69 protein-coding genes, 1 tRNA gene and 1 pseudogene (2 of these 71 only partly in view) are annotated in these 52031 nt (G+C 57.9%); 28 read left to right on the top strand and 43 right to left on the bottom strand.

From position 1 onward, the window contains the following. Together SynPROS71_RS06055 and SynPROS71_RS06050 are read right to left on the bottom strand one after the other, a co-directional pair. Positions 1–15, bottom strand: the start of a protein-coding gene (locus tag SynPROS71_RS06055; RefSeq protein ID WP_186597437.1) for a Nif11-like leader peptide family natural product precursor. 246 nt of this gene lie to the left of the window's left edge; 15 of the gene's 261 nt are visible here — the first part of the coding sequence; the start codon lies at positions 13–15; the stop codon falls past the left edge of the window. Positions 16–292: 277 nt separating this feature from the next. Beyond that, a complete protein-coding gene (locus SynPROS71_RS06050; protein ID WP_186597435.1) occupies positions 293–577 on the bottom strand; it encodes a hypothetical protein in 285 nt (94 codons plus the stop codon). 218 nt (positions 578–795) lie between these two features. Between SynPROS71_RS06050 and SynPROS71_RS06045 the strand changes: the two genes are divergently transcribed. After that, positions 796–1017, top strand: coding sequence for a hypothetical protein (locus SynPROS71_RS06045; RefSeq protein ID WP_186597433.1), 222 nt, complete (start codon positions 796–798; stop codon positions 1015–1017). Positions 1018–1197: 180 nt separating this feature from the next. On the opposite strand, the gene SynPROS71_RS06040 is transcribed toward SynPROS71_RS06045, so the two are convergent. Next, positions 1198–1470 carry a Nif11-like leader peptide family natural product precursor gene (locus SynPROS71_RS06040; protein WP_186597431.1) on the bottom strand — a complete coding sequence of 91 codons (273 nt, stop codon included), beginning with the start codon at positions 1468–1470 and terminating at the stop codon, positions 1198–1200. A 227-nt stretch (positions 1471–1697) separates the two neighbouring features. Between SynPROS71_RS06040 and SynPROS71_RS13865 the strand changes: the two are divergent. After that, positions 1698–1904: pseudogene (locus SynPROS71_RS13865) on the top strand (hypothetical protein); the annotation flags it as partial. Positions 1905–2131: 227 nt separating this feature from the next. On the opposite strand, the gene SynPROS71_RS06035 reads toward SynPROS71_RS13865, so the two are convergent. The 5 genes from SynPROS71_RS06035 to SynPROS71_RS06015 form a co-directional block, all read right to left on the bottom strand. Then, complete coding sequence (locus tag SynPROS71_RS06035) at positions 2132–2371, bottom strand: Nif11-like leader peptide family natural product precursor (RefSeq protein WP_186597429.1); 240 nt, start codon at positions 2369–2371, stop codon at positions 2132–2134. 202 nt (positions 2372–2573) lie between these two features. Further along, positions 2574–2843, bottom strand: coding sequence for a hypothetical protein (locus SynPROS71_RS06030; RefSeq protein ID WP_186597427.1), 270 nt, complete (start codon positions 2841–2843; stop codon positions 2574–2576). 3 nt (positions 2844–2846) lie between these two features. Beyond that, a complete protein-coding gene (locus tag SynPROS71_RS06025; protein ID WP_186597425.1) occupies positions 2847–3116 on the bottom strand; it encodes a hypothetical protein in 270 nt (89 codons plus the stop codon). Between the two features lie 125 nt (positions 3117–3241). Continuing rightward, the gene (locus SynPROS71_RS06020; RefSeq protein WP_186597423.1) at positions 3242–4726 is read right to left on the bottom strand and encodes a hypothetical protein; all 1485 of its coding nucleotides are present in this window, start codon (positions 4724–4726) and stop codon (positions 3242–3244) included. A gap of 556 nt (positions 4727–5282) precedes the next feature. After that, positions 5283–5537 (bottom strand): hypothetical protein, encoded by a 255-nt coding sequence (locus SynPROS71_RS06015; protein WP_186597421.1) that lies wholly within the window; start codon positions 5535–5537, stop codon positions 5283–5285. 3 nt (positions 5538–5540) lie between these two features. On the opposite strand from SynPROS71_RS06015, the gene SynPROS71_RS06010 reads away from it, so the two are divergent. Further along, a complete protein-coding gene (locus SynPROS71_RS06010; RefSeq protein WP_186597419.1) occupies positions 5541–5771 on the top strand; it encodes a hypothetical protein in 231 nt (76 codons plus the stop codon). Positions 5772–6345: 574 nt separating this feature from the next. Continuing rightward, positions 6346–7029, top strand: coding sequence for a response regulator transcription factor (locus SynPROS71_RS06005; RefSeq protein WP_186597417.1), 684 nt, complete (start codon positions 6346–6348; stop codon positions 7027–7029). 153 nt (positions 7030–7182) lie between these two features. Here the strand turns inward: SynPROS71_RS06005 and SynPROS71_RS06000 are convergent, their stop codons facing one another. Then, a complete protein-coding gene (locus SynPROS71_RS06000; protein ID WP_186597415.1) occupies positions 7183–7668 on the bottom strand; it encodes a hypothetical protein in 486 nt (161 codons plus the stop codon). 271 nt (positions 7669–7939) lie between these two features. Here SynPROS71_RS06000 and SynPROS71_RS05995 point away from each other — a divergent pair, with 271 nt between their 5' ends. Further along, on the top strand, positions 7940–8344 hold the full coding sequence (locus tag SynPROS71_RS05995; RefSeq protein WP_186597413.1) for a hypothetical protein: 405 nt from the start codon (positions 7940–7942) through the stop codon (positions 8342–8344). A gap of 159 nt (positions 8345–8503) precedes the next feature. Here SynPROS71_RS05995 and SynPROS71_RS05990 read toward each other — a convergent pair whose 3' ends face one another. From SynPROS71_RS05990 to SynPROS71_RS05970, 5 genes are all read right to left on the bottom strand, one after another. Beyond that, the gene (locus SynPROS71_RS05990; RefSeq protein WP_186597411.1) at positions 8504–8773 is read right to left on the bottom strand and encodes a Nif11-like leader peptide family natural product precursor; all 270 of its coding nucleotides are present in this window, start codon (positions 8771–8773) and stop codon (positions 8504–8506) included. Between the two features lie 298 nt (positions 8774–9071). Beyond that, positions 9072–9359, bottom strand: coding sequence for a hypothetical protein (locus SynPROS71_RS05985; RefSeq protein ID WP_186597409.1), 288 nt, complete (start codon positions 9357–9359; stop codon positions 9072–9074). Between the two features lie 4 nt (positions 9360–9363). After that, positions 9364–9735: a hypothetical protein gene (locus SynPROS71_RS05980; protein ID WP_186597407.1), complete on the bottom strand. Its 372-nt coding sequence runs from the start codon at positions 9733–9735 to the stop codon at positions 9364–9366. A 48-nt stretch (positions 9736–9783) separates the two neighbouring features. Then, positions 9784–10128, bottom strand: coding sequence for a hypothetical protein (locus SynPROS71_RS05975; protein ID WP_186597405.1), 345 nt, complete (start codon positions 10126–10128; stop codon positions 9784–9786). A 177-nt stretch (positions 10129–10305) separates the two neighbouring features. Continuing rightward, on the bottom strand, positions 10306–10656 hold the full coding sequence (locus SynPROS71_RS05970; protein WP_186597403.1) for a hypothetical protein: 351 nt from the start codon (positions 10654–10656) through the stop codon (positions 10306–10308). Between the two features lie 182 nt (positions 10657–10838). Here SynPROS71_RS05970 and SynPROS71_RS05965 point away from each other — a divergent pair, with 182 nt between their 5' ends. Genes SynPROS71_RS05965 through SynPROS71_RS05945 form a run of 5 tightly spaced genes read left to right on the top strand, consistent with a single transcriptional unit; the run spans position 10839 to position 14164 of the window. Next, positions 10839–11432 carry an AAA family ATPase gene (locus SynPROS71_RS05965; RefSeq protein ID WP_186597401.1) on the top strand — a complete coding sequence of 198 codons (594 nt, stop codon included), beginning with the start codon at positions 10839–10841 and terminating at the stop codon, positions 11430–11432. A 51-nt stretch (positions 11433–11483) separates the two neighbouring features. Beyond that, positions 11484–11960 (top strand): pentapeptide repeat-containing protein, encoded by a 477-nt coding sequence (locus SynPROS71_RS05960; protein ID WP_011932996.1) that lies wholly within the window; start codon positions 11484–11486, stop codon positions 11958–11960. Next, the gene (locus SynPROS71_RS05955; RefSeq protein WP_186597399.1) at positions 11960–12406 is read left to right on the top strand and encodes a hypothetical protein; all 447 of its coding nucleotides are present in this window, start codon (positions 11960–11962) and stop codon (positions 12404–12406) included. Before SynPROS71_RS05960 ends, SynPROS71_RS05955 begins: the two co-directional genes overlap by 1 nt. Then, positions 12393–13733 carry a circularly permuted type 2 ATP-grasp protein gene (locus SynPROS71_RS05950; RefSeq protein ID WP_186597397.1) on the top strand — a complete coding sequence of 447 codons (1341 nt, stop codon included), beginning with the start codon at positions 12393–12395 and terminating at the stop codon, positions 13731–13733. Before SynPROS71_RS05955 ends, SynPROS71_RS05950 begins: the two co-directional genes overlap by 14 nt. Continuing rightward, on the top strand, positions 13730–14164 hold the full coding sequence (locus SynPROS71_RS05945) for a 23S rRNA (pseudouridine(1915)-N(3))-methyltransferase RlmH (RefSeq protein WP_186597395.1): 435 nt from the start codon (positions 13730–13732) through the stop codon (positions 14162–14164). The genes SynPROS71_RS05950 and SynPROS71_RS05945 overlap by 4 nt, the downstream gene beginning before the upstream one ends. Positions 14165–14176: 12 nt before the next feature. Here the strand turns inward: SynPROS71_RS05945 and SynPROS71_RS05940 are convergent, their stop codons facing one another. Together SynPROS71_RS05940 and SynPROS71_RS05935 are read right to left on the bottom strand one after the other, a co-directional pair. Beyond that, positions 14177–14845: a hypothetical protein gene (locus SynPROS71_RS05940; protein ID WP_186597394.1), complete on the bottom strand. Its 669-nt coding sequence runs from the start codon at positions 14843–14845 to the stop codon at positions 14177–14179. 130 nt (positions 14846–14975) lie between these two features. Next, a complete protein-coding gene (locus SynPROS71_RS05935; protein ID WP_186597392.1) occupies positions 14976–15380 on the bottom strand; it encodes a hypothetical protein in 405 nt (134 codons plus the stop codon). A gap of 98 nt (positions 15381–15478) precedes the next feature. Between SynPROS71_RS05935 and SynPROS71_RS05930 the strand changes: the two genes are divergently transcribed. The 3 genes from SynPROS71_RS05930 to SynPROS71_RS05920 are packed head-to-tail and all read left to right on the top strand — an operon-like array spanning position 15479 to position 17967. Beyond that, complete coding sequence (locus tag SynPROS71_RS05930) at positions 15479–16198, top strand: SGNH/GDSL hydrolase family protein (RefSeq protein ID WP_186597390.1); 720 nt, start codon at positions 15479–15481, stop codon at positions 16196–16198. Between the two features lie 45 nt (positions 16199–16243). Next, positions 16244–16687, top strand: coding sequence for a LexA family transcriptional regulator (locus SynPROS71_RS05925; RefSeq protein ID WP_186597388.1), 444 nt, complete (start codon positions 16244–16246; stop codon positions 16685–16687). 5 nt (positions 16688–16692) lie between these two features. Next, on the top strand, positions 16693–17967 hold the full coding sequence (locus SynPROS71_RS05920) for a Y-family DNA polymerase (RefSeq protein ID WP_186597386.1): 1275 nt from the start codon (positions 16693–16695) through the stop codon (positions 17965–17967). Between the two features lie 8 nt (positions 17968–17975). Here the strand turns inward: SynPROS71_RS05920 and SynPROS71_RS05915 are convergent, their stop codons facing one another. Continuing rightward, the gene (locus SynPROS71_RS05915; protein WP_186597384.1) at positions 17976–18350 is read right to left on the bottom strand and encodes a hypothetical protein; all 375 of its coding nucleotides are present in this window, start codon (positions 18348–18350) and stop codon (positions 17976–17978) included. A gap of 114 nt (positions 18351–18464) precedes the next feature. On the opposite strand from SynPROS71_RS05915, the gene SynPROS71_RS05910 reads away from it, so the two are divergent. Next, positions 18465–19331: a DUF481 domain-containing protein gene (locus SynPROS71_RS05910; RefSeq protein ID WP_186597382.1), complete on the top strand. Its 867-nt coding sequence runs from the start codon at positions 18465–18467 to the stop codon at positions 19329–19331. Between the two features lie 2 nt (positions 19332–19333). Here SynPROS71_RS05910 and SynPROS71_RS05905 read toward each other — a convergent pair whose 3' ends face one another. Genes SynPROS71_RS05905 through SynPROS71_RS05890 form a run of 4 tightly spaced genes read right to left on the bottom strand, consistent with a single transcriptional unit; the run spans position 19334 to position 22277 of the window. After that, positions 19334–19630: a hypothetical protein gene (locus tag SynPROS71_RS05905; protein ID WP_186597381.1), complete on the bottom strand. Its 297-nt coding sequence runs from the start codon at positions 19628–19630 to the stop codon at positions 19334–19336. After that, a complete protein-coding gene (locus SynPROS71_RS05900) occupies positions 19630–19887 on the bottom strand; it encodes a hypothetical protein (protein ID WP_186597379.1) in 258 nt (85 codons plus the stop codon). Before SynPROS71_RS05900 ends, SynPROS71_RS05905 begins: the two co-directional genes overlap by 1 nt. 1 nt (position 19888) lies before the next feature. Next, entirely contained in the window at positions 19889–20899 is a 1011-nt protein-coding gene (arsB, locus tag SynPROS71_RS05895; RefSeq protein ID WP_186597377.1) for an ACR3 family arsenite efflux transporter, read from the bottom strand. A 7-nt stretch (positions 20900–20906) separates the two neighbouring features. Further along, positions 20907–22277: an FAD-dependent oxidoreductase gene (locus SynPROS71_RS05890; protein ID WP_186597375.1), complete on the bottom strand. Its 1371-nt coding sequence runs from the start codon at positions 22275–22277 to the stop codon at positions 20907–20909. Positions 22278–22332: 55 nt separating this feature from the next. Here SynPROS71_RS05890 and SynPROS71_RS05885 point away from each other — a divergent pair, with 55 nt between their 5' ends. Continuing rightward, positions 22333–23373, top strand: coding sequence for a hypothetical protein (locus SynPROS71_RS05885; RefSeq protein ID WP_255442431.1), 1041 nt, complete (start codon positions 22333–22335; stop codon positions 23371–23373). Here SynPROS71_RS05885 and dnaG read toward each other — a convergent pair. After that, the gene (gene dnaG / locus SynPROS71_RS05880; RefSeq protein ID WP_186597373.1) at positions 23319–25400 is read right to left on the bottom strand and encodes a DNA primase; all 2082 of its coding nucleotides are present in this window, start codon (positions 25398–25400) and stop codon (positions 23319–23321) included. The genes SynPROS71_RS05885 and dnaG overlap by 55 nt on opposite strands. Before the next feature lie 104 nt (positions 25401–25504). Here dnaG and SynPROS71_RS05875 point away from each other — a divergent pair, with 104 nt between their 5' ends. Continuing rightward, the gene (locus SynPROS71_RS05875) at positions 25505–26413 is read left to right on the top strand and encodes a DMT family transporter (protein WP_186597371.1); all 909 of its coding nucleotides are present in this window, start codon (positions 25505–25507) and stop codon (positions 26411–26413) included. On the opposite strand, the gene SynPROS71_RS05870 is transcribed toward SynPROS71_RS05875, so the two are convergent. Beyond that, positions 26392–26859, bottom strand: coding sequence for a hypothetical protein (locus SynPROS71_RS05870; protein WP_186597369.1), 468 nt, complete (start codon positions 26857–26859; stop codon positions 26392–26394). The two genes, SynPROS71_RS05875 and SynPROS71_RS05870, sit on opposite strands and share 22 nt — an antisense overlap. A 21-nt stretch (positions 26860–26880) precedes the next feature. On the opposite strand from SynPROS71_RS05870, the gene ruvA reads away from it, so the two are divergent. From ruvA to SynPROS71_RS05855, 3 genes are read left to right on the top strand one after another with little or no spacing between them, the layout of a single operon-like run. Continuing rightward, a complete protein-coding gene (gene ruvA, locus SynPROS71_RS05865) occupies positions 26881–27528 on the top strand; it encodes a Holliday junction branch migration protein RuvA (protein WP_186597367.1) in 648 nt (215 codons plus the stop codon). Between the two features lie 54 nt (positions 27529–27582). Next, complete coding sequence (gene rpsO, locus SynPROS71_RS05860) at positions 27583–27852, top strand: 30S ribosomal protein S15 (protein ID WP_186597365.1); 270 nt, start codon at positions 27583–27585, stop codon at positions 27850–27852. A gap of 27 nt (positions 27853–27879) precedes the next feature. Next, entirely contained in the window at positions 27880–28257 is a 378-nt protein-coding gene (locus SynPROS71_RS05855; RefSeq protein WP_186597363.1) for a PAM68 family protein, read from the top strand. 37 nt (positions 28258–28294) lie between these two features. Here SynPROS71_RS05855 and SynPROS71_RS05850 read toward each other — a convergent pair whose 3' ends face one another. From SynPROS71_RS05850 to SynPROS71_RS05810, 9 genes are all read right to left on the bottom strand, one after another. Then, positions 28295–31816, bottom strand: coding sequence for a DNA polymerase III subunit alpha (locus SynPROS71_RS05850; RefSeq protein WP_186597361.1), 3522 nt, complete (start codon positions 31814–31816; stop codon positions 28295–28297). 60 nt (positions 31817–31876) lie between these two features. Beyond that, positions 31877–33349 carry an Asp-tRNA(Asn)/Glu-tRNA(Gln) amidotransferase subunit GatA gene (gatA, locus tag SynPROS71_RS05845; protein ID WP_186597360.1) on the bottom strand — a complete coding sequence of 491 codons (1473 nt, stop codon included), beginning with the start codon at positions 33347–33349 and terminating at the stop codon, positions 31877–31879. Positions 33350–33407: 58 nt separating this feature from the next. After that, positions 33408–33653, bottom strand: coding sequence for a DUF1816 domain-containing protein (locus SynPROS71_RS05840; protein WP_186597358.1), 246 nt, complete (start codon positions 33651–33653; stop codon positions 33408–33410). 55 nt (positions 33654–33708) lie between these two features. Continuing rightward, positions 33709–35076, bottom strand: coding sequence for a 23S rRNA (guanosine(2251)-2'-O)-methyltransferase RlmB (gene rlmB, locus SynPROS71_RS05835; protein WP_186597355.1), 1368 nt, complete (start codon positions 35074–35076; stop codon positions 33709–33711). An 11-nt stretch (positions 35077–35087) separates the two neighbouring features. Beyond that, on the bottom strand, positions 35088–35498 hold the full coding sequence (locus SynPROS71_RS05830) for a Mini-ribonuclease 3 (protein ID WP_186597354.1): 411 nt from the start codon (positions 35496–35498) through the stop codon (positions 35088–35090). After that, on the bottom strand, positions 35495–35884 hold the full coding sequence (locus SynPROS71_RS05825) for an STAS domain-containing protein (RefSeq protein ID WP_186597907.1): 390 nt from the start codon (positions 35882–35884) through the stop codon (positions 35495–35497). Before SynPROS71_RS05825 ends, SynPROS71_RS05830 begins: the two co-directional genes overlap by 4 nt. Positions 35885–35924: 40 nt before the next feature. Continuing rightward, the gene (gene carA / locus SynPROS71_RS05820; RefSeq protein ID WP_186597352.1) at positions 35925–37070 is read right to left on the bottom strand and encodes a glutamine-hydrolyzing carbamoyl-phosphate synthase small subunit; all 1146 of its coding nucleotides are present in this window, start codon (positions 37068–37070) and stop codon (positions 35925–35927) included. 34 nt (positions 37071–37104) lie between these two features. Continuing rightward, complete coding sequence (trpD, locus tag SynPROS71_RS05815) at positions 37105–38151, bottom strand: anthranilate phosphoribosyltransferase (protein ID WP_186597350.1); 1047 nt, start codon at positions 38149–38151, stop codon at positions 37105–37107. A gap of 148 nt (positions 38152–38299) precedes the next feature. Beyond that, positions 38300–38647 carry a DUF3288 family protein gene (locus tag SynPROS71_RS05810; protein ID WP_186597348.1) on the bottom strand — a complete coding sequence of 116 codons (348 nt, stop codon included), beginning with the start codon at positions 38645–38647 and terminating at the stop codon, positions 38300–38302. Positions 38648–38685: 38 nt separating this feature from the next. Here SynPROS71_RS05810 and SynPROS71_RS05805 point away from each other — a divergent pair, with 38 nt between their 5' ends. The 6 genes from SynPROS71_RS05805 to SynPROS71_RS05780 all read left to right on the top strand — a co-directional run bounded on the left by SynPROS71_RS05805 (position 38686) and on the right by SynPROS71_RS05780 (position 42139). Further along, entirely contained in the window at positions 38686–40437 is a 1752-nt protein-coding gene (locus SynPROS71_RS05805) for an ABC transporter ATP-binding protein (protein ID WP_186597346.1), read from the top strand. Positions 40438–40509: 72 nt separating this feature from the next. After that, complete coding sequence (locus SynPROS71_RS05800; RefSeq protein WP_186585297.1) at positions 40510–40767, top strand: hypothetical protein; 258 nt, start codon at positions 40510–40512, stop codon at positions 40765–40767. A 24-nt stretch (positions 40768–40791) separates the two neighbouring features. Further along, positions 40792–41514 (top strand): peptide-methionine (S)-S-oxide reductase MsrA, encoded by a 723-nt coding sequence (msrA, locus tag SynPROS71_RS05795; protein WP_186597344.1) that lies wholly within the window; start codon positions 40792–40794, stop codon positions 41512–41514. Next, entirely contained in the window at positions 41511–41690 is a 180-nt protein-coding gene (locus SynPROS71_RS05790; protein ID WP_186597343.1) for a hypothetical protein, read from the top strand. Before msrA ends, SynPROS71_RS05790 begins: the two co-directional genes overlap by 4 nt. A 13-nt stretch (positions 41691–41703) precedes the next feature. Further along, the gene (locus tag SynPROS71_RS05785; RefSeq protein ID WP_186597341.1) at positions 41704–42051 is read left to right on the top strand and encodes a hypothetical protein; all 348 of its coding nucleotides are present in this window, start codon (positions 41704–41706) and stop codon (positions 42049–42051) included. 14 nt (positions 42052–42065) lie between these two features. After that, positions 42066–42139, top strand: a tRNA-Pro gene (locus SynPROS71_RS05780). Between the two features lie 55 nt (positions 42140–42194). Here SynPROS71_RS05780 and SynPROS71_RS05775 read toward each other — a convergent pair. The 10 genes from SynPROS71_RS05775 to SynPROS71_RS13860 form a co-directional block, all read right to left on the bottom strand. Next, positions 42195–42839: a cysteine dioxygenase family protein gene (locus SynPROS71_RS05775; protein WP_255442491.1), complete on the bottom strand. Its 645-nt coding sequence runs from the start codon at positions 42837–42839 to the stop codon at positions 42195–42197. Positions 42840–42867: 28 nt separating this feature from the next. Beyond that, on the bottom strand, positions 42868–44376 hold the full coding sequence (locus SynPROS71_RS05770) for a GNAT family N-acetyltransferase (RefSeq protein ID WP_186597337.1): 1509 nt from the start codon (positions 44374–44376) through the stop codon (positions 42868–42870). Then, positions 44373–45371: a DMT family transporter gene (locus tag SynPROS71_RS05765; RefSeq protein WP_186597335.1), complete on the bottom strand. Its 999-nt coding sequence runs from the start codon at positions 45369–45371 to the stop codon at positions 44373–44375. The genes SynPROS71_RS05770 and SynPROS71_RS05765 overlap by 4 nt, the downstream gene beginning before the upstream one ends. 33 nt (positions 45372–45404) lie before the next feature. Continuing rightward, positions 45405–46163, bottom strand: coding sequence for a hypothetical protein (locus tag SynPROS71_RS05760; protein ID WP_186597333.1), 759 nt, complete (start codon positions 46161–46163; stop codon positions 45405–45407). 5 nt (positions 46164–46168) lie between these two features. After that, entirely contained in the window at positions 46169–47278 is a 1110-nt protein-coding gene (locus tag SynPROS71_RS05755; protein WP_186597331.1) for a Rieske 2Fe-2S domain-containing protein, read from the bottom strand. Positions 47279–47280: 2 nt separating this feature from the next. Further along, positions 47281–47796 carry a hypothetical protein gene (locus SynPROS71_RS05750; RefSeq protein WP_186597329.1) on the bottom strand — a complete coding sequence of 172 codons (516 nt, stop codon included), beginning with the start codon at positions 47794–47796 and terminating at the stop codon, positions 47281–47283. Further along, complete coding sequence (locus SynPROS71_RS05745; RefSeq protein WP_222929544.1) at positions 47793–48059, bottom strand: hypothetical protein; 267 nt, start codon at positions 48057–48059, stop codon at positions 47793–47795. Before SynPROS71_RS05745 ends, SynPROS71_RS05750 begins: the two co-directional genes overlap by 4 nt. A gap of 59 nt (positions 48060–48118) precedes the next feature. After that, positions 48119–48751, bottom strand: coding sequence for a Crp/Fnr family transcriptional regulator (locus SynPROS71_RS05740; RefSeq protein ID WP_186597327.1), 633 nt, complete (start codon positions 48749–48751; stop codon positions 48119–48121). A 171-nt stretch (positions 48752–48922) separates the two neighbouring features. Continuing rightward, positions 48923–49903 carry a phosphate ABC transporter substrate-binding protein PstS gene (pstS, locus tag SynPROS71_RS05735; RefSeq protein ID WP_186597325.1) on the bottom strand — a complete coding sequence of 327 codons (981 nt, stop codon included), beginning with the start codon at positions 49901–49903 and terminating at the stop codon, positions 48923–48925. A 91-nt stretch (positions 49904–49994) separates the two neighbouring features. Then, positions 49995–50225, bottom strand: a complete 231-nt coding sequence (locus tag SynPROS71_RS13860) for a hypothetical protein (RefSeq protein ID WP_255442490.1) — start codon at positions 50223–50225, stop codon at positions 49995–49997. On the opposite strand from SynPROS71_RS13860, the gene SynPROS71_RS05730 reads away from it, so the two are divergent. Next, positions 50148–50348, top strand: coding sequence for a hypothetical protein (locus tag SynPROS71_RS05730; RefSeq protein ID WP_186597323.1), 201 nt, complete (start codon positions 50148–50150; stop codon positions 50346–50348). The genes SynPROS71_RS13860 and SynPROS71_RS05730 overlap by 78 nt on opposite strands. A gap of 22 nt (positions 50349–50370) precedes the next feature. On the opposite strand, the gene SynPROS71_RS05725 is transcribed toward SynPROS71_RS05730, so the two are convergent. Then, entirely contained in the window at positions 50371–51189 is an 819-nt protein-coding gene (locus SynPROS71_RS05725) for a 3'-5' exonuclease (protein ID WP_186597321.1), read from the bottom strand. A gap of 82 nt (positions 51190–51271) precedes the next feature. Between SynPROS71_RS05725 and SynPROS71_RS05720 the strand changes: the two genes are divergently transcribed. Both SynPROS71_RS05720 and SynPROS71_RS05715 read left to right on the top strand, forming a co-directional pair. Then, positions 51272–51730 carry a peroxiredoxin gene (locus tag SynPROS71_RS05720; protein ID WP_186597319.1) on the top strand — a complete coding sequence of 153 codons (459 nt, stop codon included), beginning with the start codon at positions 51272–51274 and terminating at the stop codon, positions 51728–51730. Next, positions 51727–52031 carry the 5' end (the start) of a DUF1350 family protein gene (locus SynPROS71_RS05715; protein WP_186597317.1) on the top strand. Its footprint extends 421 nt past the window's final position, so only the first 305 of its 726 coding nucleotides appear in the window; the start codon lies at positions 51727–51729; the stop codon falls past the right edge of the window. Before SynPROS71_RS05720 ends, SynPROS71_RS05715 begins: the two co-directional genes overlap by 4 nt.

Raw genomic sequence — 52031 nt, 5'->3', positions numbered from 1 at the left:
TTGCTCTTCTGACATGGGAATAGGTGGAGCTACAGCCTGTTTTTAGCAATGGTTGGCAGCGTTGTCAGTTAGCAACAAAAAACCCCGCTCGTTGCTGATGGGGTGAATGTTTAGTCGAGTGATGAATCAACTCTGAGCGACAGGCTGCCGACCGAATAACCATTTTCGCATCGGACGCATGCCAGGGCAACGCCCCCATGGCTCGTCATGCGCTTCCTCTTGGCTTTCAGAGGTAAATTCTTCCTCAGCAGTTGTGAAAGAACTTGCTAGCTGTGCGCCGCCGCGTGCCGCATCAACTGCGTTGTCCATTTGACTGTGCCTCTGCGCCAAATCCGCCAGCTATGGCGAGTAGTGCGACCGCATCCAGCTCTAAATCATCGAACTCGTCATCGTCATCCATCTGCCTCAGAAAGCCACGCACCTCATCGGCGGTCACCGTCATCCCTTTCTCTGCTGCGATCTCAACCATGCGACGGATGGAGGCATCAGGGTCTGAGGTCATCAGCTTGAACAGCTCCCCTTGAACCTCCATGGACACCCCATCACGCAGTGCCTTGAACTCTTCCAGCGTTGCCATTAGGTGAATCGCAGCGTGACTCCTTTTTAGCTGCGGACAACTCGTAAGTCTTCACCCCTGTTGCCATCTCACCTGTGCGTACGCTCCACCATTGGTTATTCACCAGAGCGTACGCATCTGCGTTTAAAAGCACGTCCTAATCACCGAGAAGTCAGTCCATCACTACCATCAGCGGCATACAACATGCTGCTGGAGGAGCAGTTGCTGCCACCCGATTGATGGTGAAAGACGCCAACGGCTATCGGCGGATGAAGGTGCATCCCACCTGTAAACGAGTGATTAGGAGTTTGTCGAATCTTGAGTACAAAGCAGGATCAAGCGTGCCCGACCCAAAGAGCGACCATCTCCACATGGCAGATGCAGTGGAATATGTGTGCGTGGCACTGGCGAAAGGATTACTGCCTTACTCCATCGGGCAAAGCGGCTTCCAGATTTATTGATGATGGGCGAGCGTAGCGAGCAAAAACCCCGCCATTGCTGACGTACTACTGTTACTTAATTGACGAAAATTGTGCCAGGTATCGGAAGCCGTTTGTGACTGGTTTATGGGTGTGACTGAAGAAATAAAAAGCCCCTGTGGTGGCAGGGGCTTTTGAGGATTAGGCTGTATCATCAATCATTTAATCATTAATAAGGCCCCATGCATTCGATGGCCCCCACGGTGCCGCATAATTGTGCATCGCAAGGCCCAGCTGGCCCCCAGCCACGCCTTCAAGCTCCTCTTCAGAAATCTCTGCCTGAGATTTCTTCAACTCCTCAGCAGAAATCACAAAGCCCTCAGCCTTAGCAATCGCTACTACGGCATCGGCATCTTTTGCTGCCTTTAGCTTTTCCTGAAGGCCCGCATCTGCCTGGACGGCTTCCCAGAAAGCTTTGAGTTGCTCTTCTGACATTGTTTTGAGAGGGAGAGGTGTAATGACCTCCAATATCGCCCATCCTCAGCCTCGTGTCAGCAGGATGGCGTGAGCTCCACCAATGAGCCACTCCCATAGCCACCACAACCTCCAAGCACCCCCCTAGCCCTTCCCCGTAGCTTCTTCGCCCGCCCCCCGCCCAGGCGGTCGCCCCCGCCCTGATCGGCTGCCTGCTGGTGAAGCGCCAAGTGGTCGGCAGCTTGCTTTGGAGCTCAAGGATGCTGAAGCGATTGGTTGAGACAAGAGGTGCTCATAGAAGCAAGAGAAAGCGTGTCTCACCAGGGCAGCAGCAACTGCCTTTTGCATTTGATTGTCGCCTCAATCAAATCCCAGAGGAGTGGCACCAGATTGCGGTGAGATTTAGACGAGCCAATGGCATCCGTGATGGCGATAGGGAGCGAAGTGATTGGTGAATGTGTTGAAGGAATAAGGGTAGAAGTTAGGAGAGAAGTATTGAGGATGGTTTTGGTGTGCCCTTGATTTTTCGGTTTGGCGCTCAGGGTCTTGATGGGTCTGTTATTAGGCTGCGTTGAATGCAATGGTGCCAGGTATTGGAAGCCGTTGTGAGCTGGTTAGGGTGGATGAAGAAATAAAAAGCCCCTGTGGCGACAGGGGCTTGAAGGGATTACGGATAAAATAATCACCAACTCCACCCAGGTGCCGCATTCGTACACCAGCAGGTGCCCCCAGCCACGCCTTCCAGCTCCTCATCGGAAATCTTTGCCTGAGATTTCTTCAGCTCCTCAGCTGAAATCACAAAGCCCGCTGCCTTGGCAATCGTTACGACGGCATCAGCATCTTTTGCTGCCTTCAGCTTCTCCTGAAGACCAGCATCAGCCTTGACGGCTTCCAGGAAAGCTTTGAGTTGCTCTTCTGACATGGGAACGTGTGGAGCTACAGCCTGTTTTTAGCAATCGTCGGCAACGTTGTCAGTTAGCAACAAAAAACCCCGACAATGTGACGGGGTGAATGTTTAGTCGAGTGATTAATTAACTCTTAGCGACAGGCTGCTGACCGAATAACCATTTTCGCATCGGACGCATGCCAGGGCAACGCCCCCATGGCTGGCAGTGGGCTTCCAATTAGCACATGGTCCCACCACCTCTACCACCAGCAATGGCAGCGAGAGCCACGGCATCCAGCTCGATGTCGTCGAACTCTTCCTCTTCGTCCATTTGAAGCAGGAAGCCACGTACCTCTTCAGTGGTGAGCGTCACACCCTTCTCAGCGGCAATCTCGACCATCCGCCGAAACGACGCCTCAGGGTCTGAGGTGAACAGGGAATACAGCTCGGTTTGCACTTCGGGGGAGACAGAAGCGCGTAGCTGTTTGAAGTCGTTGAGGGTCGTCATAGGTCAGCAGCGAGATAATTGAGCATTACCACCAGCAATGGCAGCGAGAGCCACGGCATCCAGCTCAATATCGTCAAACTCGTCTTCCTCATCCATCTGCTTGAGGAAGCCCTTCACCTCATCCAGTGTGAGGGTGACGTCTTGTTCAACAGCGAGTTCCACCATCCGCTGAAAGGACGCCTCAGGGTCTGAGGTCATCAGCTTGAACAGCTCCCCTTGAACCTCTATGGACACTCCATCACGCAGTGCCTTGAACTCGTCCAGTGTTGCCATCAAGGAAACCGCAGCGTGACTCCTTTGTAGCTGTGGATAACCCGTAAGTCTTCAGCACAACCGAGCAGGCAACAAAAAACCCCGCCATTGTGACGGGGCTGATGGATCAAAGTAGAACCCTTCGGTCAGACACCGTAGAAACCTTGGGTATTCGCCATGACCGCCGAGGAATTATCGCCAGAAAGCATGCCAAGAAGTTGCTGCGAATTTAAATCGTCACCTGTATACACAGCTTCTAAATAACCGCTCGCAAAGATACCAAGCCCTTGTTGACCATGTGCTGATGCAGAGCGGACGCTAAGTTTATTTGTTGCTGCACCAAGAATTTTGATCTGATCAAATGCGTCAAGCTCTGTGATGATGTCAGCCTTTTCCCCATTTGGGCTGTTTCCTGCTTTCCCGTACCACCAATTCTCAAGAAGTTGATCAGATTTGATGACAATTAAATCTTTACTGCCATCATCGTTGGCTAGGTAAGTGTTCCAGCCGAAGTCGCCCCAAAGCTCATCTCGCCCAGTGCCACCAGTAATGATGTCACGTCCATTGCCGCCACGGATGCTGTCATTACCAGCACCACCGTCAATGACGTCCCATCCAGCAAGACCTCGAAGTGTTTGCGATGAGCTGCCACCATTCAAGAGGGAAGATTCAACTTGGATGGATTGTTGAGATGGAGTTGTTCCGCCAAGAATGGCAAGTTGCCTGGCCATCAGCAATGACTCATTGGAATTAGCAACTCGGTTAACAGGCAGCTCACTTTGCCAACCAGGAGCGCTGAGCACTGCTTTCTGTCCTGTTATGTCGCTAATGCCTTGACCTTGGATCAACTGAGCAAGGCTTGTCGTGCTCGCATCAAATGTAAGAACTTGCGAATTATTACTGCCGATAGCAATCGTGACATCTCCGTTGTTGATCGTGTTGTTGTCTCCATTTACGTTATTGATATTACTATTATCTCCAGTGACACCATTTGTCGACGAACCGGGACCTCCCCCCACCACATTTTGACCACCGCTAATATCTTGGTTGATAGTTGTATTGGTCTCTGTATTACTACCATTAACTTGATTGCCCCCGATAGTTGTTGAGCTGGGACCACCTCCAACAACCGCTCCGTCACTGCTATCAATATCAATATTTAAATTTATTCCCTGACCGAACTGGGCGGGGACCGTTTCATTTACGCCAATTCTATAATTCCCGTAGTAAGAGCTATAGCCATCAACATCAATGATCAAATCTCCAGTATAGTCGGCAGTGAAATTAAAAGTCTTGTCCCTGTAAGATGAGATATAACTCGATGCATAAGAGTTGTCATCCATTCTAAGAGTTGTACCCCTGTCATCGGTAAGCCTAATGTAAGAGGTCCGCAAATTACTTGGATCGTAGTTGATCTCGTAGCTATTTCCTTTGGTAACACTTACCTTGAAGTAGTCCCTGTCGTAGTCATACGCGTAGCGATAACCATGGCCACTCCAGTAGCGGTATCTGGGATTCTGAATTGATGCAACATAAGTGTTGTTAGCTTGAATTGCTGTGGCGGAATAACGCGAATCACTGACGCGGTCATCAGTTCGATCAGTTCCATATTCAAGTGTGTAGGTAGCCATGGCAGCAAGCAATGAAGGGGAATGTTTGATGCGAGAGCAGAAATGCTCAATCGCATACCTCGTAAAGCCGTCATCTCGCTCAGAGAATCAGGGTTTTTTAAGGTTTTCCTCACCAATGCATCATTCACTCTCGCTCCTGCGCTCCACATCCCCCAACTGGGGGATAAATCCACCCGATTTCAGCCGCCCTCCTCCCCCCATGGGCTAGAGGCTGACCCCCAGGTGCCAACCCACCAGCCTGTCCGCTTCGTCTGTCGTGAGGATTGGGTCCAGCCCATCACACATCAGCTCAATCACAACAGGCTCTCCAAGCCGTTCGATGCCTAGAGACAGCCACGCCTTGAAGGCCTTGGAGTCGTTGTCACGCAGTGCGAGGAGCAGCTCCTGCAGCAGCGCAATGGCTATCTGAGGTCGAGGGTCATTTCATTTTTCGGGTGCAACTGCTGAAAGCATTCCCCGCTGAAAAGTGTTCTGTTTCGCCTCGACAGACTGGGGTATGGCAAAGAAGGCAGCACCAGCAGAACAGCAGGTCGCACTGCAGCCAGCTGCGATCAGCTCATTTGAGATACCCGCCGTAATTACAGAGCTTGTAGGCAGTGGCCTGTGCGCCGTCGGGCCATTTGTTGCCGAAGCCGATCGTGGCGATTGCGGCATTGATGCGCTCATTGCCCCAGCGCCCCGACACGCCTTTGGCCTTGAGACCAATTGGGCACAGAGCACGTAGCGCCTGATTCTCTGCGTTGGTTCTGGCTTGAGCGGCAGTGCCGGTGGCCAGGCCCAGCAGCACCAGCACCGATAAAGCGGACCTCATCTGATGGTTGTCTCTCCCACCACTTCAGCACCCACCGCAGTGATTAGGGAGCCCACCTTTACGCAGACCTTGATGCTCGATGCTCCCTTTGGCGATGACCTTTGCGTCATCAGTGCCAGGGGCACCGGCAAAAGCTGGGGCATTGTTCTGGTCGTGGTCAGGGACCACGCGCATTTCGCTCTGAGAACTGCTGAAAGCATTCCCCGCTGCAACAAAAAACCCCGCCATTGCTGACGGGGTGAATGTTTTGTCGGGAGATCGATAGCGACACCTACGCCCCCTGCTTTCCCCTTGTCGGGTCTTGTATAGCTTTCAGCCCTCAGGCTTCAGGCTTCAGGCTTCAGGCTTCAGGCTTCAGGCTTCAGGCTTCAGGCTTCAGGCTTCAGGCTTCCCAGCATTGTCAGTATGAAGAGCAAGTCGTGATATTTCCAATTTTGCTGCATGATCCGTTGTAGCTATTGCCATAACTATCACGTCCATTAAAGAAGGTTGTGTTTCCTACGCGAGAACTAGAGCCATTGTAGCTATAACCGTTAGAGCCATATCCGTTAGTATAAGTATGATTTCCAACGCGATTGGAGTTGTAGTTATAATAATCTGCCCTTGCACTAGTGGTTGCGAAGAAAGATGCTCCCAAGATTGTTGCTGCTGCGATTGCGTTGAAGAGTTTCATTTGAATTAGGTGTTGTGGAGGTCATCCCTCCTGGACCTCTTCACCATCGCCGTTCCACCCCTCCATCCACATCACCCAAAAGTGCTGTCCTGAAGCCAATTCACTGGTCACAATGGGTGAGACACAAAGCCTGGTATGGAGTTTCCGCTTCGTTCCGCTCAGATCCGATCAGCCTTTGACCAGGGCAAGCCTTATTTGGCTGGAAAGACGGCGGTGGCTTGTATGGGCGACCTCCTGACCCTTGCGTCCTTCAGTCTTGTTCCTGTCGTCAGCGAAACCTTGATAGGGGCTTACACCACTCAAGATGAGGCAGCTGATGCTTGCAATCAGAAAAGCCCTGACCTCTTGTTCGTCACTGAAAACCTTGAGCAGGGCTACGGCCTCAGCCTTGCAAGACACGTTAAGGAGTTCAGCCCTAAGACAAGAACCTTGGTGTTCCTCCACCGAGAGACGCAGGCTGTTGTGCGAGAAGCCTTGGATGCCTTTGCAGAGGGCGTGATGTTCGTCAGCTCCTTGGGAAAAGGTGTCGATGGTGATTTCATCAGATCCCTGTCAGCCATTGCCGAAGGCGGGAACTACTACCCAAAGGACGTTCAGACGGCGGCGGGCTATGAGGGCATTGAGCTTTTGCCTGAATTGTCTGATCGAGAGATGGAGGTACTGAAAGTCCTGTCCTGCGGGATGACCAACAAAGAGATTGCTGACACTTTGTTTGTGAGCGCAGAGACAGTGAAAACTCACGTCAGTTCAATCATTGGAAAGATGGGCGTCAAAGACCGCACGCAGGCAGTGATTAAAGCGATTAAGGCTGGAATCTAAAAACCCCGCCATTACGACGGGGTGAATGTTTTGTCGGGAGATCGATAGCGACAACATCAACGCCCCCTGCTTTTCCCTTGCGGGTCTTGTATTGCTTTCAGCCTTCAGTATTCTCCCAAACCAGTGGCTTCAGGCTTCCCGACTGACGGCTACTCATCCAGCATCGCTCTGTAGTTGCTGCATAAATGAACACAGGCGGTCTGCTGTCTCTTGCTTGTCCCAGTCATGGCTTTGAACCAAGTCACTAATAATGACGCACGCAAGGTTCCAGGCATCAACCACCCCGCCGATGAAGATGGTGTCGCCGGGATACTCACGGCACTTCACCGAACCGTTGGGGTAAATGGTGTAGAAGCAACTACGCGTGCTTTCGCCAGTGATTGGGTTGTCCAGGCCCCAGCTGAAGTTCCAGCCACCATCCTCGTTTTTACTATTCATACAGAAGGGTTTAGGCAGACCTGAACATTTCATTGATTCCGAAAAGTCCCAGAACATCTTGACGGAAATGTAAACGGCTTCACCGAGATTGAAGCCTTCATTTTTGCGGGCTTCCTCCAAGGTAACGGCGCTAGTTACTATAAACTCTTCGAGCTGAGCTCGACTAAGTTGCTTTACTTGAGGTTTGAGTGATTGGGTCATTGCCTAACTTGTGATGTGTGGGACTCTCGCCCCGTGAACACACCATCGCCGTTCTCGCTGGAAAGCAAATCCCCCAACAGAGCCATTTATTTGCCCGATTTCAGCCGTCTGCCTCCGCCAACTGAGGGAGCAACAAAAAAACCCGCCATTGCTGACGGGGCTGGTGAGTGTTTTATCGGGAGATGTATCGACACAATCAACACAAGGGCAAGGGTTCACAAGGGCTACCATTCAATACAGAGGCACATAAAAGGGGCTCAGGGTGATCTAGTTGTCAACACAGGGCGATCAGACTAAAATTAAAGTAGATAATCATATACAAGTGCCACGACTAGCCAAGGCTTGCTTTGTATCTCTTGGTCTACTGCTAGCTGGTTCAACTCCACCAGTTCAGGCATCTCAAACATTTAAAGAAATCACTCAACCCTGCAAGGCCTCAGAAGAAGCAAATAACGCCTGCGATGCAATGGCAATTCATTTTTCTGCAGTAGCCCACTATTCGTATCTTTGCAGGCTAGAGCAAGCCAGCGGAGTAACACCAGAGATGCTTTCTGAACAACCAAGAGTTCACGGAAAGACAGAACATAGAAAACAAATTGCAAAGATTGCTTTTAATATAGCAATTGGAAAAATTAAAAAAAGTTATCCAAACTGTTCGGTTAAAGCTATTCCATAGAATTTTCTATGGCTGCCAGCAATATGTTTTCCCGCCATTGCTGACGCACTACTGTTACTTAATTGACGAAAATTGTGCCAGGTATCGGAAGCCGTTTGGGGCTGGTTGAGGGTGGATGTAGAAATAAAAAGCCCCTGTGATTGCAGGGGCTTTTTAGGATTAGGCTGCCTGGGTTCCAACACAAGCAGGGTTCAAACACATACTGGTTCCCAAACACCCACATTCACTCCCACCACCAGCCACGCCTTCAAGCTCCTCTTCTGAAATCTCTGCCTGAGATTTCTTTAGCTCCTCAGCTGAAATCACAAAGCCTGCAGCCTTGGCAATCGTTACGACGGCATCGGCATCACCTGCCGCCTTCAACTTCTCCTGAAGACCTGCATCAGCCTTGACGGCTTCCAGGAAGGCTTTGAGTTGCTCTTCTGACATGGGAATAGGTGGAGCTACAGCCTGTTTTTAGCAATCGTCGGCAACGTTGTCAGCATGCAACAAAAAACCCACCATTGCGACGGGGTGAATGTTTTGTCGAGTGATGAATTAACTCTTAGCGACAGGCTGCTGACCGAATAACTGCTTAAGCGTCGGAAATATGACAACTATTGATGGCTGATTTATGAGCTTTTTGTGGTGACTGAAGAAATAAAAAGCCCCTGTGGTTGCAGGAGCTCAAAGGGATAGGCTGTTACCTAACATTCCTTGCACTGCACAGGAGCTGTTTTCAGGAGCTTCAATTAGGTTGCCCCGAAAACCTCCTACTCTTGCCCCCCGATACGCTTGTCAACATCTCTGGTGTTATTTCGATATCAATGTCGTCGTCGTCCAGGTTCTCCAGGTAATCAACAACCTCGGTCGATGTTGCATCTAATTTGAGTCCCTTATCTGTAGCGAAGGCGATAATCATGTTGGCGCCACGCTCAGGCTCTTCCAGGTAGGCACTGAAGACAGACTGCTTGAGTGATTCGTTCTCCTTAGACAGAAGCTGCTCTTTGACGGCATCAAGCTGTTCTTTTGACATGGGTTCAGCTCCTAGATGGGACAGGGTTAGCACCGAATAACCACTTGCGCATCGGACGCATGCCAGGGCAACGCCCCCAGGGCTCGTCGTGCGCTTCCTCTTGGCAATGACAATCCTTGCCACCCCCACCAGCAATACTCGTCAGCATCTCTGGCGTTAGTTCAATATCAAACTCGTCTTCGTCCATCTCATCGATGAAAGCAATCACTTCATCTTGATTGAGGGTGATGCCTTGCTTGGCACCAAAGGCGATGATCAGATCTGCACCACGCTTGTCATCTTCCAGATACGCAGCCATCACGCTCTTGCGTAGGTCTTCATACTCATCGGTGAGCAACTGGTCAATGACGGTTTTGACCTGAGACGACTCGCTCATGGGTGATGCTGCAGTCCGCTCATTTTCGCACTGGTGTCTCGGTTGTCATCAACCACCAAACAGCCATTTCCTCATCGGACGCATGCCAGGGCAACGCCCCCATGGCTCGTCATGCGCTTCCTCTTGGCAGCAGCTCGTTTGACCTCTGCCACCAGCAATGGCAGCGAGAGCAACGGCATCCAGCTCAATATCGTCGAACTCGTCATCGTCATCCATCTGCCTCAGAAAGCCACGCACCTCAGCAGAGATCACCGTCATCCCTTTCTCTGCTGCGATCTCCACCATGCGACGGATGGAGGCATCAGGGTCTGAGGTCATCAGCTTGAACAGCTCCCCTTGAACCTCTATGGACACTCCATCACGCAGTGCCTTGAACTCGTCCAGTGTTGCCATCAAGGAAACCGCAGCGTGACTCCTTTGTAGCTGTGGACAGCCCGTGAGTCTTCAGCACAACCGTAGTGGCAAAAAAACCCGCCATTGCTGACGGGCAATAAGAAACGCTGGCAACGCGCGATTGATTGGATTATGGATTCGAGCAAATGAATCAAGAGCTCCTGGTTTTTTAGACCACTACCAAACGCCGACAGATTTGCCTGAAGCCCAAAAGCCTGCCCCCGCGAAGAAGCCCTTAACCAGAAATGCTGCTAAAAACCAGGCGCCGCCACTGACATTTGCTAGCTCTTCTTGGGAGAGCTCAATATCCTCGTCGTCCAGTGATTGTTGACCGATATCTCGTATCGCTTGAACAATATCTTCAGGGCTTGCATCGAGCTCAAGTTCTTTTTCTTTTGCAAAATCAAGAATCATATTGGCGCCACGCTCCGCATCTTCCACGAGGGCGTTGTAGATGGATTGCTTTCGATCCTCATTGCCCTCTGTCATCAGTCTGTCACGAACCGCTTTCAGCTGATCTTGCACCATTGTTGAATGTAACTTGAAACCATATGATGGCTCAAGCGTCAGCAGTTGTCAGTCTTGCTGAGATAGTTCAGCCTCCTAAGGCAGCAGCACTGCCAACGCATATGTCCCAACAGCTGCTGCCTGAGTGAGAGGCCGAGCGGCCACATCTTCGATTCAGCGCTAGAAGAGCGCAAAGGCAGCCAATGCACGTGCGAATCGCGATCAGCGGAGCCCATTCCCAGGGAAAAAGCACATTGGTTTGGGATTGGGTGAAACGGCATCCTCACTACATGCGCGAGGAGGAGCCCTTTCGAGCGCTTCACAGCGAGGGCTATGACATCCAATTTCGCCAGGAATGCAATCGCCTCCATAACGGCATTCAGATGTATTACAACGCCAGCCGAGTGAATGCCTATCAATCCAGCGACGAATGCGTGATCTTCGATCGCGCGCCAGTGGATTACATCGCATACTCGCAATACACCGCCGACTACGGCACCACTGACATCAACGATGCATTCGTTGAAGCCATGGTTCCCAGGGTGAGAAACACACTTCAGAACCTGGATCTAATCGTTTTCATCCCCATCAGCGACCAATGGCCTGTGGAGATGGAAGACGATGGAATTCGCCCTATTGACCTGCCCTACCGCAGTGAGGTTGATGCCATTTTCAAACAGATCTACCGCGACCAGCGATTCAATGTGATGCCCTCGCTGAACGCACCGCAACTGATCGAACTTTGGGGATCCCGCGAGGAGCGGCTTGACCGCATTGAAAAAGTCATCAGGGCGTGAAGGCTCCACGCCTCAGGCCGCTTAGGCTGAGGTCGAGCCCGTTTCTGACTCATGCAACGCCGTCTGCTGGCTCCACTGCTTGCCTTGTGGCTGGTGTTCGGCCTCCTGCTTCCCTCCGCTGAGGCAGCGATGGATTACGCCAAACAGGTGCTGATCGGAGCTGATTTCTCCAACCGGGACATGCAGGGGGTGACCTTCAACCTCACCAACCTGCGCGAGGCTGATCTCTCTGGCAGTGACCTGCAAGGGGCCAGCTTGTACGGCGCCAAGCTGCAGGACGCCAATCTCAGCCGCACCAATCTCCGCGACGCCACGCTGGATTCCGCCGTGCTCAACGGCACGGATCTCACCGATGCCGTTCTGGAAGACGCCTTCGCGTTCAACACCCGTTTCATCGACGTGACGATCAGCGGCGCTGACTTCACGAACGTGCCCTTGCGTGGTGATGTGCTCAAAACCCTTTGTGCAGCGGCAGAGGGCACCAACCCCGTGACTGGACGGGACACCCGCGACACCCTGGGCTGCTGATGAGCTTTGACCCTCGCAGCCTCGAAAGGCTAAAGAAACTGGGCCGGGAATTGCCGCAATCGCTGCCAACCCCCGCAGAGAAGCCCAAAGATGCCTCGCGCGCCAGCGAGCGGCGCCACAAGGTGGAAACCGAAGAGAACCCCCAGGTTCTGTTCCACGAGCTGATGAAGGTCAGCGCCGATGGCTCCGTTCCTGAGCATCTGATGGATCGCCTTCGCCAAGCGGAGACCAAAGCCGAAGCAAAACGCCGGCAACAGCCGCGAGGAACAACACACAGCTCTTCACCCCATGAGGCGGCTCTGCCACCAGCTCCTGCAGCTGCTCGCAACGCTGGCCCAGGAAAAAACACCCGTCCTCAACGGCCCGCCGTGACTCCCGGCAGCGAAGAGGAAAGCCTGTATGTGGCGTTCGGGCAGCTTCTGCTCGAAGACGATGACGCCGGCTGAGGCCATCCACACCACCCTCCAGCAGATCGCATTGAAAGAATGGCAGGAGCTTCAGGTCTCTGGCCAAGACCACCTCACAAGGCATGGGGTCCAGATCAAGGACAGTGTGGTTCCTTATGACCCCTGGCCCAGGGTGATTCATGGAGCGGACTGGGACGGACTCTGCGCAGGCATTTCGCAGCGTCACCGGGCCATCAATTGCTTCGTTGCCGACGTTTACAGCCGCCAACTGATCCTCCAGGACGGCGTCATCGCCAGAGAAGAAATCGAAGGATCTCCGCTCTGGCAGTCCGACCTTCAAGGTCTCTTTTCACCAGACCATTGCTGGTGTCTGATCAACGGGTTGGATTTGATCGGTGGCCGCCAGCAGGGCTGGCGGGTTCTGGAAGACAACCTCCGCCGGGTCGGAGGCCATGGCTACGCCGTGGGCATCCGAGAGGCCTCCTGGACGGCCGGACTCGCGAAGAACGCGGCGCATCAACCGCGTCCAGTTCTGCAGGGTCTGCAGCAGCTCCGCGCTGCACTGCATCAGCTCTGCCCCTATCAGGATGATCCGCTGATCGTGTTGCTCACCCCCAGCACCGTGAGCACCGAGATCAGTGAGCACCGCTTTCTGGCTGCAGCGATGGGGATTGCCCTGGCGCGCCCAGAGGATCTGCATTGCGATCAAAACCAGGTGTTTCTCCTTCAACACGGACAGAAGCTGCCGGTGGATGTGATCTATCGCCGCAATGAGGATCGCATCGGCATGGAGCCCGATGGATCCAGTGCCTGGCTTGGCGTGCCAGGCCTGAAACGGGTGGCCGCGGCCGGAAACGTGCAGATCGCCAATCTCCCTGGAGCCGGGATCGGCAGCGACAAGGCCCTGTATCGGCACGTTGGCGCCATGATTCGCTACTACCTCGGCGAAGAGGCCCTGATCGAGCAGGTGCCAACGTTCAGTTGCCGGGAACCGAAAGAACTGGAGCATGTGCTTCACCAGCTCAAGCAGATGGTGGTGAAGCCGGTGGACGGTGCCGGAGGTTTCGACATGCTCCATGGTCCAACCGCCTCCGCAGCTGAATGCGATGCAATGGCGGCGTCTCTGCAAGCACACCCTGAGCGTTTCATCGCCCAACCGGCGCAGGTGCTGCACACCCTGCCGACGTTGATTGGGGAACAGCTCCAACACTGCGCCGTTGATCTCCGGCCCGTCTCTTTGCTTGGAGATACGCCCCAGGTGCTTCCAGGAGTGCTCACCCGCGTGGCACCCCCTGGGTCCTCAATCGTGAATCTGAACCGCGGCGGCAGCCTCAAGGACACCTGGATTCTCGACGACGCGGCATGAACATCTCCCGCTGCCGGATCATTGCTGTTGGCAAGGTACGCAAGGCTTGGGTACAGGAAGGGGTGGAGCTCTACCTCAAACGACTCCCTGGGCTCACCGTGGTGGAACTCAAGGACAGCAGCAGAGAGAAGGAGGCGGAGGCGATCCGTGCCGCTCTGCGATCCGATGAACTCCCGGTGATGCTGATGGAGCAGGGTGACACCCTCGCCTCGGTGCCCTTCGCCACGCGACTCGACCAGTTCGGCAATGAACGCCTGGCTTTTGTGATCGGCGGCGCCGATGGACTCACCGATGAACTCAAAGCTGCCGCCCGCTGGCAACTGAGCCTCTCACCGATGACCTTCCCCCATGAACTGGCCCGGCTGCTGCTGCTCGAACAGCTGTTCCGGGCTCAGGCCATTCTTCAAGGCAGCCCGTACCACCGGGCATGAATGGTCTTCAGCTCATGCATCCGCAGCCAACGCGTCTGCCCAGGCATCCCGGCAGCGCCACCATCGCAGATACCCCAGCTGACGGACGTGGGGCAACAGCTCGCGCATCATTTCGGCAGCGGCGGAACTCGCCGGGTTGGGATGCTGCCGCGCCAGCCGGTAGTTGGCACAGAATGCACCGAAGGTTCCTTTTCTCACTCCTCTCTGACGCTCCAGATGCTCTTGCAGCAAGGCATCGGAGCGGTGGGTGCTGACCTCAGTGGCGGCGGCTGAAGCTCCGTAATCCTGATCCGCAGGTAGGAGATCTTCACCGGTGAATCCACACACATCACCGGCGGCGAGTGCCGCCCGATTGTCAGCATCAAAGGCTTGCACCGCTTCCCCGCCCCGCTGCTCGAGCTCCTGACGGCAGATTTCGGCGATGTCCTGATCACGCCAGTCGAACAGATCACCCACGCCGTTGGAACGCACGATGTCGACCATCTGGCGGCGCAGCATTCGTTCACAGGCAGCAGCCTGTAGGCGGTCATGCTCCGTGCGTTGCGGCTGGCGCAGCGCCCATTCCGCATTCAGAAAAAACGCTGAGGTGGTTCCTTTGCGATGCCCTCCAGCGCTCTGCTGAGACGCTCCCATGATCTGCTCGGGTGTCACGCAGGGATCAGAACCCATCTCATCGGCCATGGAGCAGCTCCCTTTTGTGCCCAGTCTCCAGAATTAGAGCCTGTGGTCTATCGAATCTGCAACACCTCCATCCGCAGCTGCAGATCAGCTGGCACAAGGGCCGGTTGTCGATTCAGGTTGAGCGAGGAGGTCATGATCCACCACAGACTCTCCAGGGCGTGAGGGTCACTGGCTGAAATTTGGCGATGCTCATCGTCCAGGCGCGTCCGCTCATCGCCCGCAAACCTGTGCAGAAAGCCTCGGTATCGCCGCTGTTCAACCAGGCTGCTTTCAACGCCGGAAGGTCCTCCGGCAAACGCTCCATCGCCAGCTCCACCAGCAGCAGACTCTCGTTTCCGCAGGCTCGCTTCAGAACGTTGTCGTCACTGCGCTGCCAGACACGCAGCAACAGCTCCAAAGCCAGGCCATGGGCTGCTTGGGTTGGCTGATCAGCACTGGCTTCCTCGGCCTTGAGTGAACGCCCCGCAAGGGGAAGCGCTCGCGCTCCTCCCTGTTCGATCAGGGCCAAAGCCACGAGGTAAGGAGTCTCAGCCATTGGAGCGCATGCAGTCCGGGCATCCTCACTGATCGGAACCGCGTTGGCAGCCAACCCAAGTCGTCGCTGAACTGAAAGGACGTGCGTCCACACCATCGATGCCAGCGACCATCCAGGACCCCCGAACCGTCCTCTGCTTTGGCGACTCCAACACCTGGGGATTCAACCCGGATGGCAGCGGGCGCTTTCCGCAGTCAACGCGATGGCCGAATCAGCTGGAGCATGCTCTGAACCGAACCAGGCCTGCACTCCCCTGGCGAACCGCGGAGGAAGGACTCAATTCCCGCACCTGGCTGCACGACGATCCCATCGGAGCCGCGAACTACGGCGGCGACTACAGCTGCAACGGACGGGCCGACTTAATGACGGCTCTGCACAGCCACAAACCAATCGATGTGGTGATCCTTGCCCTGGGGTGCAACGACTGCAAGGGCTATCTCAATCTCTCCGCCGCTCAGATCGCGGCAGGTGCTCGCATCCTGATTCACGACACCCGCCGGGCCCTGAACTGCGGTCCCCGCCTTCAAGAACACACCGCACCGCAGATCATCCTGATGACGCCACCGGCTGTGCTGATCACCAGCCAGTCGTTGGCCTGGGGATTCGAGGGGGCCGCGCTGAAATCCAAGGACGTGGCCGAGCACTACCACCGACTGGCCGCTGAACTTGACGTGACCTGTTTCGACGTGCAGCCCGTGGCCAATCCCTCGTCCCTGGATGGTGTTCACTTCGATGCCCAGGCTCAGGCGCTGATTGCTGCCGGGCTTGCTGCATGCATCCGCCAGACCCTGGGGCAACGCCCAAACCCAGACAATTAGAACATCTGTACTAATCTAGAAGCCTGCCTTGCTCGTTGCGCTTCTGTGGCGTTCGATCACTCCTTCAGCCCAGTACCGCTGCCCCTGCGCTCCCAGCGCCATCCGCTTCTCCTGCCCCTGGCTGGCGAACGGGTGGCCGCAGGCTTTCCCTCCCCCGCGGACGATTACGTGGAGGTAGGAATCGATCTCAACGACCAGCTGATCCGCCATCCCACCAGCACATTCTTTCTAAGAGTGAGCGGCGATTCCATGACCGGCGCCGGCATTCACGACGGCGATCTGCTGGTGGTGGACCGCAGCCTCGACCCCAGACCAGGCCGGGTCGTGGTGGCGGTGCTCGATGGCGGTTTCACACTCAAACGCCTGGCACGCCATCGCGGTCGACTGCGACTGGAAGCCGCCAATCCCGACTATCCCCCCCTGGAACTGGAGGGCTGTGGCGACATGCAGATCTGGGGTGTGGCCATCCATGTGATTCACCCCCTCTAAACACCATGAGCCGGGTCACCGCCCTGATCGACGCCAACAATTTCTATGCCTCCTGTGAACAGAGCCTCGATCCGTCCCTGCTGGGACGCCCCGTCGTGGTGCTGTCCAACAACGACGGCTGCATCGTGGCCCGCAGCGCCGAAGCTCGGGCCCTCGGCATCGCCATGGGCACCCCCTACTTCAAGGCGAAGCAGGCGCTGGAGGCCCAGGGCGTTGTGGTGCGCAGCTCCAACTACGCCCTCTATGCCGACATGAGTCAGCGGCTGATGAGCCTGCTGGAAAGCCAGGTGGAAGAACTCGAGGTGTATTCCATCGATGAGGCCTTCGCTCGCATCAGCCGTCCTGCGACTGGCGATTTACGACCATGGGGCCGACGCATGCGAGCCCTGGCACGGCGCAATCTGGGGCTACCGATCGCCATCGGACTGGGAGCGAGCAAAGGCCAAGCGAAGCTTGCGAACCGCCTGGCGAAGGTGGAGGCCAGCCATGCCGGCCTGTTCGATCTCGGAGACTGCGGCGACAGGGATCGCTGGCTGGAGACGATCGCCATCGAGGATGTGTGGGGAATCGGCCGCAAGCTGGCCCGCTGGTGTCGCCTGCGGGGCGTCCGCAATGCGCGGGAGCTGCGCGACATGGCCAGCGGCCCACTGCGTGCCAAAGCCGGTGTGGTGGGAGTACGTCTGCAACAGGAACTGCAAGGTCACGCCTGTCTCCCCCTCGATCTCACCCCGGCACCCAAACAGGAAACCTGCGTCAGCCGCAGCTTCAGTCGGCCGGTCACCTGTGTGGAAGAGCTGCGCGAAGCCGTGGCCACCTATGTGGTGCGAGCGGCCGAGAAACTACGCCGGCAGAATCAACGAGCCGCGGCCCTGAGTGTGTACACCCGCACCAGCCCGTTCGTACCCGCCTTCTACAGCCGGAGCGCCAGCACTTCTCTCGACCTACCAAGCAACGACACCCAAGTGCTGCTGCAGGCAGCCCTTCCCCTGGTAGAGCGCATCTTTCAACCCCATCGGCAACTAGCGAAAGCTGGAGTTCTCATGCAGCACCTGCAGGGCACCGAGCAACTGCAGCACCACCTGCTGGTGCCCTGCAACGCCGTGGACCAGGCACGCCGGGAGGTGCTGATGCGCACCATCGACCAGCTCAACCAACGCCATGGGCGGGGAACCATTCAGTGGGCCGCCTGCGGCCTGCATCCGAGCTGGACGATGCGGCGTGGGCAGCTCGGCCGCGCTGCCACCACCCGCCTGAGCGATGTGCCGATCGTGCAAGCCTGAACCGGACGTCAGCGCGATGAGAGGAACGCGCAATCACCGAGGGCGGTGACGACCTCGCTGACTCCATCTTGAAAATGACGGTCATCGATCGCGCCGGTTCTGGCGAAGCTGGCCTTCAGCTCCTGCAGTTGGGACGCTGCCACCTCAGGGGACAGCAGCTTGTCGTCCTTGACCAAGGAACAGAAGGTGGCCGCCGCTCCGTAACCAAAACCGCTGGAGAACGCACGACGCCCGAACCAAGCAGCGGAAAACGGCAGGATCACGCCTCCACCAACAAGCACAGCCAGGATCACGATCCAAAAGCGTCCACCTTGTACCCAATAGGGAACGAGGTAGAGGCCGTCATCAGCTGGTGAACGGTCTCGGCGGGGGTGATCAGGCATCAGAAAGCACAGCAGAACAGACGTGTTGTGAAAGGATCTGGTGACGCAACGTGAGCAATAAGAGTGCTGCGAAACAGTTCAGTCATTGCAGCGCTGCTTCTGTTCAGCCAACCAGTGGTCGCTGCTCCAACCACAACCGAGCAGCAGGTCACGATCAAACTAAAGAACGGAGACACGCTGAAGGGCGTACTGGTTCCGGACGAGACCACAGAGGCCATCACGATTCTCCTGCATCCGGTGCTCGGTCGTCTGCGCATTCCGGCCACAGCCCTGATCACCGAACCACCAGCGAAACCATGGAAGCTGAGTGTGTCCGGTGGACTGTCTGCGAACAACACAGACAGCGATCTCTCCGCCGGTGGAACCTTTCAGCTCGACACCAGCTATAGCGAGGGTGCTGACAAGGTGGCCCTGAAAGGACGCGCCACCTATGAGGTGTCACGGGACCAGGGAGAAAACGCAAGCACAACGGACACCAACGAAGGCGATGGTGAGCTGCGCTACACGCGAAGGTTGGGGGATCGCCTGAATGCCTACGCAACAACCACATTCAATTACGACATGCTCAACACGATCGGAACCGACGTGTTTGTGGGGTCCGCAGGCCTGGGCTACGACCTGATCAAGAACAAAACCACAACCCTGAATCTCTCTGTGGGCCCCTCCATTCAGCAGATCTGGGGGGGGCCGGGATGTGAAGCGGATCCAATCTGCGGACAGGCCTTTGCTGCAGGAACCGCCAGAGCACAGCTGGAATGGAAGCCAAGCTCGCTCGCCAGCATCACCGTCACCAACAGCTACACGGGCGCCTACGTCAATGGCATTGCCACCAACAACACCTTTTCGGTTGCCCTGAAGATCTTTCCCATGGGGAATCAACGGCTGTTCACGTCACTCAACGGACAGACGATCTTCAACGCACTGCAAAGCCCGAGGATCAACAACAGCGTCTCCATGCAGCTAGGGATCAAGCTGGATTGAGATCAAGCGTGCTGCAACAGCTGCACTGCCTGGGAGCGGCTGCTGTACAAGAGCACCATGCGCTCCCCATGGGCATTGAGCCCTGTCTGCTCGCGCAGCAGATCGGTACTGGCCAGCGCCAGTCCACAGGTTTCGCAGAACAGCACCGGAAGCGTGCCGCCATGGCCCGACATCTGCTGCAGATCGAGAGCCTGACGAGCAGCCCGCTGCGCCTTCTCAAGACCCAAGCGCTCCACCAGCGAAGGCCAGAGACCATTCACAAGCTCACAGGCACTGAAATCAATCGAAGATCCCGTCATCAAACCGGTAATTGCTCAATGGCCACCACAATCATCTGCGGCGTCACCGGAATGGTTTCCAGGGCATCGTTGTTGTCGAGGTACGCATCGAACGATGCGAAACGCTCGATGCGGGGCTCAGCGCCTTCGGCGGCACAGGCCTTGATCCAGTCGTTGTCGTCGGGCTTCACCGCCACATAAGCCTGAAGGGCTTCCTCCAGGTCACCACCATCACCAATGCCCTCCCCGTGCCAGATCGCCTCGAAAAATTCAGACATCTCAAACAGGGAACAGACGACGGTTGCGGTTGGCGATCGCCACCAATGACAGCATGACCGGCACTTCCACCAGCACGCCCACCACAGTGGCTAAGGCAGCGCCGGACTGCAAACCGAACAGGCTGATCGCGACAGCAACCGCCAGCTCAAAGAAATTCGAAGCCCCGATCATGGCGCCCGGTGCAGCAATGACACGCGGCTGCCCCCAGAGCCGCATCCACTGCGCCGTAATCCAGAAGATCAGATAGGTCTGCAGGATCAGAGGCACGGCGATCAGCACGATGGCCAGAGGATCCGCCAAGATCGATCCAGCCTGCACCATGAACAACAGCAGCACCGTGCCGATGAGGCACACCACGGTGAGCGGTTTCAAACGCTGCTCAAGTCTGCTGATGCGCGTTGTGTTGTTCAGAAAAACCCGAGTCAGCCAGCCGGCCGCCAGCGGAACCACAACAAACAATCCAACAGCCGCGATCAGGGTGTCCCAAGGGACAAGAACCTCACTCACCCCGAGCAGCAGGGCTGCGATCGGTGCGAAAGCAAACACCATGATCAGGTCGTTCACCGCCACCTGCACCAGGGTGTAATTGGCGTCTCCATCGCTGAGACGGCTCCAAACGAACACCATGGCGGTGCAGGGGGCCACGCCAAGCAGGATCATGCCGGCCACGTACTGATCGCCGAGTTCAGCGGGAATCCAGGCAGAGAACAGGCCGCGGATGAACAGCCAGGCCAACGCCGTCATCGTGAGTGGCTTGATCAGCCAGTTCACCGCAACGGTGATGAGCAAACCGCGCGGTTGACGGCTGAGGCCTCCGATCGCGGAGAAATCCACCGCCAGCATCATCGGGTAGATCATTCCCCAAATCAGAAGAGCGATCGGGAGGTTGATCCCGGCCACTTCAAGCGATGCGATCGCCTCCGGCAAGGCCGGGATCGCTGCACCGAGAGCGACGCCGGCAATGATCGCCAAAGCGACCCACAAACTGAGAAAGCGCTCGAAAACACCCATCAGGCTTTCAGGAGTTCGAGGGGATTGTCGCTGACGCCAGGGTCCGACACTGCTCCTCCCAGGCCTGCGCCGCCATTTGCACGGGGTCCCAGGGACTGGAAAGCGGCGGGGTGTAGCTCAGATCCAGGTCGCTGATGGCATCCACGTCCATGCCATGAAAAAGAGCGTTGGCAAACGTATCCACCCGCTTGGACACCTCCTCTCCCCAAGGCCCCATCAACTGGGCACCAAGCAGACGCCCGCCCCTGCGATCACCAGTGATCCGGAAATGAAGGCGACCAGCACCGGGGTAATAGCCCTTGTGACTCAAGCATTCAAAGGGAACCGTCAGCGGATCCAGCCCCTCCAGGCGCGCTTCCTGATCCCTGAGCCCCGTACGAGCAACGACCCGATCAAACACCTTCACCACCTGCGTACCGAGGGTGCCTGGATAGAGGCGATTCCCTCCGATGGCGTTTTCACCGGCAATTCGCCCTTGCTTGTGGGAATTGGTACCGAGGGGTTGGTAGACATTCCGCCCAAGCAGACGGTGATAAGTCTCCACACCATCACCTGCTGCCCAGATGGACGCGACTCCTGTTCGCATCTGACGATCCACCACCATCGCGCCGCCAGCACCAAGGGAGACCCCAGCGCTTTCCGCTAATTCATTGGCTGGAACCGCGCCCACAGCCAGCAACACCAGGTCTGCACTGATGCGCTGGCCGTCGTTGAGTTCAGCCTCCAGCGCCTGATGCATCTGACGGATGGCAGCCAGCCGCAGTCCGCTGCGGACAGTGATGCCTCGAGCGCGCAGTCCGTTCTGAATCACGTCTCCGAAACTGGGATGCACCGTGCGCAGAACAGCAGGATTGTGCTCAATGAGCGTCACCTGCAACCCCCTGGTGTGAAGGGCATCGGCCATTTCCAAACCGATATAACCACCACCAACGATCAGAGCCCGGCGGGGTTGCTGCTCCTCCAACACCGTCAACATGCGCAGGGCATCCCCCATCCAGCGCAGGGTGAACACCCCGGGCAAATCCGCACCTTCCAGCTCCGGCCGGCGAGAACGGGCCCCCGTAGCGAGGATCAACCTGTCGTAGGCCACTGAATCGCCATCGGCCAGATCAACACGCTGATCAGAGGGATTCACCGCGATGACGTCACAGTGCGGGCGTACCTGCAGACCGGCCGCCTGGAGGTCTGCAGAGGTGCGGTGGGCAAGCGACTGCGAACCGGTGGTTTCGCCACTGATCAGAAACGGCAATCCACAGATGCTGTAGTTGGGAAACCCATCCCGGAGCATCACGCTGATCTCAATCGCCGGATCGAGCTCCCGGATCCTGAGTGCTGCGCTGATCCCCGCATCACTGCCCCCGATCACCAGCACGTGCATGGGAGGGATTGACGCAGATAGTTCTCAGATAGCGGAACTTCACCCATGCCGACGCATGGCGGATCACATCGATCTCTTGCTAGCCACCGAAGAGAAGTGCAATTGCCCAATGCAGACTCTCGAGGAGTACTGCCGGCCGTTTAAAGGGGCTGAGACACCTTGGCCTCCACTGCCGCTGCCTGCTGACGAACGGGAGATCTGGTGGAGACGATGGCTCGAGACAACGCCAACCTCCGAGGTGTGGAACCGGCTGCGTCTTGAGCTGCCCCAGCTTCTGCTCCAACCAGGCACAGGCGTACGAGAAGGAGAGGCCTACAGACGGTTGGTACTGCAGGGGGCTGAGCCTCTCGCCGAGGACCTGAATCAGGCTCCTGTCTTGAAGGATCCCGATGGCTTGACGCTGGAGATCGCAGAGCATCCGACCGGCGCGGTCCCCGTGCTCACCCTGAAGGATCACGACGATTTCGTCCTGATCGTGCGCTGTCTTGCCTATCGCTGCGAAGACAAGCCCGTGCTGACCACGGTGCATGCCCAGGCCATCAGCGGCTTGATTCACTGGGGACTCATCCGCGATCTCAGTGCCAAGACGCGGTGCCAGATCCTGCTGCTGCATCGGGCGCCCTACGCCTCAATTCCGGCAGAGCGCAGTCCTGGCCGTCCCGACCAAGAGCGTTGGCTGAACCAATCCCAGCAGTGGAGGCGCGAACACGAGCTAGCGCACATCGCCTGCACGCGACTGGTGGGTGAGATGCGCATCAACTTGTACGACGAACTGATCGCTGATGCCCTCGGCATGCTGGCCTCCCTTGGAACCTTTGATGCCGAACTCTTTCGGCTGGCGCTTGGTTTATCGGCCGACGGCACGCCCCATGATCAGGCCAGGGCCCACGTGTACGTGTCGCAGCTGCAGCCCAACGATCGGGGTGCGGCCTGCCAGATGGTGCTCGAGCGAGCACGGGAGCTGGAGACAATGCTGCAGGCACAACAGTGGCCAGATGAAGCCATGCCCCTGCTGCAACGACTCTGCAGGAGCCGGCTGGATCAGGCGCTCATGGCCGATGCATCCGAGGCCGCAGGAGCCACGCCGTCGCCGTAACCAGCGCAGCGCTGTTGATCAAGATGCAGGATGTGGCGGCGTTCGCTGTAGTACAGCTCCTGGAATCGCAGTGCTTCGGCATTGAGGTCGTCGAACATGGCTTGAATTCGCTGCTCCATGTCCACGCCTTGGGGCTGCTGCTGCTCACGCTCCTCATCGATCAGAACGGCGATGCAACGTTCAAGCGTCTGAAGCCGCTGACCGGCCCAGGCCTCAAGCAAGTGGCGGCAGCGCTTGTTGCTTTTCTGACGCTCGAGCATGGCGGCCGTTCCCCGCAGCTGTTCCATCGGCCGAGACAGAGCAACTTTCTGAAGCTCGCCGGGTTCCAGCAAAGGAGTGAGACGTGTCACCAGGGTGCTGTTCTCCAGAAGTAGTTGATCGGTGAGCAGGCGGGGCAGATCTAGATCAGCCAGTTCGTCGCCCCGATCCTCACCGCGACTGATCGCTTCGAGGCGCACACTGCCGAGGTTCCCCTCCTCCAACTCCGTGAGGCACGACCAGAGCAGACGGTGGTGCTGCAGGGCGAAGTCCTCGAGTTCACGCTTGCGCAGTTCCTGTCGGATTGCGCCCCGGTATGAAGGGCAATGCAGATAAAGCCGCAGAATTTCCGCTTCACAACGCTCTCGCTGACTGGCTTCCCCTGACTTCTCATGACGGGCTGAGCGGCCATGCCAGCGTTGGCCCTGCACCTGCTGGCGCAAATCCTCTTCCAACTGAAGAGCCAAGCGCCCCTGGCCGCCGCTGAGGCGCTCGGACACTTGCTGGATGTAGTGGGTACGAATCGCCGACTGAGGCAACTTGCCCAGCAGTTCCACCAGAGCTGAAACGGAACGCTGGAACTGATCGGCCTTGCTGAGATCACGCCCCTCCAGCACCTGCTCGATCTGCCAATCGAGCCAGAGAGGTGCCTGATCCAGAAGAGCCCTGTAGTCGCCGGCACCTTGGCCCTTGAGGAATTCATCGGGATCTTTTCCAGAAGGAAGGTGAAGAACACGCAGCTCAAGCTGTCCCTGAAGGGCCAGCTGTTCCACCTCGCCGATGGCGCGATTGGCGGCGCGAACGCCAGCACCATCAGCATCGAAGTTCAGCACGATGCGCTTGCCATCGCAGCAGCGGCACAACTGGGTGATCTGCTGGCTGCTCAAGGCCGTGCCCAGAGAAGCCACGGAATTGGTCACGCCCGCGGCATGCAGGGCAATCACATCGAAGTAACCCTCCACCACAACGGCACGGTCGTCCTTACGGATTGCTGATGCCGCCCGATCAAGGCCGAACAAGTGCTTGCCCTTCTCAAACACCTCGGTTTCCGGAGAGTTGAGGTACTTGGGTTCGGTGCCATCAAGGCTGCGACCGCCGAAACCGATCACCCGTCCCTGGCGATCCTTGATCGGCACCATCACCCGATGCCTGAAGCGGTCATAGAAACCATTGCCACCCTTCCTGGGCACCACCAAACCCGCGGCTTCGAGATGCTCCGGATCCAATCCCTCCACCTGCTGGAGGTGCTTCAGCAGGCCATCCCACTGATCAGGCGCATAACCCAGTTCAAACTGCTCCAGGGTGGCGTCACTGAGTCCACGCTTGTCTTGTAGGTAACGCAGCGCATCAGCACCGGATGCAACCTTCAGCTGGCTCCGAAACCAACCAGCAGCCAACGCCAGCACCCGATGCAACGTGTCCCGGCGCGACAGCTGTTGTTTCAGACGCTCCTGCTGGGGACCATCGACGGTCTCCACAGGCAATTGATAACGACGGGCCAGATCCAGCACCACATCGCTGAAGCTCTGGCGCTGAAACTCCATCAGGAACTTGATGGAGTTGCCGCCGGCACCACAAGAGAAGCAGTAATAGAACTGCTTCGCTGGGGACACCGTCATCGACGGCTTGCTGTCGTCATGGAAGGGGCAGATCCCTACAAACTCTCTGCCCTTCTTCTTGAGCACAACGTGCTCACCCACCACATCAACGATGTCGGCCCGCTCCTTGACGGCCTCGATGGTTCGGGGATGCAGACGGGCACTGACCATGGGCCCATTGTGGAAGACCCGGGCGCTTGCGACGAGAAATCCGCTGAGGAAAACCGTTCGACCCGACGGGTGGCATGGTTGTCGGAGTGATTGCGGACGTGTTGATGCGGAGCCTGCTGGCAGCGATCCGCGGAACGCAGTCGCCCCATGAATGGAGAGCCTGCATCGACCTACTGGGTGCAGCACTGGCCTTCAGCCTGATGACGGTGTGCGTCAAGCACCTCGGCGGCCGTTTGCCGGTGGCGGAAATCGTGTTGATCCGATCACTGATCAGCATTGCGATCACCCTGACGATGCTCGCGCAGGCGAACGTCTCGCCCTGGGGGCATCAGCGGGGACTCCTCCTGGTGCGCGGGGCGCTCGGCACCATCGCGCTGCTGCTCTTCTTTCAGGCCTTGGCCAGCTTGCCCCTCGCGGCAGCGACGCTGATCCAATACACCTATCCCACGCTGACGGCACTCACAGCCTGGGCTCTGCTCAAGGAGCCGATCCGCAAACGCATTGGCCTGGCCATCGTGCTCGGGCTGATCGGCGTGATCCTGGTGGTCCAGCCCGAATGGATGGGGCAGGACGTCGCAGGACTCCCTGCCATGGCCGCGCTGATTGGGCTTGGGGGAGCCCTGATGACGGCTCTGGCCTACGTGAGTGTGCGCCAGCTGTCCGTCAAGGAGCATCCATTGGTGATTGTGTTCTATTTCCCCCTGGTTTCTGTGCCAGCCACGCTGCCGCTCCTTGTGAACCAGCTGGTGCTCCCGAGCGGCATGGACTGGGTCTGGCTGGTCGGGGTCGGTCTTTTGACCCAGATGGGTCAGATCTGGCTCACCCAGGGGCTGGCTGCACTGCCAGCAGCACGCGCCACATCAATCAATTACGTCCAAGTTGTGTTTGCCACCGTCTGGGGTGTGCTCTTTTTCGCAGAGCCGATCACAGGAACAGTGATTGTCGGAGCGCTTTGTGTGCTCGGAGCCACGCTGATCAGCCTGAGTGCCCGTCAGTCGATGGCGAGGGGGTAGGTGACCCAGGCCTGGGATGCACCATCGTCAGACCCGCTGGGGATCGCCAGACGCCAGCTTTCTCCCCGTTCACCCCGTTCGAGGTACAGCTCAAACGCGCTATCCACCTTGACGGCATCTCCCGGCAGACGCCAGTCGAATCGACCCGTGAGATGCATGCCTTTCTGCTCACCGATGCGGATCACGTCCTGATCTTCAAGCCGCACTCTGCTCACCTCAGGAACACCGGCCGCCTCCAGATCGAGGGAACGGGCGATGGAGGTCTGCGTGAGCTGGATCTGCTGGCCCAGCGCACTGAGCAGAACAGAGCGCGGAGGCTGATCCGAACCAACGCATGCAGACAAGCCGGCACTGATCATCAAACAAACCAGCACTGTCGCAACAGTCCGGAACAAGCGACGAAACGACACGTGCATGGAGGACAAGCTCGACAGATCAGGCAGCATGGCTTCAACAGGAACTCTCCCATGATCGGCTGGCTGCAGGGAGAACGAATCCAAAGCTGGGAGCAGGGTGGTCGACGAGGGGTGGTGATCGCCTGCGGCGGAGTCGGCTACGAGGTGCAGCTCACCTCCCGAGATCAGAACCAGCAGATGGACGGCAGCGGCTGCACACTCTGGGTGCACCAGGTGCAGCGGGACGATGGATCCACCCTGTTCGGATTCTGCGAGCAACAGGAACGCGATTTGTTCCGAACCCTTATTGGCGTCAACGGGGTTGGTCCACAGATGGCCCTGGCCTTACTTGATTGTTGCCGGGTTGAAGAGCTCGTGGCAGCGATCGTTGATGGCGACCTGAAACGCCTCACCCAGGCGCAGGGTGTGGGCAAACGCACCGCTGAGCGGATCGCTGTGGAACTGCGTGATCGCCTCGGTGCCTGGGCGCCGTTGCAGGAACCGGGCCTGTCCCTGGTGGACCGCAGCGACGTGAAGGAGGTTCCTCTCGGCGCACCATGCCTGAGAGAGCTTCAGATCACCCTCGAAACGCTGGGGTATGAGGATCTTGAAATCCGCAGGGCCATGCGGGCCGTGGCCTCAGGATCTGACGTTCCTGCAGACGATGACGGGGACGCCTGGTTGCGGGCAAGCCTGAAGTGGTTAAGTCAATCGGCGTAGGGCCCCGCGGCAGAGTAAATTGTTTGTTTGCACTGTCAGGGCCAGACGCCGCGCATGTCGCTCGATACCACCGAAAAGCAAGAACTGATCAACGCTCATCAGACCCACGCCACCGACACTGGATCGGCTGAGGTTCAGGTGGCCATGCTCACAGAGCGCATCTCGAAGCTGAGCAGCCATCTGCAGCAGAACATCCACGACTTCTCGTCCCGTCAGGGTCTTCTGAAGATGATCGGCCGGCGCAAGCGCCTGCTCGGATACGTGCGAGGCAAGAGCGAGAAGCGTTACAGCGAGCTGATCGCCAAACTGGGAATCCGCGGCTGATCCGCGGTTCCAGTTTCTCACTGAGTCATGGCCGAACGACGCGATCCCCTGCCGTTTGAACCGCGCCGATCGGAGCCCACCCCTTCGGTCAATCAACCGATCCCCAAAGATGTGGCCAATCGCATGGCTCGCAGAGTGGCCATCGCGACCGGTTTGCCTTCCTTGATGGGAATGGGCGTGTTTGTCGGAAGCTACGTGCTGGTGAGTCGCGGGATTCTTGACATCCCCCCTGGCATCACGCTGGTGACGTCCGGATTGTTTTTTCTTCTTGGCCTGGTCGGACTGAGTTTCGGGGTGTTGTCAGCGAGCTGGGAGCCCCAACCAGGGACGTTGCTTGGGATCGAGCACATCAAACCCAACTTGCAGAGACTGCGCAGTTCGATCCGAGCTCAGAAGCAGAGTTGAAATCACTCGCTTCAATCCCTCGTTTTCAGACCCAATCTCAAATCAACAAGGGGTCACTGCAACTCACCCGGAAGGAGCTCTCCAGGAGATGCTTCTGCGCAGCAGCCACATCCCGAACGCAGAACTGAGGGCCCAAGCGCACATAGCGAACATCCGAGCCCCGTCGCACCGCGGCCACCACCGGCACGCGCACCCCGAGTTCATCCTGATCGGGGCGATACGCCTGCAGGCACTCCCTCAGCTTGTGCTGAACAGCCACGTCGCTGGCCTGATCGGCATCCAGCTCCACCATTAACAGGCGCAAATCATCGATGGCGCGGCAGTCATCAACAATCAGCTGAACACGCTCGTCGCGGCGATCAACAGCGGCCCAAACCAGCAGGCGGGCTTCGGCAATCAGATGATCTGCAAGCCGCGCGTAACTCTTAGGGAAGACCACCGCTTCACAGGAGCCGGTGAGATCTTCCAGCTGAAGCACCGCCATGCGGTCACCCTTTCGCGTCGTCACCTGACGCATTTCGCTCACCATGGCAATCGCGCTCACCTTGGCCTTGTCCGCTTGCTCTTCCAGGCCAGCGAGCCCGATCGGAGCCAGCAGCCGGGCCGGGGGAGTGAGCTGCTTGAGCGGATGATCGGAGAGGTAGAACCCAACCAGATCTTTCTCAAGCTTGAGCTTTTCACTGGGGTGATAGTCCTTCACCGGCGCAGCTTTGGGCGCCAGGCTGAGATCAGAGGGTGCATCAGCCTCGCCGCCGGCAGCGCCCGCCATCAGATCGAAGAGATTGCCCTGACCACTAGCGCGATCCCGGGCACGGGAATTGGCCCAGTCCAGGAGCAGATCGAGATCGGCGATTAACTGGGCACGGTTGGCCTCTGGCTCAAGGGCATCCATGGCACCGCAATGAATCAGTGATTCAAGGCTGCGGCGATTGATCACGCTTGAGGGCACGCGATCGCACAGATCGGCGAGGGATTCAAAAGGTCCATCCGCATCTCTAGAGCGAATCAGGGCACGGATCGCTCCGTCGCCAAGATTGCGCACCGCAGAAAGGCCGAAAAGGATGCGTTGATCGCGGGGGGTGAAGTCGGTGCCCGATGCGTTGACATCTGGAGGCATCACCTCAATGCCCATGGCGTTGCAGTTGGAGATGTAACGCTGCACCTTGTCACTGGCACCGGCATTCACCGTGAGCAGCGCAGCCATATAAGCCACCGGATAGTGCGCCTTGAGATAGGCGGTCTGGTAGGTCACCGCCCCATACGCCGTGGAATGACTCTTGTTGAAGCAGTATTCAGCGAAGAGCACCATCTGGTCGAAGAGTTCATCGGCCACCTTCTCGGCCACACCACGCTCGGAGGCACCCTTCACGAAGATTCCCCGATGTTTCTGCATCTCAGACACCTTTTTCTTGCCCATGGCCCGACGTAGCAGGTCGGCTTCCCCCAGGGAGTAACCGGCAAGATCCTGGGCGATGCGCATGATCTGCTCCTGGTACACCATGATTCCGTAGGTTTCGCTGAGAATCGGCTCCAGGGTGCTGTGAGCGAAGTCAATCGCCTCCCGTCCATGCTTCCGGTTGATGAACTTGGGAATCAGGCCGGCATCGAGAGGTCCCGGGCGATACAGCGCCAGGATTGAGGAAATATCCTCCAAAGACGACGGTTTGAGATCGCGCACGATCTGACGCATCCCCGTCGACTCCAGCTGGAAGATGCCTTCAAGGTCACCCCGGGCCAGGAGATCAAAGGTTCCCTGATCCTGGGGAGGGAGCTGATCGGGATCAATTCGCTCCCCAGTGCTTTGGGCGACAAGCTCAAGGGTCTTGTCGATCATTGTGAGGTTTTTGAGACCCAGGAAATCCATTTTGAGGAGGCCCATCGACTCCACGTCCTCCATGAAGTACTGGGTGATCACCTGACCGTCGTTGTTGCGCTGCAGCGGGACCAGCTCATCGAGGGGATCCGCTGCAATCACCACACCGGCTGCGTGCACACCAAACGTTTTGTTGGTGCCCTCAATGCGCATGGCCATATCAACCCAGCGTTGGACGACAGGGTCCTTGTCGTACTTCTCCTTGAATTCGGGGTTCGGCGACTCATCACCGATCATGGCCTTGAGTTTGGCTGGTTTTCCGCGAACCACGGGGATGAGCTTCGCCAGGCGGTCGGCATCGCCGTAGGGAATATCCAGCACCCTGGCCACATCCTTGAGCACAGCCTTCGACGTCATCCGGTTGAACGTGATGATCTGCGCCACTTTTTCCTCGCCATAACGGCGCGTGACGTAATCGATCACCTCGCCCCGGCGTTCAATGCAGAAGTCGGTATCAATATCAGGCATCGACTTGCGTTCCGGGTTCAAGAAGCGCTCAAACAGCAAGCCATTGCTCACCGGGTCGATGTTGGTGATCCCAAGGGCGTAGGCCACCAGCGAGCCAGCAGCCGAGCCGCGGCCTGGACCGACAGGAATCCCCTGCTCTCTCGCAAAACGGATGTAATCCCACACCACAAGGAAGTAGGTCGGAAATCCCATCTGCTCCATGATCTGCAGCTCATGGGCGAGACGATCGGCATAGGTCTCCTCGATCGTGTCGTTGCTGGACAAGCCAAGCCGGTCACGCAGACCCTGCTCAGTCACCTCGCGCAAGTAGGTGACCGGCGTATGCCCCTCCGGAATCGGGAAGCGGGGCATCTGGTAGCGACCGAGGATGTCGTAATCCTCGACTTTCTCCGCCACGGACACGGTGTTAGCAATCGCTTCCTGCACCACAGCAGGGTCGAGGTGATCGGCAAACAACCGGCCCATCTCCTCTTCACTCTTGAGATATTCAGTGCCGGTGTAACGAAGGCGTTTCTCGTCGCTGATCAGCTTGCCCGTGAGCACGCAAAGAAGGGCGTCATGGGCTTCCACATCATTGCTGGTTAGGTAGTGGGCATCGTTCGTGGCCACCACCTGAATTCCGAGCTCCTGGGCGATCTTGACGATCTCCACATTCACGATGCGGTCTTCGGGAGAGCCGTGATCCTGGATCTCGAGATAAAAATCCTCACCGAAGACCTCCTGGTACCACCGGGCCACATCCCTTGCCACATCGGGCCTCTCGCGCATGATGGCCTGTGGAATTTCACCGCCAAGACAAGCGGTGGCCACGATCAAGCCCTCGCTGTGTTGCTTGAGCAGGTGCTTGTCGATGCAGGCGCGCGCGAAAATCCCCCGACCACGCATGCCGCGCAGGTGACTGATGCTGGTGAGCTTGACGAGATTCCGATAACCGACGGCATTCTTGGCCAGCACAACCAGGTGATAGCGGCGCTCCTTTTTGGGTTGTGGGTCATCAATGGAGCCATTGATGACATACATCTCATTGCCGATGATCGGCTTAATCCCCGCCCCCTTGCAAAGCTTCAGGAGCTCCACGGCCCCATACATCACGCCATGGTCCGTTAAAGCCAGTGCCGGCATGCCCAACGCTTTGGCACGCTCCACCATCTGGGGCAGCTGAGACGCACCATCCAGCAGGCTGTAGTCGCTGTGGTTGTGAAGGGGAACGAAAGCCATCACCACAGCCTAAGTGCCGGCGCAAGATGCAGCGGTCTTCCCGACTCACCGACACCGCATCTAGCGCATTGACCCGGGGATGAACGCCGCCTCCGGACGGGTTTTCATCACATCAGCGGCCTGTTCGTACTGATGAGCCACCTGCAAAAGGAGGGGCTCCTCCAGCACATTGCCGATCAGCTGCACCCCGATCGGCAGGCCACCGGTATCGAAGCCGCAGGGGAGGCTGATCGCTGGGAGTCCAGCGAGGTTGGCTGGAATCGTCAGCAGATCAGACAAATACATCGCCAGAGGATCATCCGCATGGGCACCGTTCTTGAAGGCCGTGCCTGGAGCGGTGGGCGTGAGCAACACGTCCACTGACTGGAACGCAGCATCAAAGTCACGCCGGATCAGCGTGCGCACCTGCTGGGCTTTCTTGTAATAGGCATCCACATAGCCCGCTGATAAGGCATAGGTGCCGATCAAGATGCGCCTTTGCACCTCACTGCCGAATCCTTCGGCACGGCTGCGGGCGGTCATGGCAGCCAATGAAGCCGCATCATCGGCCCGGTATCCATACTTCACACCGTCGTAGCGGGCGAGGTTGGCCGAAGCCTCCGACGGGGCGATCACGTAATAGGTCGCGATCCCGTCGTTAAACCGCGGACAGCTCACGTCCACCAGATCCGCCCCCAGAGCCTGAAGCTGCTGCGCCGCTGCGAGAACGGACGCTTTCACCTGAGGATCCAAACCATCCTGGTCGAAGCATTCCTTCACCAGTCCAACCTTCAGGCCTTTCACAGGACGCCCCAGTGCCGCGCTGTAGTCAGGAACGGGAGCATTGAGACAGGTGGAATCGCGGGGATCCGCGCCGGCCATCACCTGAAGCAGCTCCGCTGCGTCGGCAACGGTGTGGCTGAAGGGACCGACCTGATCGAGGGAACTGGCAAAGGCAACGAGTCCGTAACGACTGATGCGTCCATAGGTGGGCTTCAGACCGACCACACCACAGAACGATGCCGGCTGACGAATGGAACCGCCGGTGTCAGAACCGATGGAGGCCAAACACTCACCGGATGCCACCGCCGCGGCGCTGCCTCCGGAACTTCCACCGGGAACATGATCAGGATTCCAGGGGTTCGCCGTCGGACCGAAGGCGGATGTCTCCGTGGATCCACCCATGGCGAACTCATCGAGATTCGTCTTACCGAGCAAAACGGCTCCGGACGCCCAGAGGCGCTCGGTCACCGTGGACTCATAGGGAGGGACGAAATGCTCCAGCATCCGACTGGAACAGGTGGTGCGCACACCCCGCGTACAGAGGTTGTCCTTGATGGCGAGAGGAATCCCCGCGAGCGGAGGTAAGTCCTCACCGGAGGCCCTGGCTTCGTCAACGCGATCGGCATCAGCCCGAGCCCGGTCAGCGGTGACCTCAAGGAACGCATGAAGTCCAGGTTCAACCGCTTCAATCCTGGCCAGATGGTGGTCGGTGAGTTCCCTTGCTGAAACCTCTCCGCTCGCCAGTTGCTGACGCCATTCGGCGATCGCCATGGTCAGGATTTTCGTGCAGTTGAGACGCTATCAGCCAGTCGAGAGACAAAAGGTCCTTTCAGGACTGGGACTCAATCGTGAATGGCTCCGTGCGACGGCAACGGATCAATGATTTCTCGATGGCTGCAGGCGACTCCGACGCGAGGTCTGCAAGAAATCCTGGGAGGGCTTCCTCAAGACTGGAACGACGCACAAAAGGGCCATACCAATAGGTCACATCAGGACTCTTTGTCTGCACCCTGGCCCACCATGCGAGTCCTAGACCGTTGGCAAGGGAGCGCATCGGCCTGTTCAGCGGGCTCATGGCGGAGCGATGAAGTCGATGCCATTGTGCCTTGATTCAGCACTCCTGTCGGCTTTCAAAGTTCAACACTCCCATCGAAACTCGGTGTTGCCAGATCAGTCGAGCGCTCAAGTTGAAGATCAAGAACCGTTTCCTGAGCCGTCACGCCGCTGTCGGACTTGGGTGCTGCAAGCAATTTGGGGCGCACGATCTGGGGTGAAGGGTTCTGACCGCGAAGGCCTTTCATCCAGCTCCGACGGGCCACCTCATACAGACAAAGGGCGGTCGCAACCGACGCATTCAGGCTCGGCGTGATGCCTCGAAGGGGAATGCGGATCAGGTGATCGCAATGGCGGCGCGTCAACATCGACAAGCCTTGGTCCTCCGAACCGGTCACCACCACCAGCGGACCGTCAAGGTCAACCTCCTCCAACGTCTGGTCGCCCTCTTCAGCAAGACCCACCACCCGGTAGCCCGCATCTTTAAGGGTTTCCAACGATCGGTTCAGGTTCACCACCCGCGCAACGGGAAGGTGCTCGAGGGCTCCAGCCGCCACCTTGGCCACAGACCCGGTCAATCCAGCACTACGGCGCTGCGGAAGCACCACGCCATGGGCACCAAGCGCCTCTGCAGAGCGAACGATGGCACCGAGATTGTGAGGATCAGTCAGACCATCCAGTGCCAACAGCAAAGGAGCTTCTTGGAGAGCGGCACACCCCTCGATCAGATCGGCAAGATCCAGGGTGTCGGCAGCGGCGGTCTGCAGGGCGATGCCTTGATGAACAGCACCGCCGGTCATCTGAGCCAGGCGGGCCCAGGTCACCTCCTCCACCAGCACCCCGGAGGACTTGGCATCTCTCAGCAGCTGCATGAACCGCGGTGCGCTGCGCATCTCGCTGGTGCACCAGATGCGGTGAATGGGGCGACCGGCTTCCAGGGCTGCCTGGGTGGCGTGACGGCCCCAGAGAAGATCGTCGGCTACGGGATCGGCGGAGTGAGAACTGGCCTCGCCCCGGGGCTTCTCCTCAAAACGACGATCGGGGCGACCAGTGCGATCAGGACGGCCAGGGCGGTCCGATCGCTGCGGCCGGCTGCCCAGCGGCAGTGCACGGTTGCGTTCTGAGAAGCGACGGTCGTTACTGCGTTGATCGCGGCGCCCTCGTCCGGCACCGTCCAGCGAGCGCACGCCAGCACGCTCTCCGGTTCGCCTGAAATCGCGGGAATCACTGCGTGCAGGTTCCCGTCGCCTCACATCCCCGTCGTCTCGCTCACCACGCCAGGGGGATGCGTCACGCTCATCGCTGCGATCACGGCGACGCAGTCCTGCACCTCCCTCGTCCAGTCGCGACGACCTGCCACGTGGTCCTCCTCGGGACGGACGTCCGCCCCCAGGGCCTGCGCCGCGGGGAGGACGGGACGGGCGGCGGTCAAAGCGGGAGCTCATGGGATCGATGGTTATGACAGGGATGATTCGGTCTCCTCAAGGCGATCCAGAAGCTGGGCTAGCCGAGCCGGATTGTGAAGAAAGAGCCAGCCCACCATTGTCTCAAATCCCGTGGCCTTCCCATAAGCCGCAGGATCGCCACCGCGGGGCCCCTTCCCGGCACGGTTGCGGCCACGACGCACGAGATCGCACTCCAACTCTGTGAGCAGGGGCTCAAGGCGTTCTAAAGCCAGCGCCTGGGCATCAGCCCGAACCTCCGACACCACAGCGCGGTGCAGGTCTGCCGAGCGGCCCGGACGGCGACAGTGACGCAAGCGTTGATGAAGTTCCCAGACGGCATCGCCAAGCCAGGCGAGCTGGAGAGGACCTAGATCTGCGGACTGCGAAGGGAGGGCCTGCTGAAGCCGGATCCAATCACTCAAGCGGCCAGCTGGGTGAAGGCCGTCTGCAGATCGTTCACGAGGTGAAGAAACTCTTCAAGCCTGACCAGTTTCACCGTTTGGGTGACCCTGGCATTGCCCACCATCACGAAACTGCGTTTGGCGTCTTTGCACTGCTTGGCAAGCTGCACAAGAGCACCCAGACCGGATGAATCGAGGAAATCGATCTTGCTCAGATCGAGAACCGTTGGGGAGGCATTGGCCTTGAGAACATCCGCCACATAGCTGAGGAATTGCTTCTCAGAGAAGGCATCCAGCTGTCCGGTGAAATGAAAAACCAGACACCCATCCTTCTGCTCGAAGCCGCCACGGAGCGAAACAGTCAGTCGCTGGAGTTCAGTGATGGGAACAGACCCCCCGGATTGCATCGTGCGAAGTGTAGGGATGCAATCCAAGACAGACCACGGATCAGCGGCGATCCGACATCAGTGTGACGAATCGGGAGAAATGATGATCCGCGTCGTGGGGACCAGGACTGGCTTCTGGGTGGTATTGAACGCTGAAGACCGGTTGATGACGATGGGCCATCGCCGCAACCGTGCGGTCGTTGAGATTCAGATGGGTGATCTCCACCTGGTCCTGGGACAGGCTTGAAGCATCCAGAGCAAAACCATGGTTCTGGCTTGTGATCTCCACCTGCCCCGTTGTGCCGCAGGGATGGTTGAGCCCGCGATGTCCGTAACCGAGCTTGAACGTCTCACCACCGAGGGCCAAGCCGAGAATCTGATGACCGAGACAAATTCCGAATAGCGGCAGCGTTCGATGCTCCAGAAGACCACGGGCTAGATCGATGCCATGGGTCACGGCCGCAGGGTCACCGGGGCCGTTGGACAGGAAGACCCCCTCGGGCTCATGGCCCAGAACGGTCTTCAGATCCACTGATGCGGGAAGCACCGTGACAGCACAACCGTGACTCACGAGCCGATCGAGAATGGCCCGTTTAATGCCGAAATCAATCGCCACAACACGGAAGGGGCGCTCGCAGCGACTGGCTTGCAGACGGCGGTCAAACGCGACGTCACAGGTCTTCTCCCAGCTGTAGGCCGTTGGCGTGGAGACCCGATCGGCAAGATTGAGTCCCTCCATGGAGGGAGCAGCGCGAAGCTCCTCGCGCAGATCAGCGGGAGTACGCCCTGAGGAACAGATGATTCCGTTCATGGCGCCCGTTTCACGCAGGTGGCGCACCAGAGCACGCGTGTCGATTCCCTGGATACCAACCACACCCTGCTGTTCCAGCCAGGCCTGCAAACTCTGGGTTGAGCGCCAGTTGCTGGAAACCGGAGACAGCTGACGGGCAATCAATCCACGCACGTGGGCGTGATCTGCCTCCTGGTCGTGATCATTCACGCCGGTATTGCCCAGCTCTGGATAGGTGAACGTGACCAGCTGACCGGAATAGCTGGGATCCGTCATCACCTCCTGATACCCGGTCATCCCCGTGTTGAAGACCACCTCACCCACGACACTCCCCAAAGCTCCGCAGGCCAGTCCCTGGAACACGGTTCCATCAGCGAGCATCAGCATCGCCGGGTTCCCGGATGAGGCTGCAATCATTGTCGAAACGATCCCTTCAGCACGTCGCACCCCTTCATTCTTCCTTGGCGAGGGACAGCGCATCGCGCAACTGTTCAAGGCGAGACCACGGAGACCCCTGAGCAAGAACAGCGAGAGCCCTCTGGGCAGCCTGCTGGATATCGGATTCCACACCAGCCACCCAGAGCACAAGCGCTGTGTTGAACGCCACCACCTCGTTCTGCGCCTGACTGCCGCGCCCCTTCAGCAGCTCCTCAAGGATGGTCTGGTTACAGAGCAGATCACCACCGCGCAGGGCTTCGAGCGGTGCCTGATGCAAACCCAGATCCTCTGGAGCAATCCATTCCGAGCGCACATGGCCCTTCTCCAGGATGCGCACAGGATTGGGGCCGGCCAGGGATGCTTCGTCCAAACCGCCTGATCCGTGCACCACCACAGCCCGATCCTGCCCCAACGAGCGCAGAGCTTCAGCCATCGGGTCCAGCAGATCATCGGTCGCCACACCGAGCACCTGGCCATCGGGCCGCAGGGGATTGACGAGAGGGCCAAGCAGGTTGAACACCGTCCTCACCCCCAGGCTCTTGCGCAAAGGGGCGAGATTCACCAGTGCGGGATGCCAAGCAGGAGCGAACAGAAAGGTCACACCGGTGGCTGGCAAGGCCTTGACCACCTGAGCAGCGGGAGCCTTGAGATGAAGACCCAACCCCTCAAGAACATCGGCAGAACCGACCTTGCCACTCGCACTGCGATTGCCATGCTTCGCCACGGTGGCGCCGCAGGCGGCAGCGGTGAACGCCACAGCTGTGGAGATGTTGAAGGTGTCCGCGCCATCGCCACCGGTGCCGCAGGTATCCACCATGCGCAAGGACGGTCTTTCACAAGGCAGCAGGCTGGCCTGGCGCAACACAGCGGCCATCGCTCCCAGTTCGGTTCCATTCACGCCCCTGGACCGCAGGGCAGCAAGGAAGGCGCCTGTCTGAACCGGTGTGAGCTCTTCCTTAAGCCAGGCTTCCATCAGCTCTGTGGCCTCGGCATGACTGAACACACCGCCGTTGAGCAGATGATCCAGACGCTTGGACCAGGAAATGGGCGAAGAAACCATGAAACAGAGCCTGTAACGATTCACGGCGACCCGTGAACAGAAAAAAACCCGGGTGCTTGAGCACGCCGGGCCGGGTAATGGGGATCAATCCACTATTACCCAGAATGAATCAGGTGACCAGTTCTTCTGGCGTCTCTGTCTCCCGGCGTCACGGACTGTCGGATTGCTGAGCATCGAATCCCGATCCCACCTCGTCTGCGTCGGACTGACCGGGACGAAAGCCGGCGGACCAAAGCTCGCGCGCCCGGCTGTTGAGGTCATCACGGGACATGCCCCAGAAGGTCAGGACTCGATCGAGGTCATGACGAAGGGAGGCAGCACCAGGAAACAGCTCGTAGCGCATGAAAAGCCTTGCCAAGTCAGTGACGTCTTGGTCACCTGGACGTTCGCTCGCCAAAAGGCGATCCACCGTGTCGCGGTCGATCGCCTCGAGAGGATGGTTCTGATCACCGGAATCGGACACGCCACGCTCGCGATTGGCCGCAGCCTGACGCATCGACTGATGCCTAGGTTGTTGTCTGTTCAGGATCTCCGATGGCCGCCTTCCGCCTCGATCTGATCGGCCGCTACCTGAAACCTCACCGACGCACGGTGATGCTTGGCGCCATCGCTCTTGTGGTGGTGAACATTCTCAGCGTCACCATCCCTTTGGAAGTCCGGCGGGTCGTGGACGATCTTCAGAACGATTTTGCGCTGTCGGATGTGCTGACCCAGGCCGGCTGGATCGTTCTCCTGGCGAGCTCGATGGCGGTGGTGCGGTTGATTTCCCGTCAACTCGTGTTCGGTGTGGGGCGCCAGGTGGAGGTGGAGCTGCGCCAGAAGCTCTTTGACCAGATGCTGCAACAGGAGCCCGGCTGGGTTCAAAAAACCGGCAGCGGCGAAGTGATCAGCAGAGCCACCAGTGATGTGGAGAACGTTCGCCGGCTGCTGGGGTTTGCTGTGCTCAGTCTCACGAACACCGCGTTGGCCTATGCCTTCACCCTGCCGGCCATGCTGGCGATTGACCCAGGACTCACCGTGGCAGCGATTGCGCTTTACCCGGTGATGCTGGGATCCGTCCGACTGTTCGGGCGAAGAATGATGCATCAGCAGCGCCGGCAACAGGAGGCGTTATCAGGACTGAGCGAACTGATCCAGGAAGACCTCTCAGGCATCGCTGCCATCAAGATCTACAACCAGGAAGATCAGGAACTCGATGCGTTCAGTTCTCGGAATCGCCGCTACCGCGATTCTGCGATCCAACTGGCCAAAACCCGCAGCACTTTGTTTCCCCTCTTGGAGGGAATTTCCTCGATCTCTCTTCTCCTCCTGCTGGCTCTCGGTAGTGGGCAGCTTCAACAGGGCACGCTGTCGATCGGCGGACTCGTGGCGCTGATTCTGTATGTGGAACGGCTGGTGTTCCCGACCGCTTTGTTGGGATTCACGCTGAACACCTTTCAAACCGGTCAGGTGAGCCTTGAGCGGGTGGAGGAACTTCTCTCAAGAGAACCTTTGATTCGCGACAGCGGCCAACTGACCCCACTTCAACAGCCAGTGCGTGGCGAACTTGAGGCCCGCAACCTGCACATCCGATACGAAGACAGTGCAAAGGACACGTTGAACGGCCTCAGCTTCCGCATTCGAGCTGGAGAACTCGTGGCTGTGGTGGGACCCGTCGGGTGTGGAAAGACGACCCTGGCAAGAGCCCTCGGTCGAATGGTGGACGTACCGGCAGGAGAGTTATTCCTCGATGGCTACGACATCACCAGACTTCGCCTCGAAGACCTGCGCGCTCAGCTCGCTCTCGTCCCCCAGGAGGGCTATCTCTTCACCAATACCCTTGCGGACAATCTCCGGTACGGGGAGCCTGAGGCCTCCATGGACAGGGTGGAGTCCGCTGCGGAGCAAGCGCGATTAATGAGCGATGTGCGGGGCTTCCCTGACGGGATGAACACCCTGGTCGGAGAACGGGGAATCACACTCAGCGGAGGCCAGCGTCAGCGCACGGCCCTGGGCCGGGCCCTGTTGATGGACTGTCCTGTGCTGGTGCTCGATGATGCCCTCGCCAGCGTGGACAACAACACGGCCGCAGAAATCCTGACATCGGTGCGACGTCAGACCCAACGAACCGTAGTGATGATCAGTCACCAGCTCTCTGCTGCTGCTGCGTGCGATCGCATCCTCGTGCTCGAGGAGGGACGCCTGGTGCAGCAAGGCCATCACAACCAGCTGATTCAAGAAAAGGGGCTCTACCGCAGTCTCTGGGAGCGGGAACAGGCCGCGGAACGGCTGGAATCAGTGGCCTGACGCAAAGCTTGCGCAATGAACGGCGGACAAAGCTGCTGCCCTCGGCTTAGCTGAGTTCACTGCCCCGGAATCATGACGTCAGGCAACGACACCCCCTTTCACGTTCGCTGCACCCTCACGTTCGGTGATATCTACGGCCAAATCCTGGCCTGGATGGCTGTGATCTTCGTGAGCCTCGCTTCAGGACTTGCGCTCATGGGATCTTCAAGACCCCTGTTTGCCCTGGTGGGTGTGGGACTGATTCTCGTTCTAAGCCTTCCATTCCTGCTCTTTGCCTTTGTCACCACTCTCCTGAACCACATTCGCCTGGATCCAGGATCAACGACCTAATTTGGGTTCTGATATTCCCTTGCCATGCTCCCCAACTGGTTGACAGGATCCATTGGGACACCTGAGCAGGGTGATGGCACTGAGCGCCATGTCGTGCTCGGTTCGCCACTGCGGGCGCCCCTGATGGACGATCAGGAAGAGATCGTGTTCGGCTGCGGCTGTTTCTGGGGCGCGGAGAAAGGGTTCTGGAGACTTCCAGGCGTGATTTCAACGTCTGTTGGGTACGCAGGCGGGCAAACGGATCATCCGAGTTATGACCAGGTTTGCAGCGGACGAACCGGTCATACGGAAGTGGTGCGCGTGGTGTGGAGCTCACCTGCAATCGACGTGAGTGACCTGCTCAAACTGTTCTGGGAGTGTCACGACCCCACCCAGGGAGATCGCCAGGGCAATGACCGCGGCAGTCAGTACCGATCGGCGATCTACACAACAAATGCCCGCCAGATGCAGCTGGTTCAGGCCAGCCGTGCCTGGTATCAGAACGCCCTGTCGGAGGCTGGGCATGGTGAGATCACCACGGAGATCGCCGCCGATCGCCCTTATTACTTCGCCGAGGCTTATCACCAGCAATATCTGGCGAGACCAGGGAGCAGGCCTTACTGTTCGGCCATGCCCACAGGGGTGCGTCTCGGGAACTTCGATGGTGCCGATTACCGGCTTCCGGACAAAGTTTGGGGGCACTACGACTGGTCGATCAGCCATTGCGTGCTGCGTGGCGACAACAGTCCGATCGCGCTGAACCCTTGAACCGAACCCTCCCGGATCGCTGGGTCATCGCCATCCTGGCCGCGACGGTGCTCATGGTGTTCGCCCTGGCGTTCTCTCTCCGAGCACCGTCCCCGGACAGCCAGCCGTTCCTTTGGCGAGACTCGGGGCCAGAGCTCGATCGGGGTCCGACCAAGCCTGGAACCCTCGCAATCTGACCACGAAAGTCCCGTGTCATCCCCTCCCAAGCCATCAGCAAGGCGTCGCCTCCATCCCCTGCCCAAGGGGCTTGTGGAGCTTTACGGGCTGATTGCCGTGCTTGTGGTGCTGATCCCGGAATGGATCGCTGACGGCACAATCAATCTTGGTGAGCGGGGAGCGAAAGCGCCGTTGCCGATGACGTCGCGGGCCTGGAGAACCTTGCCGGAGTTGCAGCTGGCCTCCATGGCGATGCGAGAGCTGCGGGAGCTGTCCAGAGAACTGCGGATCTGGGGTTACGCAAGCGAATCGCGAGAGCGGCTCACTGCCCGTCTTCTCAGTCGCATCCGTCGACGGATCAAAGCCGTGGATGCCTTGTGATAACTTGATTCTGACGGGGCGTAGCGCAGCTTGGTAGCGCACCACTTTGGGGTAGTGGGGGTCGTGGGTTCAAATCCCGCCGCTCCGATTTCACCGTCGCCTTTTCAGGGCATTTCATCCCTCTACGGAGGGATTTTTTTTGTTCAGGCGTGGGCCATCACTTGCAGACGCGCATCCCGCAACCGACGTTGATGGGAGACGAGCGAGGACTTGGCCCTCAGTCCCGTGATCTGACGTTTCACCTGACTGTCAGGCAAGGCAAAGAACACGCCTCCATCAGTGAACTGGATTACCCCTTCCACCACATCGAATACACGGGCATTGGCGGTGATGGTGGCCAATGGCTGGAGAGCCGCATAAACATGCAAACTCACAAAAGGATTGCTGCTGGCGTTGCCCATCTGATGAATCAGGCGATGATCAACTGTTTGAATCTGACCAGGGTAGTAGTCACTTTGACGCTCAAATTCAAGCTGTGATCCATTAAGCCTGAACAACGAATGCGTTGCAGGACCAAAAGACTGAACGACTCCCCAGTGAGCCGTACCATGGTCATGGATTGCGCTGAAATCACCAGGGATCCAGCTCATCACCATGAGCTCAACAAAATCAGATTTCCAGACCAATCGCCGCCCATAACTATCTTCCAAAGGGTGATGGAATTCTGCCCATGGCAAAAGATCCTGCTCAACCAATCCAGCATCAGTAACGCGGCGCTCAAGTTGGGCAAGGCTCGAGGGAGGCTGTTCACCAATTGATGCAATTAGCGCTTGTAGACGCCGAGACATGCCAAGCGCTGTTCCAGGCACAGCCATCTCAAACCAACAAACACTGAAGGATCACAACATCGTGCCACGAATTTCCGAGAAATCCCACCTCTTTCTGAATGCCGACATGCTCAAAACCATGCCTCAGATGAAACGCCACACTCTGGTCATTCCTGGACACAACTTTGGCCACCAAATGCCGATAGCGCATCTCCCGCGCTTTGCCAATCACAAAGCTCTGAAGCTTGGAACCCAATCCCCTTCCCCGTGCAGACGCATGCACATAGGTTGATGTTTCTGCCGTGAAGCGATAACCCCAACGCGGCGAATAAGCCCGCAACTCCGTCCACCCCAGCACCTCCCCGCCCAGGGTGAGCACCCAGAAGCCAGACCTCTCTCCGCAGGCGCTCAACCGCTGCCGGAAGGACTCTGCCGTAATCAAGCCGGCGTCCATGGTGACGCCGCCCTGATCAACCGACTGCTGGTAAATCGCAGCCATCGCTGGCGCATGGTGATTCTGAGCTGACTCGATCAACGGGTCGCCTTCGGACTGACCGAAAATCCGCATCCATCCCAACAATTGCTGCATGGCATCAGGACCACCCAGCTCAGCCACCCTGGAAAAACCGCCAATGTTGCCCACATTGATCTCGCTCACCACGGGCTCTCCCGTGTCACCAGTGAGAAAGTCGTAACCGAGCACCCGCAGCCCCATCGATCGATAGGCCGGGGCCGTGGCTGCAACAACGCAACGCTCGTCCTCTGAGACCGCTTCCAGTTCACAGTCGGCATCAAAGGAGACATTGTTGATCCAATGACCACTCCGCGATCGCCGGCGATAGCCGGCGACGACCTCCCCATCCACAACCAGAACGCGTTTATCTCCCTTGCAAGTGCCAGGAAGGAACGGCATGACCAACCATTCCTCAGCAACATCACCGATCAAACCCATCACAGGCTCCAGAGAGGGAAAGGTCTCGACCTGGCGTAACCCCTGACTCAACTGCACACCCCCACCGGATCGACGCAAGCGGGACACACCACGGCCTTGGGTGCTGTTCGGTCGCTTGATCACGATGTCGCCCCAGAACTCAAGAACGTCGGCCAGGGCCTCCGACGAGCGAATCAACCGCGACGCAGGCATAAAGGATCCGGCAATATCAGCCAGGAACCAAGAAGCCAGCTGCCTGATCTTGCTGGAGGGCCGGTTCAGAAAGCGCGTGAGTGGCTCCAGCTGCTGCAGCAATTCGAGGTGACGGGGAGGGAACGGCTTCAGCGTTCTGCAAAACAGCAGATCAAAGCGCTCTGCAGGCAGAAGCTGCAGATCCCTGAGAGGCTCCGCCGTCCAGAGGGTGGCTGCAGCTCGATCGCTGAGACGAAGTGCAGGAAGCCTGTTGGTATCACCCCTCATCAACGACGCTCGCAAGTCGAGCAGAGGGAGGTGAAACGACTCAAACTCCTGATCTCTAGCCAACGCCTGATAGAAGCGGATCACGTCAGATCCGGATTGATCGCGATACGCCAGGGCATCGCAGATCACACCAATGGCCACCGTCATACGGACGGCGAAACGACGTTGTCCCCTTGCATCAACAAATCAGCCTTGCTGCTGGTTTCACGCTTATCTTCAGCAACTTGCGCCACAGGTGCTGGCTTCCCGAAGGTGGTAATAGCGATTCCCACCAGAATGACAACCGCTGCGATTAACTGCTTGCTGTCAGGGATGTTGTTGTTCACAAAGTAGGCGAATGTAAGGCCAACAAGTGGAGCAGGCGAAGCCCAACGTCCCATACTCACGGAGTTCAATTCAGCAGACGCTTTATACCAAAGCCACTGGGAAACAACGATGATCAAGCCAGCATAAACAAGCATTACAACCCAAAGAGATCCAGCGAAAACATCGGCGAAATGATGCACACCAAACAAATAGATCGCAACAAAAAAGAAAATTACACTCCCGGACAGATTCCTCGCAAAGAGCAACACTGGCATGGAGATCTTCCTTGACACCAGCTTTTTGCCAATGATCGACACGATCGAGAACACAAATGTGGAAGCGATCATCATTGCGTCGCCTTTATTGACATTGCCACCGGTACTGAACAACACAATCATCAACACGCCGACAATGATGAAGCCGTTACCAATCCAAACAGGCCTTGCCAGCACGGTGCCCAGAGCAAGAGCACCAATTAATGCGTACAGAACCGGAGCCATACGGCCGATAAGGATGGCATTGCTGGCAGTGGTGTACTCGAGACCTGTGAAAATCAAAGCTGAAATAAGCGCTGTCAGAGCACCATCCAGCAACATCAACCCTTTGATCGACCACGGAAGCTCTGAAATTTCCCTAAGGATGGCTGCCGGCTTGAACAACGTGAGCACGAGCATGGCGGCACAGAAATTACCGACTAACAGCACGTTGCAAGGTGACAACGCCTGATCGAGTCCGCCACTGAGACTCATGGCATGAACGATCAGGAACGAAACAATCACAGGGCGCAGTGACGCCAGAGATCGCGAGAAAAGAACCTCAAGCTGGGGAGAAAGCATGGACTCAATGGGAAGACGAGACAACGAAGACGTTCAAAGCAGCGAGCGGTATGTGGAAGGGTCGGCACGCAGTAACAGGAGGTCATTCAACTTCAGCACTTCCCCACGGATCTCCAGTGGCAGGGCGACGCGATCAAGCACCCTGTCGTTGACAGCATCACCCTTCTCATCAACAAGAAGAAGATCCAGTTCTTGATCCTGTGCATTACGGGTATGGAACATGGCAGGCACTCCTCCACTGATGCAGCGGACGGCACAACCGAGATGGGTCTTACCAGCACCGGGCTTCATCACACCGGAAAAACATTTGGCATCGATGATCTCGCCTTTGAGCGTGAAAGTCCCCAGGGAATTCGGCTCGGTGGGAACCGGTTGGGCCGAAAGGGGTGCAGCCAGGACTGTGGCGCGATTGGTATTCATCACGGTCAGGGTGCCATTGGAAAACAGGGCCCCGCGAAGCTTCACCCATTGACCGGTCTTGTCCAGCACCGATGCAGGGGGGGCGAGCTTACGGGTGCTCGCCAGCAAAACCCTGGAATAAGCACTCTCGCCGGAACCCTCAGGCCTGGGGATGAGCACTTGCGCTGCACCAGGACCATCGAGGAGCAGGCCACTGATCTCCCGGGTTGGTTGCCGCCAGCCTGGGCCGAACTGGTCCTGCAGGGCTGGAACCACAATCGACAGGATCAATGTGAGAACACTGAGGCCGAACACAAGCCAAATCACAAAGGCACGCAGTTCCGGCGGCAGTGGTAGGTAATGAACAAAGAAGGGTGACTTGCGCTGTGACATGACGATCAACTCACTGCGTTGAGAACAGGCTGGAGCGCTACCAACACACGGCCCTCTTGAATGCGAACGGGGAACACCGGCACACGCTCGGCAAACGGGGGTGGGGAAACACCGGTTTCAGCGCGGTACTCCCAGCCATGCCAGGGACACACCACACAGCCATGGCTGAGGCGACCATCAGCCAGAGGGCCATTTTGATGGGCGCAGACATTGCTGAGGGCGAAGACCGCATCGCCCTGACGGAACAAGGCGATGCGCTCACCACGGATCACCACCGGTATGCCGCACTCGTCCTCCAGATCATCGAGCGCCATCACATCCACAAACCCCTCGACAGTGAGAGCATCCGGCGAGGCATCAAGGGACCGATCGGCCTTGCGCTCCCGCCAGCCACTGATGAGATGCAGCCCGATCACGCACACAAACGACACGAGTGCCAGAGCCGTCAGCCAAGGGTCACGGTTGGTCTGAAGGGGACCCAAGAGGATGTGTCCAACAAGCAGTGCATAGGCGACATACACAGCCATATGAATTCCCTTCCAGATCGGCGGGGTGAGATTCACAAGCCAGAAGTCGTGGCTGGTGGCCGCCATCACGAACATCACCAACAGAGCCCCAAGCCCGAGGAGTTCAAACGGGAAAAAGGTGAGACTGTCGAAATGGCGATTCCCCACGAACAGGGAAACAAGGGGGTCGAGATCGCCGAAATCGTTGTACCAGGGCAGGGCACCAAAGAACTGGAAAGGAATTTTGGGAACAGACAGTCCGAGGGCTTGAAACGGTTGAGCTGGCAAACGGAAGCCATGCACATGAAACAGTGCCAGCAGAAAAGCGAGGACACCCATGTGCCGCCGGTTAAACAACAACACGTGAAAACGCTTGTTCAAACGGCTGAGGGGACCAATGCAGAGGATGATGCTGAGAAGAATGAAGGCGGCGCTTCCGTAGGCCCTGATTTCGACCCCTTCCCATTCAGCTACGGAGCCAACAGCACGATTGAGGGCATAGGTGATCTGGGTGAACACCACCAGGTAGCCCATCACCAGGGCCAGAAGAATGCCGTCGTAAATCAGCTTCTTACGGGTCCACTGAACAGCTTGATAGGGATGGCCCATGATCAGCGACTCTCTTGAAACAGATTGGAAGGAAGTGCCGCCAGATCAATGGTTCCGAGGGTTTTAGCCAAAGGAAGGCTTCGAAATACAAGCTGACCGGGGCGATCCGCGGAAAAGTCGCTTGGAAGGGGCAACGCAAGGGCCGATGCACCAGAAAGCTGACCGAGAAACACCGCTGAAGGGAGCGTTTCATCAGTGGTGGCATCGCCGCCGGTCCACAGGACCTGCACCTGGGCCTCCGATTGAATGTGCTGGGGTTGGATCAACAGCATTGGCTGACCCAATGGTTCCTGCTGATAACCAAGCAGAACGGGATGTCCATTCACCATGACTCGGGCGCTTCTGGACGCCGAAAGCGGCGCACTTGAAAAACCGAGTGACTGGTACAGCGGGGCCGAGGCAGGCGACGAAACCGGAACAGCCGGACGTAAAGCCAGGGCCGAAACAGAGAGCACAAGTGCAAGCACCGCAAGCAACGGGAACAGGCGCCTGTGCGTGATGCGATGGGATCGAATCATGGCCGCAAGGCAAGGCGATGGGCATTGCGCTCCCGCGGTGGCCCCTGACGGCGCACCCAACGCACAAGCAGGAGCGGCCAGAACAGTGACACGCCGGGAATGATCACCAAACGGAACAACGGGTGGGACCACCCCCTGGCAGACGGATCAATCGTCTGCACACCGAACAGTGAGAACAGAATGGCAATCACTAGCCCTGCATACCAATAGCCCTGCACGGCATGCAGGGCCAACAGAACCAATGGAAACGAGGAATCAGCCAAAGCCTTAAACCATCAGCTCTTTTTTAGGGACCCACCCTCGAGCTGACAATCCGGTTGACTTATTTCTTGGGCAGATGGGTGATCACAAGGTGGCGCTGGGCATCAATCTTGAGCCAACCCTCATCCCTGAGAAGGCCGATCACTCGGGTCACTGTTACGCGTGTTGTGCTCAAAGCGCTCGCCATCTCCTGATGGGTCAAACGAAGATTCAGGCGCAAACCTTCATCACAGGGCTGCCCGTAATCCTGGGCCAGCAATTCAAGAAAGCCGCGAACCCGTTCTTCAACGCGGCGTAAACCTAGAAGCGAGAGCAGGTATTCCGATTGGCGATAACGCAGAACAACAGCATCGAGAAGGGCTTTGGCGAGATCAGACGATTCGCCGACTTCCGCCATCGTCACGCACAGGAGATCGCAATCCGTGAGGGTGACGGCTTCGTAGGCCTCCACGGTGCTCAAAGGCTCACCGAATGGCTCATTAGGCCCGGCCAAGCCCAGTAAAAGCTCATCACCATGCACGGAAACGGCACCAAGCTTCACCATGCCTCTCACGACAAGCCAGAGGCTGTTCTTCAGCAAAGGCACCACACTGCCCGCGGAAAGGTGCACAAGGTTGCGCTTCTGAAAATTGTTCTCGAGAAGCTCAAGAAAACCGTCACGACGGCTGGAAACGGACTGAGGAGCAGAGACCATGGCTGAAGCTCTCGATACAACGAAGTGTATGGAGCGCAACATCCCTCACAGGCAAAGGGATGGAGATCAGTCCTTTAAGACTCCCCTAAAAATTCAGAAAGATAAAGGAAACATAAAAAGGGAGGGGTTGCCCCCTCCTCGATGATCCGATCAGTGCGTTGATTCAGAGAATCACTTGCCGATCTTGTTTACAGCAGCCTTGGCCTTGTTGAGGATGCCGCCCTTCAGGGGAACGAAACCGAGGCTAGGAGCCTGGTCCTGAGCCTTGGTGCTCAGCATGAAGTTGAAGGCTTTCTTGATGGCATCGGTGTTCTTGCCATTGCCGGTCTTGTAAGCCAGCACCCAGGTGAGGGTGGCGATGGGATAAGCACCCTTTGCGGTGGGGTTGGGGTTCTTGCCAGCCAGGTTGGAATCAAGCTTGATGCCGTTCAGTGCAGTCGCACCAGCCTTCACAGAAGGCTTGAGGAATTCACCAGACTTGTTCTGCAGGGCTGCAGCCACAACCTTGCCCTTGATGTAGGACTGGTTGACATAACCGATGGCGCCAACTTTGTTCTGGATGGTGCCAGCGACGCCGGAGTTGCCCTTGGCACCCACAGCGTTCTTACCGGGCCACTTGACGGACTTACCGGTACCCAGGGTCCACTCAGAGGAGAAGGCCTGCATGGAGTTGGTGAAGGCCTTGGTGGTGCCGGAACCGTCGGAACGGTGCACCCAAGTGATGTTGCCGGGGGCGCAACCGAGCTGCTTCCAGTTGGTGATCTTGCCGATCGCCACCTGAACAGCCTGCTTTTGGGTCAGCTTGAAGTCGCAACCGGGCTTGTTGTAACCGAAGGCGATGGTGCCGCCCACCATGGGGATCTGCACGACACCGCGCTTCACCTTGGCCATGTCCTTGGGCTTCATCGGATCATCAGAAGCACCGAAGTTCACGGTCTGGTCGATGAAAGCCTTACGGCCGGAACCGGATCCAACGGCCTGATAGTTGACCTGAGGGCCACCAGCCTTGGCCAGTTCAGCAAACCAGCGCTGATAGATCTTGGCGGGGAACGATGCACCTGCACCGTTCAGACGATCAGCTGCAGAAGCGGAAACGCCGGCTCCAAGAGCCAGCAAAGAGGAAAAAATGAGAGCCTTCTTGGCGAAGCTCATGGGAAGCCTGGGAGAAATCGGCGTCCTAGGAGTAGCTAACCGAAACGGATTTGGTCGTTAGCAGTAGGTTAAGAGACTTCGGAAACCTAGTTCAGGGCCGCCAAGACTCATCTTTGGTCCCAGACGAGCAGCACGAACGTGACCGCATTCCACTGCTCTCAAAAGGCAGACGCGTCGACACGCTGTAACGGGTGAGCCAACGATTCACACGACTGCGTTGACAGAAAGGAACCTCATTCAGGAGTTGGGAAAGCTCCAGTGCTCCAAGACGTTTCAGCTCGCGTACATCGACGTGCCAAAGGCATTCCGCTTCCCGGATCAAACGCGCCCAGGTTCGGACCTGCTGCCATCGCTGCAGGCGCAAACGAACGGAATCGTGGTGCGTCGACGCTTTCATACCGTCAGGGTGGCCGCCGCGGTGGAAGGATCGGCAAAAAACCCATGAGGCTTCGGACTGCTGAAGCAAATCAGGATGCTTGTGGCAACGCAGCGTCAACCGGCACAACAGTGAAGGGAAGCTCCCGCTCCTCCCGCTCCGAGAGCCGCCTGGCCCAGGCGCCCTTGACGGGTTCGTTCCAGCGGAAGCCGGCCTCCCGGGCCAGGTGGCGCTGGTCGTAAGACACCTGGGCACGCACGAGTCGACGCGGTTCCAGGGCATGGGCGATCAGTAACTCCAGGTCGTCGCAGCGCTGAAACACCTCAGCCAGATAAGTGCAATCGGTGAGAGCCCGATGCGCTGACCACACAGGAATTCCATAGGCCAGAGCAAGGTCAATCACCGAAGGCCTGGCTCTGAGATTGCGCGCTTCAGGCCAACGGATGTCTTCAAGAGTGCAAAGCCAAGGACGCTTCGCCTCTGGCAAAGCACCGCGACCGAACCACTGCCGATCAAAGGCAGCATTGTGAGCCACCAAATAATCCGCGCGCTCCATCAGCTGCTCAAACCAAGCCAGCCCATCAGCCCAGGGCTGATCCACGCGGCTCACCTCTGCTGGGATTCGATTGATCGACTCAGCGGGATTGCGATCGACAGGCAGAAGACACGACATCTGAGCCAGCACCTGGCGATGGGGGACGGAAAACAGAATCGCTCCAAGTTCGAGGCACTGATCACGATCGGCATCCAGCCCTGTCGTTTCGGTGTCAACAATCAGCAGACAGGACGGGGGCGTCTCCGGAGCTGATTCTGCGCTCGCCGGCTGCTCAATCGGGCGCGACGGAAGAGACGGCGATTGAAAACCCTGCAAAAGATCCAATTGACCAGACTCCAGGGCACTGTCAGTCATTGGTGGGGGCCATCAGATCTCAGCGATCCATTCTCTCGTCAACCGCAATCGCTTCCTAGGGTGAATTGAGTGTTGAAGTCCAATGGCACTGAAGACCGGCGACGCGGCCCCGAGCTTTGCTCTCGAGGATCAAAACGGTGAGATGCGCCGGCTTGATGACCTCGATGGCCGGATTCTTGTGCTGTTCTTCTATCCGAAGGACGACACTCCCGGCTGCACTGCGGAGGCCTGCACATTCCGGGATAATTACGCCAATCTCACGGCACTGGGGGCTGAAATTTGGGGAGTGAGCGGGGATGACGCAGTGAGCCACAGGCGTTTCGCTGAACGCCACCAATTGCCGTTTCCGCTACTGAGCGACAAAACGGGAAGCTTGAAAAGGGCCTTCGGAGTGCCCAAAACGTTCGGACTCCTCCCCGCACGGGTGACCTACGTGATTGATCAGAAGGGCGTGATCCAATTGGTTTTCAACAACCTTCTCGATGGACCAGCCCACGTGAAGGAGGCGGAGTCGATCGTGCGCACTCTGGCCGCAGGGTGAACCGTTGGCAGCGACGCGAACAGTGCTGGTGCCTGTGGCCAACGGACTCCATCCGCGGGCTCGTGGACTTCATCGGCGGCAGCTATCTCGCCACCAGTCCCCAGATCAGCTACCGACGCCTCTTGGAATGGTTGGCGGATGAGGGCTATGCCGTTCACGCCTGGAGTTACGTTCCGGGATTCGACCACCAGCTTCAGGCCCGCGAGGGCTGGCAGCAGCTGAGGCAGTGCCGACGCCTCCTTGAAGAGCGCCTGAACAGCTCGTTGATGCCGTTGCGGCTCGGCCATAGTCTCGGCTGCAA

Origin of the sequence: Synechococcus sp. PROS-7-1 (assembly GCF_014279795.1) — a bacterium.
Classification (GTDB): Bacteria; Cyanobacteriota; Cyanobacteriia; order PCC-6307; family Cyanobiaceae; genus Synechococcus_C.
The sequence above is the reverse complement of the archived record's forward strand: the minus strand, read 5'-3'. Positions and strand labels throughout refer to the sequence as shown.

Coding starts and splice junctions, on each gene's coding strand:
- SynPROS71_RS06050 (WP_186597435.1), bottom strand. CDS start 577: ATGGCAACGCTGGAAGAGTTCAAGGCACTGCGTGATGGGGTGTCCATG.
- SynPROS71_RS06045 (WP_186597433.1), top strand. CDS start 796: ATGGTGAAAGACGCCAACGGCTATCGGCGGATGAAGGTGCATCCCACC.
- SynPROS71_RS06040 (WP_186597431.1), bottom strand. CDS start 1,470: ATGTCAGAAGAGCAACTCAAAGCTTTCTGGGAAGCCGTCCAGGCAGAT.
- SynPROS71_RS06035 (WP_186597429.1), bottom strand. CDS start 2,371: ATGTCAGAAGAGCAACTCAAAGCTTTCCTGGAAGCCGTCAAGGCTGAT.
- SynPROS71_RS06030 (WP_186597427.1), bottom strand. CDS start 2,843: ATGACGACCCTCAACGACTTCAAACAGCTACGCGCTTCTGTCTCCCCC.
- SynPROS71_RS06025 (WP_186597425.1), bottom strand. CDS start 3,116: ATGGCAACACTGGACGAGTTCAAGGCACTGCGTGATGGAGTGTCCATA.
- SynPROS71_RS06020 (WP_186597423.1), bottom strand. CDS start 4,726: ATGGCTACCTACACACTTGAATATGGAACTGATCGAACTGATGACCGC.
- SynPROS71_RS06015 (WP_186597421.1), bottom strand. CDS start 5,537: ATGAGGTCCGCTTTATCGGTGCTGGTGCTGCTGGGCCTGGCCACCGGC.
- SynPROS71_RS06010 (WP_186597419.1), top strand. CDS start 5,541: ATGGTTGTCTCTCCCACCACTTCAGCACCCACCGCAGTGATTAGGGAG.
- SynPROS71_RS06005 (WP_186597417.1), top strand. CDS start 6,346: ATGGAGTTTCCGCTTCGTTCCGCTCAGATCCGATCAGCCTTTGACCAG.
- SynPROS71_RS06000 (WP_186597415.1), bottom strand. CDS start 7,668: ATGACCCAATCACTCAAACCTCAAGTAAAGCAACTTAGTCGAGCTCAG.
- SynPROS71_RS05990 (WP_186597411.1), bottom strand. CDS start 8,773: ATGTCAGAAGAGCAACTCAAAGCCTTCCTGGAAGCCGTCAAGGCTGAT.
- SynPROS71_RS05985 (WP_186597409.1), bottom strand. CDS start 9,359: ATGTCAAAAGAACAGCTTGATGCCGTCAAAGAGCAGCTTCTGTCTAAG.
- SynPROS71_RS05980 (WP_186597407.1), bottom strand. CDS start 9,735: ATGAGCGAGTCGTCTCAGGTCAAAACCGTCATTGACCAGTTGCTCACC.
- SynPROS71_RS05975 (WP_186597405.1), bottom strand. CDS start 10,128: ATGGCAACACTGGACGAGTTCAAGGCACTGCGTGATGGAGTGTCCATA.
- SynPROS71_RS05970 (WP_186597403.1), bottom strand. CDS start 10,656: ATGGTGCAAGATCAGCTGAAAGCGGTTCGTGACAGACTGATGACAGAG.
- SynPROS71_RS05965 (WP_186597401.1), top strand. CDS start 10,839: ATGCACGTGCGAATCGCGATCAGCGGAGCCCATTCCCAGGGAAAAAGC.
- SynPROS71_RS05960 (WP_011932996.1), top strand. CDS start 11,484: ATGCAACGCCGTCTGCTGGCTCCACTGCTTGCCTTGTGGCTGGTGTTC.
- SynPROS71_RS05955 (WP_186597399.1), top strand. CDS start 11,960: ATGAGCTTTGACCCTCGCAGCCTCGAAAGGCTAAAGAAACTGGGCCGG.
- SynPROS71_RS05950 (WP_186597397.1), top strand. CDS start 12,393: ATGACGCCGGCTGAGGCCATCCACACCACCCTCCAGCAGATCGCATTG.
- SynPROS71_RS05945 (WP_186597395.1), top strand. CDS start 13,730: ATGAACATCTCCCGCTGCCGGATCATTGCTGTTGGCAAGGTACGCAAG.
- SynPROS71_RS05940 (WP_186597394.1), bottom strand. CDS start 14,845: ATGGCCGATGAGATGGGTTCTGATCCCTGCGTGACACCCGAGCAGATC.
- SynPROS71_RS05935 (WP_186597392.1), bottom strand. CDS start 15,380: ATGGCTGAGACTCCTTACCTCGTGGCTTTGGCCCTGATCGAACAGGGA.
- SynPROS71_RS05930 (WP_186597390.1), top strand. CDS start 15,479: ATGCCAGCGACCATCCAGGACCCCCGAACCGTCCTCTGCTTTGGCGAC.
- SynPROS71_RS05920 (WP_186597386.1), top strand. CDS start 16,693: ATGAGCCGGGTCACCGCCCTGATCGACGCCAACAATTTCTATGCCTCC.
- SynPROS71_RS05915 (WP_186597384.1), bottom strand. CDS start 18,350: ATGCCTGATCACCCCCGCCGAGACCGTTCACCAGCTGATGACGGCCTC.
- SynPROS71_RS05905 (WP_186597381.1), bottom strand. CDS start 19,630: ATGACGGGATCTTCGATTGATTTCAGTGCCTGTGAGCTTGTGAATGGT.
- SynPROS71_RS05900 (WP_186597379.1), bottom strand. CDS start 19,887: ATGTCTGAATTTTTCGAGGCGATCTGGCACGGGGAGGGCATTGGTGAT.
- arsB (WP_186597377.1), bottom strand. CDS start 20,899: ATGGGTGTTTTCGAGCGCTTTCTCAGTTTGTGGGTCGCTTTGGCGATC.
- SynPROS71_RS05890 (WP_186597375.1), bottom strand. CDS start 22,277: ATGCACGTGCTGGTGATCGGGGGCAGTGATGCGGGGATCAGCGCAGCA.
- SynPROS71_RS05885 (WP_255442431.1), top strand. CDS start 22,333: ATGGCGGATCACATCGATCTCTTGCTAGCCACCGAAGAGAAGTGCAAT.
- dnaG (WP_186597373.1), bottom strand. CDS start 25,400: ATGGTCAGTGCCCGTCTGCATCCCCGAACCATCGAGGCCGTCAAGGAG.
- SynPROS71_RS05875 (WP_186597371.1), top strand. CDS start 25,505: ATGCGGAGCCTGCTGGCAGCGATCCGCGGAACGCAGTCGCCCCATGAA.
- SynPROS71_RS05870 (WP_186597369.1), bottom strand. CDS start 26,859: ATGCTGCCTGATCTGTCGAGCTTGTCCTCCATGCACGTGTCGTTTCGT.
- ruvA (WP_186597367.1), top strand. CDS start 26,881: ATGATCGGCTGGCTGCAGGGAGAACGAATCCAAAGCTGGGAGCAGGGT.
- rpsO (WP_186597365.1), top strand. CDS start 27,583: ATGTCGCTCGATACCACCGAAAAGCAAGAACTGATCAACGCTCATCAG.
- SynPROS71_RS05855 (WP_186597363.1), top strand. CDS start 27,880: ATGGCCGAACGACGCGATCCCCTGCCGTTTGAACCGCGCCGATCGGAG.
- SynPROS71_RS05850 (WP_186597361.1), bottom strand. CDS start 31,816: ATGGCTTTCGTTCCCCTTCACAACCACAGCGACTACAGCCTGCTGGAT.
- gatA (WP_186597360.1), bottom strand. CDS start 33,349: ATGGCGATCGCCGAATGGCGTCAGCAACTGGCGAGCGGAGAGGTTTCA.
- SynPROS71_RS05840 (WP_186597358.1), bottom strand. CDS start 33,653: ATGAGCCCGCTGAACAGGCCGATGCGCTCCCTTGCCAACGGTCTAGGA.
- rlmB (WP_186597355.1), bottom strand. CDS start 35,076: ATGAGCTCCCGCTTTGACCGCCGCCCGTCCCGTCCTCCCCGCGGCGCA.
- SynPROS71_RS05825 (WP_186597907.1), bottom strand. CDS start 35,884: ATGCAATCCGGGGGGTCTGTTCCCATCACTGAACTCCAGCGACTGACT.
- carA (WP_186597352.1), bottom strand. CDS start 37,070: ATGATTGCAGCCTCATCCGGGAACCCGGCGATGCTGATGCTCGCTGAT.
- trpD (WP_186597350.1), bottom strand. CDS start 38,151: ATGGTTTCTTCGCCCATTTCCTGGTCCAAGCGTCTGGATCATCTGCTC.
- SynPROS71_RS05810 (WP_186597348.1), bottom strand. CDS start 38,647: ATGCGTCAGGCTGCGGCCAATCGCGAGCGTGGCGTGTCCGATTCCGGT.
- SynPROS71_RS05805 (WP_186597346.1), top strand. CDS start 38,686: ATGGCCGCCTTCCGCCTCGATCTGATCGGCCGCTACCTGAAACCTCAC.
- SynPROS71_RS05800 (WP_186585297.1), top strand. CDS start 40,510: ATGACGTCAGGCAACGACACCCCCTTTCACGTTCGCTGCACCCTCACG.
- msrA (WP_186597344.1), top strand. CDS start 40,792: ATGCTCCCCAACTGGTTGACAGGATCCATTGGGACACCTGAGCAGGGT.
- SynPROS71_RS05775 (WP_255442491.1), bottom strand. CDS start 42,839: ATGTCTCGGCGTCTACAAGCGCTAATTGCATCAATTGGTGAACAGCCT.
- SynPROS71_RS05770 (WP_186597337.1), bottom strand. CDS start 44,376: ATGACGGTGGCCATTGGTGTGATCTGCGATGCCCTGGCGTATCGCGAT.
- SynPROS71_RS05765 (WP_186597335.1), bottom strand. CDS start 45,371: ATGCTTTCTCCCCAGCTTGAGGTTCTTTTCTCGCGATCTCTGGCGTCA.
- SynPROS71_RS05760 (WP_186597333.1), bottom strand. CDS start 46,163: ATGTCACAGCGCAAGTCACCCTTCTTTGTTCATTACCTACCACTGCCG.
- SynPROS71_RS05755 (WP_186597331.1), bottom strand. CDS start 47,278: ATGGGCCATCCCTATCAAGCTGTTCAGTGGACCCGTAAGAAGCTGATT.
- SynPROS71_RS05750 (WP_186597329.1), bottom strand. CDS start 47,796: ATGATTCGATCCCATCGCATCACGCACAGGCGCCTGTTCCCGTTGCTT.
- SynPROS71_RS05740 (WP_186597327.1), bottom strand. CDS start 48,751: ATGGTCTCTGCTCCTCAGTCCGTTTCCAGCCGTCGTGACGGTTTTCTT.
- pstS (WP_186597325.1), bottom strand. CDS start 49,903: ATGAGCTTCGCCAAGAAGGCTCTCATTTTTTCCTCTTTGCTGGCTCTT.
- SynPROS71_RS05725 (WP_186597321.1), bottom strand. CDS start 51,189: ATGACTGACAGTGCCCTGGAGTCTGGTCAATTGGATCTTTTGCAGGGT.
- SynPROS71_RS05720 (WP_186597319.1), top strand. CDS start 51,272: ATGGCACTGAAGACCGGCGACGCGGCCCCGAGCTTTGCTCTCGAGGAT.